Origin of the sequence: Flavobacterium anhuiense (assembly GCF_050990855.1) — a bacterium.
Classification (GTDB): domain Bacteria; phylum Bacteroidota; class Bacteroidia; order Flavobacteriales; family Flavobacteriaceae; genus Flavobacterium; species Flavobacterium anhuiense_C.
On the sequence record NZ_CP158861.1, the window covers coordinates 230,687 to 288,357 of the forward strand.

Here is a 57,671-nt window from a genome sequence, read left to right on the forward strand (position 1 = left end):
TCATTATTGGAATGAGGTGTACGCGTTTATGCTCAAACGAACTGAAAACGAAACTACCGCAGAAGATATTACCATAGAAACCTTCTCTAAAGCTTTTGACAAAATAGCTTCTTATAATCCAGAATTTCAGTTTAATACCTGGCTTATCGCAATTGCAAAAAATGTCTACATTGATTTGCTTCGAAAAAAGAAAACCAATCTTTTTATAGAAATCACAGACAACGAAGACCAACAAGCATACAACATTGCCGACCCTACTCCATCTGCAGAAGATGCGCTAATTAAAGAACAGAATCTTTCTCGTCTGCTCTTATGCATCAAAGAACTTAAACCACACTACCAAGAAGTAATTCAGCTTCGTTATTTTCAAGAAATGTCTTATCAGGAAATTGCTACTAAGATTGATGAGCCGTTAAGCAGCGTTAAAGTAAAACTTTTGCGTGCTAAAAAATTATTAGCCGAAATTATCGAACGTAACAGATAATTCACTATCTTTAAACAAAGGATAAACAATTTCTATTTTTATTCTTAAAACAAAAACATTTTCTCAAAACTAAAACTACAACTTTTACGTTGTTAGCTCAAACCTAAACCTTATCGCGTATGATTTAAAGTTACTTAACCTTAAAACCCAAAAATTATGTCTAAATTAAGCATTTATGAAAACAAGTGGACCGATCTTGTTTTCGAGAACAAAAACAAAGAATACGGCGCGTACCAATTACGCCAAGAGAACTCTAAAAACTCTGTTACCGCTCTCTTTATGGGTTTATTGTTAATAACGGCTTTAGGAAGTGCACCTGTACTTATTAGCAAATTTAGGACTTCTCCTGTTGAAGTTGAGCCAGAAGAACCTCAACTTTACGACCCAACGATTGTAAACGTTGACCCAACTGTTGTACCGCCACCGCCAGCCCCACCTGCACCAGTAGTAGAGCAAAGTGCAGCAAAATCAACAGACGCAACTCAACTAATCAATCCAGTTTTAGCAAAACCAGAAGAAGCAGTTGAAAAAATTGCTCCAAACACAGAAAATGCACCAGTGGTAGACAATGCAAATGGAAATGGAACTGCAACCAATACTATGCCTGTAACGGGAGGCGGAGGAGGAAATGGAGACATTGCATCGGTTACGCCACCAACTAACGAGCCTGTTTCTACTGCGATTTTGGATAAACTTCCAGAATTCCCAGGCGGAATTGGACAGTTTTACAAATATGTTGGAAACAATTTCCGCAGACCAGAACTTGACGTAGAAAAAACATTACGAGTTTATGTTTCCTTTGTAGTTGAAAAAGATGGATCACTTACAGATATTATGGTAAAAAATGATCCTGGTTACGGAATGGGAAAAGAAGCTATTAGGGTTTTAAAATCATTAAAAACAAAATGGACTCCAGGAATTCTTAACGGACAAGCAGTAAGAACTGCATACAATCTTCCGATTACAATAAAAACAGAGATTGAATAATATAAATATTTTGAAGAGTAAAAAAGCAGAACTTAAAGTTCTGCTTTTTTGTTTATATTTAATTCGTAAATTAAAAATGCAACCTTAATGCCTTTTACCTTTTCGCATCCTGCAATAATTCTTCCACTAAGGTATTTACCCAAAAAATGGTTTTCTCTAACAGCCTTAATAATCGGAAGTCTAACTCCAGATTTTGAATATTTTCTTCGTATGAAAGTTAAAAGCACCTACAGTCATACTTTAGATGGAATTTTCTGGTTTGATTTACCTTTTGCACTTCTATTAACTTTTATATTTCACAATCTAATTCGAAATCTCCTATTTCAAAATCTCCCCGTGGTAATAAAAAATAGAATTCTCCTTTTCATTGATTTTAATTGGAATAACTATTTTAAAAAGAATTGGCCTATAGTGATAATCTCTTTACTTATCGGAATATTTTCTCATATTTTTTGGGATGCCTTTACTCACAAACACGGTTATTTCGTCAATCAATTTGCTATTTTTCAAAACACCATATTACTATTTGGAGTAGAAACTCCATTTTGGAAAATAGCGCAGCATACTAGTACTGTAATTGGAATTATCCTCATATTATTCGCTTTCTTTAAACTACCAAAAACATTTTATTTAAAAACCTCTACTGACAAATTGTATTGGAGCAATGTTATTTTACTCACGACAACAATTTTATCAATCAGGTTTATACTAAGCCCATCAGCTTTAAACATTGGAAATTTAGTTGTCACTTCTATAGCATCTTTTTTACTTGCGACAACCATAGCCCCTGTTATAATTAAATTTAAATCCAACTCAAAAAAATAACAAAATCTACTACATTTACGTTTCAAAAACGAAATTCATTCAACTAAATTAAAAACAAAATAATGGGGATATTTTCAGCCATTCTTGGTAATGCAGGCTCTGTAAGTCAGGAAGATTTAATTAAGAAATACGGACAGCTTTTGACGGCAAATGAAGAAATTGAAATGGGTTTTAAACTTATTCGAGATACTTTCATTTTTACCAACAAAAGATTAATCTTAGTCGATGTGCAAGGCATTACAGGAAGTAAAACAGAATACAAATCTATTGGTTATAAAAGCATTACACGCTTTAGTGTTGAAACTGCGGGTACTTTTGATTTGGACGCCGAACTAAAAATCTGGGTTTCGAGTGAATTAAATCCAAGTATTGTAAAGCAATTTACTAAATCTGTTAATGTATATGAGGTTCAGAAAGTTTTGGCATATCATGTTTTAGGGTAGCATTTCGTTTAACCCGACAGCTCACGTTGAAATGTCGGGTTTTAGAAATAACATTTTAATTATCCTAACTGTATCATATCGATACTATAATTTTGTGGTGTAGACGCATTAGTATTTTGAATTGTCAGTGTTTTACCAGTCAATGTTATTGTATAATTAACCTGAGAAGAATCTGCTGTACATGATGATGCACCAATATTTGCTTTCATATCTAATGAGTTCCCATTAGGATCAAGAACCGTCGAAACATAGCTGCCAACTCTATTATTCATATAAAACATAACACTTTGTTTAATCATGAAGGTGGCACAAAAGTTTTTTCCGCAACTGTCTGTTGTCGTTACTGTAAACATAAAAAAGTTTATCTTACTATTTAACTCTATAGATTGGCTACTATTAGATCCTACTTGCGACATATTATAATAACAAGTTTGCAAAATAGCATTCACATTTGTATCGGACAATTTCACAAGTCCATTGTTATCGGCTGTCACTACATTGTCTGCAGTTCCAGACGACGTTATTTTTTTCATTTTAAGTTGCTTATCAATTATTGCACTTCCAGCAACATGCAACATCGCAGCAGGATTAGATGTTCCAACACCTAAATATCCTGCGGTGGTCAATCGTAGTTTTTCTGCCACTACATCTTTATTGGCTCCACCGTAATTTGACCAAGAAAAAATCCCTAGCGCTGTATTTTTCTCACCAGACTGGAAAACAGTAGTATAATTACTTCCCAATCCGATACCCGACGCATCTGGCCCACCCAAAAATTCAAGTTTAGCACCAACATTCTCATTGAAATATATCTTGTTAGCCTGCATATTCAAATCTTGTGTTGCAGTATGATTCCCTAGATTATCCCCAATAATTTCCGATTTCACTATTAATTTTTTCCAATTCGTACCATCGTAAAAATAATAACCAGCACCTTTAGCACCATTACCACTTATTGCTGCGTTAGTATTATAAACCATTAAACTTACTGCTGGATCAACAATTGTAGCAACATCACTAGTACTTTGCAAATTTATCTGCGGAATCAAAACCCCTTTATTAGGCGCATTTATATCCAACGCAACAGATTTATTAGGATCATTACTCATCATTCCTGTTTGGGCTATTAAATCATTTGCAATAAAACATGCTATTAAGAGTAATGCTATATGATAATATTTTGTTCTTTCAATTTTCATTTTACAATCATTTAGTAATTTAGTAATCAAATACAGATATTAGGTACAAATCAGTATTAGCTGAAGTATCGTTATCAGCATTTGATTGAATCGTAACAACATTATTAGCAAAACTTATCGTATAATTAAATGCATGCGAACCACTCCCATCTTCACATCTCAAAATATCTGCAAATAATTTAAAAGAAGTGCCTGAAGTTCCCACAGGAGTTACAGTTTAGATTTTATTTCTTGCCTGTCCCCCTAAATAAGAAACTGTATTGCCACAAACCGTAAAAGCTGCTATTCCATTACGCCCACAAGCATTCCCTATTGTGATCGTTACCATATAAACAGGCAAATCTACGACGGCAATAGAAGCACTAGCATCATTTGCCAGCGCCACAGTTCTATAATCATATCGTTTTGGCAAGCCTGTTAAGTCAAAACCAGCCTTTTTAAAGAAACCTTCATCGTCCATTACAATAATTTTGTCCGTTAAACCAGACGGCATTGTCTTTATAGTCAGCTGATCATTTACATATACATTACCCACAACCTGCAGTTTTTCTGACGGAGTATTGGTCCCTATTCCCAAATTTCCCTTTTGATTTAAACGCATTCTTTCCGTTAGCGTATTATTATTCAAACCGCTATAGTTAGAAAACGCTATTTGCCCAGATCCTATACCTTTATATCCCAGTTGAGTATTATTAATCCATCCACTATTATTTCTAAATAATGGCCCATCGTTATGATCTACAAGAGCTAATTTTAATCCATCAGCCCTGTTAAAATAAATTTTATTGTCTCCCATATTGAGATCTTTGATTGCTATGTGATTTCCTAGATTGTCGTCAGTATCATCTAGCGTGATTAATTTTTTCCAAATCACTCCATCGTAATAATAATATCCAACACCTAAAGCTCCTGCTCCAGCAATATCTGCTTTGGTATTGTATATCAACATACTTGCAACAGGATTAGGCACCGTAACAATATCTGTAGTATTATTTAGGCTAATACGAGGAATCAAAAGTCCTTTATTTAGATTTGATGTAAGATCCAAAGCTGCGGTTTGGTCGGAATTATTTTTTACTACCCCTACCTGGGCAGAAATTTTTGCCATAGAAAGAAACAATCCCACTATGACTAATATTTTTTTTATAAATAGTTTCATATGTTCAACTTTTATAGTACAGCTATTTTTAGATTATAGCTTTGTGATACAGAAGTATTATTATTAATTATGGTAATAACATTACTTGTAATAGCGATCGTAAAATCAAATTGATGAAAATCAGAACCATCCGCACTACAAACAACCATAGAATTAGCCGTTAATTGCAAGGAATTTCCAGTATTCCCAATTGTTGTCACCGCATATTCTCCTCCATATGCTTGTCCACCCAACATAGTGATTGTTGAATTATCCTTCACTATAAAAGTAGCTACAGCCTTATCTCCGCAACTGTTACTTGTATATACCACTAATTTATAGGCTGATTCTGGAACAATTGTAACGCTTCCACTTCTTCCTTGTGATACCGAAGAAATAGCATAATTATAGCGTCTTGGTATATTACCAATTTGAATACTCGATTTAGTAACACCTCCAGTTGTATTGGCGGCAAGCAAATAATCAGAATCAATACTTGCCGGAAGATTTTTAATGGTAAGAGTGGAATCAATTTGAGCACTACCTGCAACCTCTAAGTGTGCGGCTGGTGCACTAGTGCCAATTCCTAAATACCCCTGACTGTCTAATCTCATTTTTTCTATCGTGGAGCTATTTCCACTTCCTCCATAGGTAGACCAAATGTATTCTCCACTAGCAAATCCCTTACGACCAGTATTAAAATTTGTAGTCCAATCTGATTTAATTAAACGTATTAATGGCCCATCTTCACTGGTAGTTAACATTACTTTAATTCCATCAGCATTTTTGAAATATACTTTATTTGCTTTAATATTTAAATCTTTTAAAGCGGTATGATTTCCTAAATTATCACCTGTATTATCAATCGGAATTAATTTATTCCAGCCGTTGTTATAGTAATAAAAACCTGCGCCTTCACCAATATTCTCATTTATATTGTATACCAGTAAACTTGTTGCGGGATTAGCAATTGTTGTAACATCTGAAAGACTTTTCAAATTAACCCTTGGAATCAACAATGCCTTATTGGTTGCCTTTATATCCATTATAGCAGATTTATCGGGACTATTGCTCGTAAGCCCTATCTGAGCATTTGCTGTTATTTGACCTACTGCAAATAGAATTAACAGTAGTTTCATTTTTATTTTTGCTGCCATTTTTTTAATTCTTTATTAGAATCTTGACAATGTTTGCCATTTACCCGCACCCTCTTTTATTATTTGATAACTTACTTTGTTACCAACTGTAATAAAAGAATCCCCTTCATCTACAGTTTCGCTAGTAAATCTCACGGTAACGGTACTTGTAGAGCTATCTACGCGTTTAATTAAAAATAGACGCCCAGGAATTATACCTGCAGGAATTGTTACATTAATATTACCACTTGTTGCATCAACTAAGATCACATTATCTACGTTGGCATCAATTGTATAGTCGGTATTTTTCCTAATTACGTTCATAAACCCCACACTTTGTGATGTGGTTATCACCTTTAGAACTCCAGCAGCATCTGTAACTAGAAGCCGATCTGCCGTACTCCCTTGTCCTAGACCTATTAAAGATAGTGTGTTAGAGTCTGTAGTTGTCAATACAGTTGGTTCTGTTAAAGCACCTCCTAACATCATAGTTCCAGAAATATCATTTGTTTTCAAACCATTGGCTACATTAGGATAAATTTTAATTTTCTCTCCGAATTTAGTTACTACAGTTTTGGTTTGCCCAGTAATAAAGCCACTGCTTACTAATAAGAACATGCAAATTATTCTTTTCATTATTATATCATTTTAAATTGTACTTTTTTAGTTCTAATACTAGAAATTTATTTTCGTGCAAAATTAAATCAATACAAAAAGGTGCATTTCCTATATAAGTTATTAGTATATCATAATAAGACAATTAGAACAAAAAAGTTTTTTTTCTTTTAAAAATTGCATCAAAAAAAAAACCAATAAATTCATATGAATTTATTGGTTTTACTTTTTCAACGAAAAAAGATTTTATCTTCTAACCGCTATTTCTTTTTGGTTGTCGTTGTCTTTTTCGTGGTTGTCGTTGTCTTTTTAGTTGTGGCTGCAGGAGCTGTATTTACAATTTTTTGCTGCACATAAGGCTTATACACTCCATCCTTCTCAGCTCTTTTTTTAGCATCATCAGCTCTTTTCTTCGAATCAGGATGCGAACTCATCATTTGATCGATAAATGAAGCTTGAGTTCCTTCGCTCATTTTGGCTAAAATTCTGAAAGCAGATTCTTCAGCATTTACATCATAACCGTTTTTCTTCATAAAATTGTAAGCAAATAAATCTGCTTCCGACTCTTGTTTACGGCTGTATTTACTATCAATAATCGCGCTTCCAATTTTCCCAAGCTGACTATCTGTAACCGTTGCCACAGTTACCGATTGAGAAGCAGCCCCATCCATCAAAGCTTCTTTTTGATATGCCGCACGAATAGCATCTCTGGAATCATTGTTAGCAACGTGTCCGATCTCGTGTCCGATTACAGCAATTAATTCGTTATCATCCATAATATCCATTAATCCTGAATACACACGAACGCTTCCATCTGCCGTAGCAAAAGCATTTACTTCTTTCAATTTATAAACTTTATAGTTTAAAGTAAATCCGTCACCAGCAGCATGTTTTCCAAAAACACGATTTAATCTTAAAGTATAGCCGTCTGTTGGTCCAGCAATTTCATGCTCTGCATCTAATTTATCAACTGCTTCTTTAGACAATTTTGCTGCATCGGCATTACTAAAAGTAAAACCCGTCACTCCTTTCTGAACCGCCCCAATTGCTTTATCTCCCAGATTAATTTGTGCATTTGCTTTAGTAAAGCTAAAAGCAGCTAATAAAACTCCCAATACAATAAATTTCTTTTTCATTTTTTACTTTATTAATTTAATAACAAATATACTACAAAAAATTCCCTGTGTTTCTATCAAAAAATCGCTTTTTTTAACATTTAAAGGTATAAATTTTAAAGCACTAAAACACAGTTAATTGCTATAATAATAGTCGATTTTAAATTTTTCAAAAAAAAAGACAGTAGCAAAACCCAAAAAAGTATTTTAATACAATGATTTAACTTTTTTATTACACATAACTGAAGCGTAGTTCTACTGCTTTTTGGTGACAAATTGCTAAATTAAAGCACAAACAAATCTTCAAATAAACTACATTCCGTATCTTTGTACTTTGAACATTGATATATGGAAACAGTCACTGAAAATATACAAACCACAAAACCAAAGTGGTTAAAAGTAAAATTACCTATCGGACAAAAATATACTGAACTTAGAGGTTTAGTTGATAAATATAGTTTAAATACCATTTGCACTTCTGGAAGCTGCCCAAACATGGGTGAATGCTGGGGTGAAGGAACAGCAACTTTCATGATTTTAGGAAATGTTTGTACTCGTTCTTGCGGTTTCTGCGGTGTAAAAACCGGAAGACCTGAAACGGTAGATTGGGACGAACCAGAAAAAGTAGCTCGTTCTATTAAGATCATGAATATTAAACATGCTGTAATTACCAGCGTTGACAGAGACGATATTAAAGATGGCGGTTCTATCATTTGGATGGAAACGGTAAGGGCCATTAGAAGAATGAATCCTCAAACTACTCTAGAAACTTTGATCCCAGATTTTCAAGGAATCGAAAGAAACCTTGATCGTATTGTAGAAGCAAATCCTGAAGTTGTTTCTCATAACATGGAAACAGTGCGACGTTTAACCCGCGAGGTTCGTATTCAAGCTAAATATGACAGGAGTTTAGAAGTACTTCGCTATCTAAAAGAAAAAGGAATCAACAGAACAAAATCTGGAATTATGCTTGGTCTTGGAGAAACTGAAGAAGAAGTTTTCCAGACGATGACCGATTTAAGAAATGCAAATGTTGATGTGGTAACCATTGGACAATATTTACAGCCAAGCAAAAAACACCTTCCTGTAAAAGAGTTCATAACGCCTGAACAATTTGCCAGATATGAACAATTTGGTCTTAAATTAGGTTTTAGACATGTTGAAAGCGGGCCTCTCGTTCGTTCTTCTTATAAAGCACAAAAACATATTTTATAAAAAAAGTTTAATCATTTTAATCGTTTAATTGTAAAACCGATTAAACGATTAAACAGTTAAACAAATAAACTAAAAGTTGAAAACAAGAATTGCCATTAATGGATTTGGAAGAATTGGAAGAAATTTATTCCGATTGCTTTTAAACCACCCTGAAATCGAAGTCGTTGCTATAAATGACATCGCAGACAATAAAACAATGTCACATTTAATAAAATATGACAGTATTCATGGTGTTTTGCCTGTAGAAGTAAGTCATGACGAAAATAGCATTATTGTTGACGGAAGGCATTTTTTCTTTTTCCACGAAAAAAGCATTTCAAATATTGATTGGAAATCGCATTCGATTGATATTGTTATCGAATCGACAGGCAAATACAAAACGCATGAAGAATTAAATGCGCATCTTGAAGCTGGGGCAAAAAAAGTAATTCTTTCGGCTCCTTCAGAAGTTGATACGATTAAAACGGTAGTTCTTGGTGTAAACGAACATATTTTAGACGGAAACGAGGATATTGTTTCTAATGCAAGCTGTACGACAAACAACGCTGCTCCGATGATTAAAATTATCGAAGAATTGTGCGGAATCGAGCAAGCTTACATTACAACCATACATTCTTTCACGACAGACCAAAGCCTTCATGACCAGCCACATAAGGATTTACGCCGTGCGAGAGGTGCCAGCCAGTCAATTGTTCCAACAACTACAGGCGCAGCTAAGGCATTAACAAAAATTTTTCCTAAATTGCATAATAAAATGGGTGGCTGTGGTATTAGAGTACCAGTTCCAGACGGTTCATTAACAGACATAACCTTCAATGTAAAACGTGCCGTGAGCATTGAAGAAATAAATAAAGCATTCCAACAAGCCTCAAAAACAAATTTAAAAGGGATATTAGATTATACCGAAGATCCGATTGTTTCGGTTGATGTAATTGGCAACACACATTCTTGTTTATTTGATGCACAGCTAACTTCAGTTATCGATAAAATGGTAAAAGTTGTGGGCTGGTACGATAACGAAATTGGCTATTCATCAAGATTGATCGATTTAATTTTACTTATAAGAAAAAAATAAGATTCATTGTAAAAGCATTGCCATACATGAAATACTATCTTTTTATTGTTGTTTGTTTTTTTAACTCGTTTTTGTATTCTCAAGCCAAAAAGAATACGGATAGCGTGACCTATTATAACAAGCTAGCCAACACAAATCTTAACAATAAAAAGTACACACTGGCAGTATATTACACTGAAAAGTCGATTAATTTTTGCGAAGAAAATGGCAAAAAAGAGAATTTAGCCAATCAAACTTTTAAACTTGGTAAGATTTATTACAACCAAAGAAAATTTGAAGACGCTTTAAAAAACTTCCATAAAACAGTTTCTTTATTTGACACTTTAAAACCAAGCTGTACAAAAGTTTTGGCATTGCATTACATTGGTGTAACCAATACTGCAAAAGGTGATTATAAAACTGCAGTTGTGTATTACACAAAAGCTAAAGATTTACTGAAAGAACTCAACATTGACGACAATGCAGAAGCACTTGATTATCAAAAGGCTTTAGCATTCAAGACCAATAACGATCTTAAATCGGCTGCAAAAACTTTAAAAACAATAACTAAAAAACCTGATAATAATGCCATTTTAAAAACTAAAGTAGATGCTTATTATCAGCTTGGCTTAATTGAAGGGCAACTTAAAAGAAATGATTCCGCCATCATTTATTTCAATAAAGCCTTAGATTACAATGATAAAATCAATGATTTCCCAAAAAAATCAAAAATCGTTTTGGCGATAAGTCAATACTACAAACAAAATAAAAATTACGATCTAGCCTATTCGTATTTAGACGAACATTATCAGTTAGAAAATTATCTTTTGAAATTAAAAAATGCCAAAATTGATTTGGACGAATTCCAAAAATTCAAAAAAAATCAATCTTTGACTAATACTATAAAAAAGGAAAATGAAGAAAAATTTCAACTGAAAACGTATCGTTATTCTAAGTTAGTGAGTATTTTAGCAATTGCTTTAATTTCGATTTTATCTCTTTTGAGTTTGGCTTTGTATAAAAACAACATCATACGAAATCAGAATAATTTATTGCTTCGAGAAAAGAACAAAGAATTGATTTTAGCCAAAAATAAAGCCGAAAAAGCATCAAAAGCACGATCTGAATTTTTGTCTACAGTAAGTCACGAACTCCGGACACCATTAAATGCCATAAACGGAATCACTCATATTCTTCTTGAAGACAAACCGAAGAAAAGACAATTAAAATATCTTGAATCTTTAAAGTTTTCAGGAAATTATTTAACCACTTTCATCAATGAAATTTTAGAAATTAATAAAATTGATTCGACTAAGGCTGAAATTGAAAACATTAGCTTTAATTTGAAAGAGTTGCTTATTAACATTCAAAGTTCATTAAAGGAACTTGCCACAGCCAACAAAAACTATTTTAACTTAGAAATAGACAAAGCTATTCCTGACAACTTAATTGGAGATCCTACAAAATTATCTCAGATCATCCTTAACTTAATCAATAATGCTTTAAAATTTACTCAGAACGGGCATGTAAATGTTATTGCCAAATTGTATTCGCAAGAAGAAGAGAACGCGATCGTCTATTTTGAAATTGTGGATACTGGAATCGGAATTCCGGAAGACAAACTCCAATCTGTTTTTGAAAGCTTTTCTCAAGGTTCCATAGAAGTCAATAGAAAATACGGCGGAACAGGTCTTGGTCTTACTATCGTAAAAAAATTAATCGAACTTTTGGGAGGCGAAATAAAACTGAAAAGTGAAGTAGGTAAAGGTTCTACGTTTACCTTTAAACTAAATTTCAAAGTCAACAACGAACCATTGGAGGTAATCGAAGAAGTAAAACCTTATAACGACAAACAATTGAAAAACAAATCTATTTTATTGATTGAGGACAACAAAATCAATCAAATGATTACTCGCAAAATGCTGGAAAACAAAAACATTACTTGCGAGATTGTTGACAATGGCGAAGATGCTGTCGAACTTTTAAAAGTGAAACGCTTCGATATGATTTTAATGGATGTTCATCTTCCTGGAATTAATGGAACTACTGCAACGAAATTAATTCGTGAGTTTGATAAAGAAACGCCAATTATTGCTTTAACCGCTATTTCGCTTGACGAAAACAGAGACATGCTTCTTTCTTTTGGAATGGATGATGTAATTACAAAACCTTTTGTTCCAGACGATTTTTATAGCACTATTGCTAAGTTTTTTGATTAACTTTTTAAAAGATACTAAGGTTCTGAGACGCTAAGGTTCTAAGTTTTTTTTACGTATTCTAAAATCTTGGCATCAAAATTTTGTTGGTGATTGATGAAAGAGCTTTTTATTGGCAAATAATACAATTGATTTACCAATTCTGAATCTTTCAGACGCACATAATCTTTCTCGGTAGTAATTATTTTTCTTCCGTTTGCTTTATTCTGAATGGCGTCTACATCTGCATCAGAAAAATGATGATGATCTGGAAAAGTCAAACATTCGTCATTTTCATTTTTTAAATAATCAAAAAACGGTTTTGGTTTTGCAATTCCCGCCAAAAGCAATTTAGATTCTGATTTTATTTCGCCAACTGCTATTTTTTCGTTTTTACCAAAAATGAATATATCGTAATCTATAAAAGTAAAAAAGACTTGCTGACTGCTTTTCAACTTTAACCTAATCTCAGATTGTTCGTCATCGGTTAAGATTTTAGGACATTTCGTAACAACGATAATACTTGCTCGTTCTGCTCCGCTCCTGCTTTCACGCAAATTTCCTGTTGGAAGCATAAAATCATCTGAATACAAATCTCCATAAGAAGTTAGTAAAATATAAAAACCTGCTTTTACTTTTCGATGCTGATACGCATCATCCAATAAAATAATTTCTGGCTTCTCATTTTGAGAAAGCAATTGTTGAATTCCGTTTGTACGATTGGCATCAACGGCTACCATCACATTTGGAAATTTTTGATAAAACTGAAAAGGTTCGTCTCCCAAAATTTCAGCATTTGAATTTTCATCAGCCAAAACAAAACCTTCAGATTTTCTTTTATAACCACGGCTTAAAGTGGCTACTTTATATTTATCAGATAATAATCGAATTAAATATTCAATTTGAGGTGTCTTCCCTGTTCCGCCTACACTAAGATTTCCAACAGCAATTACTGGAAGATCAAACGAAGTCGATTTTAAAACTCCTTTATCAAAAAGAAAGTTACGGATTGAAGTAATGAATCCGTATAGAATTGCGAAAGGGAAAAGTAATTTTCGAAGTATTTTCATTTTACGAAAGTATAATTTTTATATTATTATTGCTTGCAAAAAGCAAAAAGAAATGTCACGATACTTAAAACGAACAAAAGTGTTTTGGCAAATAAAGAAGGGGAATTCTCTATTCTTATAGATAAAGCAAATTTTAATGATAAAATTATTGTATCGGCTTTTGGATATATTTCAGATACGATTTCAATTAAAAATCTTGTTGATGCCAATAAACATTACGTAAAAGTAAAATTAAGACCATTTCATTTTCAAACTATTAATTTAAATGAAGTTGTTGTTAGTTCAACCTCAAAGCCTTTGTCTGCTGAAGAAATAGTAGCAAAAGCTCTAATAAATGCTGAACTTAATTATGATCAAAATCCATATAATCAGACCTTTTTCTTCCGTAATCAAGTGATTAAAAACAATGAAATCATTTCGCATGACGAATCGATTATAGCTACTTATAATTCAATAGGAATGAAAGGCACTAATAATCCTGATGAAAAAATATTTGGAGAAATACAGCAAACACATGTAATTGTTAAAAACGATTCAAAAAACAACTTAGGCAACATAAACACTTTTGCTTTTCTGTTTAATCGTGATCTTATTTTAAGCAAAGCCAATGTACTTTACAAGCCAACTTCTTATACCTTAAAAAAAGAAGGAATTGTACCTTACAACGAGCAGAAAGTCTACAAAATAAGCTTTCAGAACATTGAACCTGGCGCATATTCTACTGGTTATGGCTATCCGGCACCAAAAAAATCATCGGGAGTTTTATACATCGACATGCAAACATTTGCCATCTTAAAATATGAACATTGTGTTACCAGAGAACCATTTGAAGTAAAAAGCCAGCCTGGTAAAACGGCGCAAATGAATCATAAAATCACAATAACTTATAAACTATCAGAAGGAAAATATTTTATCAATTATCTCAATGTGATAGACAAATCGATTATCACTTCAACGGCTGATAATTCGTATTTATACGACACTTACAATGTTAGCAATTTATTGTCGACGGAAATAAAATCGATAAATACTCAAAAACTTAATCGACCACTTTTAAAAATTGGTTTAAATAATGCTGTCCAAGAAAATTTAGATTTTTGGAAAAACAATAGCTTTATTCTCCCTGATGAAAAAATCATTTTTGATTTATGCTATTAAAAATTGCGACATTATTTCTTCGATTGTAATAGTTTAGAATTTGGATTACTTTTGTTATTCACTTTAAACTTTTGAAATTCGAATGAAAATTAAAGAAATAATAGCGGTTCTTGAAGAAATGGCTCCTTTGGCTTACGCCGAAGATTTTGACAATGTCGGGCTTTTAGTCGGTGATTCTGAAACCGAATCTACCGGAGTTCTGGTTTGCCACGATGCCTTAGAAAGTGTAATTGATGAAGCGGTTTCTAAAAACTGTAATCTCGTTGTTTGCTTTCATCCGATATTGTTTTCTGGAATTAAAAAAATCACAGGTAAAAATTATGTGGAACGCGCGATCTTAAAAGCAATCAAAAATGATATTGCCATTTACGCCGTTCATACCGCGCTTGACAATCATTCGCAAGGCGTCAACAAAATTTTCTGTGACGCTTTAGGATTAACAAATACTAAGGTTTTGATTCCGAAGCAAAATTTCATTCAAAAATTAGTGACTTTTACTGTTCCAGATAATGCTGATAAAGTTCGAAATGCAATGTTCGAAGCGGGCGCTGGAACAATTGGAAACTATGATAATTGCAGTTTCAATACGCAGGGATTTTTTACTTTTCAAGGAAATGAAGACAGCAATCCTGTAATTGGAGAAAAAGGAAAACTGCATACGGGAGAAGAAATCAAAATCGAAGTGGTTTTTGAAAAACACTTACAATCCCGCATTTTAAAAGCACTTTTTTCGAATCATATTTATGAAGAAGTGGCTTATGAGATTTATGATTTAAAAAACTCGCATCAAAATATTGGTTTAGGAATGATTGGCGAACTGGAAACCGAAATGGATGAAAAAGATTTTCTTCTTTCGGTAAAAGACAAAATGATTGCTGACGGAATTCGCCATTCTGCATTTTTAGGCAAAAAAATCAAAAAAGTTGCCGTCTTGGGAGGCTCAGGAAGTTTCGCTATAAAAAATGCCATTCAGGCTGGAGCCAATGCTTTTTTGACTGCCGATTTGAAGTATCATCAATTTTATGAAGCCGAAAACAAGTTACTTTTGGCAGATATTGGTCATTTTGAGAGCGAACGCTATACAAAAAATTATATTGTTGATTATCTTCGAAAAAAAATTCTTAATTTTGCAATCATTTTATCGGAAGAAAATACAAATCCAGTTAAGTACTTATAAAATATGACGAATACGAAAGAATTAAGTGTTGAGGACAAGTTAAGAGCAATATACGATTTACAGCTTATTGACTCTAGAATTGACGAAATCAGAAACGTTAGAGGAGAACTTCCTTTAGAGGTTGAAGATTTAGAAGATGAAGTTGCAGGTTTGAGCACTCGTTCAGAGAAACTGAAAGGTGAACTTGAAGTGATTGAGGAGCAAATCAAAGCAAAGAAAATTGCTATTGAGGAGCATAAGGAGGTTATTAAAAAGTACACTAAACAACAAGAATCAGTACGTAACAACAGAGAATTTAATTCTTTGACAAAAGAAGTTGAATTTCAAGAATTAGAAATTCAATTGGCTGAAAAGCAAATCAAAGAAATGAAAGCTTCTATCGAGCACAAAAAAGAAGTTATTTCTAATTTAAAAGAAAAACTTGATGCTAAAAGCTCTCATTTAAAACATAAAAAATCTGAATTAGACGCTATCATGGCTGAAACTCAGAAAGAAGAAGCTTTCTTAACTGAGAAATCTGCTGAATATGCTGCACAAATCGAAGACAGATTATTGGCAGCTTACAACAGAATCAGAAGCAGCGTTCGTAACGGATTAGCTGTAGTTTCTATCGAAAGAGGAGCTTCTGCTGGATCTTTCTTCACAATTCCACCACAAACTCAGGTTGAAATTGCTTCAAGAAAGAAAATCATCACTGATGAGCACTCTGGAAGAATCTTAGTTGACACACAGTTAGCTGAAGAAGAAAAAGAAAAAATGGAACAATTGTTCGCAAAATTCTAAATATCAAGTCCCGATTTAATCGGGACTTTTTTTTGCTATATATTTTTGCCACAGATTAAAAGGATTAACACTGATTAAATTATTTGCATCCTGAATAAAATCTTTTTAATCCTTTTATCCCGATAGCTATCGGGAGTGACAAAACATTTTTTACCTTTAGACAAAAAATAAATTTTGGGAATTAAAAAAGGCATTCGTTTTATTACATTAAAATCTGTTGGCTCTTACATTAACATTCTAAGTTACGTGCGTCCGCAAAAGGCTGTTGAACTTTCTTATGCGCTTTTTAGTCAGCCTCGAATTGGCCGATTGCAAAAAGAAAAACTTCCTAAAGTTTTAAAGAATACAGAAACAGAAATTTTCCATCATAATGAACATCATTTTCAAACTTATATTTGGAAAGGAAACGAAACCAAAATTTTATTAGTTCACGGTTGGGAAAGCAATGCTTCACGCTGGAAAAAAACCTTGCCTCATCTCCAGAAATCAGGAAGTACTATTATTGCACTTGACGCTCCTGCACACGGGCAAAGCAGCGGAAAAGAATTCAATGTGCCGCTTTACGCTGAATTCATCAATAAAGCAGTAGAAAAGTATCAGCCCGAAATTATTATCGGACATTCTATTGGAGGCGCGGCTTGCGTTTATCATCAATATTTATTTCCGAATACGAGCATCAATAAAATGGTCGTTTTAGGCGCTCCTTCTGAGTTAAAAACTTTGATTGATAATTATGTTTCGATGCTGAGTTTGAATACTAGAATGTTTTCACTTTTGGAAAGTAAATTCCTTGACCGATTCAATTTTAAATTAGAAGATTTCTCGGGACAAAAATTTGCTTCAGAATTTACTATTCCTGGATTTATTGCTCACGATACTTCAGATAAAATTGTGGCTTTCGCCGAAGGGCAAAAAATAGCCAGCAATTGGAAAAACAGTCAATTTATTGAAACCTCTGGTTTAGGGCATGGAATGCACGATGATGAATTGTATGATAAAGTGATTGAGTTTCTTTTTAACGAGCAAAGCTCGTAGCTACAAAGGGGCAAAGGTGCAAAGGCGCAAAGACCTTTTCACATTTTACATTTTACATTTCACTCATAATTCATAACTCATAATTCATAACTCAAAAACATGATAGCTGTAATTTTTGAAGTAATACCAAACGAAGGAAAAAAAGAAGAATATCTGGATATTGCCGCAAGTCTAAAACCACAATTAAGCCATATTGATGGATTTATTTCTATTGAACGTTTTCAGAGTTTGAGCGATTCTGGAAAAATTTTGTCATTATCTTTTTGGAGAGACGAACAAAGTATTCAGCAATGGAGAAATCTCGAAATGCACCGACACGCTCAGGAAAAAGGCAGAAATGGCATTTTTAAAGATTATCATTTACGAATTGCAACCGTGGTTCGCGATTACGGAATGTTTGAAAGAAACGAAACACCAGAAGATAGCAAGGAGTTTCATCATTCTTAAAAAAGGTTCAAAGTTGCAAAGGGACAGAGGGACACAGTTTTTCAAAAAATCTAAAATCTAAAATCTGAAGTCTAAAATTTAAATTTTGCCTACTTTTGCAGTATGGAAGAAAATTTAAAACGCCTGAATAAATTTATTGGAGAAACTGGTTATTGTTCTCGTCGTGAAGCGGATAAACTGATTGACGAAAAACGTGTAACAGTAAATGGTGCTGTGGCTGAAATGGGAACTAAAGTTTCGGCTGATGATGAAATACGCATAGACGGAAAATTAATCGTTGAAAAAAACGAAAAAATGGTTTATCTGGCTTTCAACAAACCAGTCGGAATTGAATGTACGACCAATTTAGAAGTTAAAAACAACATTGTTGACTATATCAATTATCCGAAACGTATTTTCCCAATTGGACGGTTGGATAAAGCCAGTGAAGGTTTAATTTTTATGACTAATGACGGTGATATTGTAAACAAGATTCTTCGTGCAAGAAACAATCACGAAAAAGAATATACGGTGACGGTAAACAAACCCATTACAGAACGTTTTATCCAAAGAATGGGAAATGGTGTTCCGATTTTGGATACGGTTACTAAGAAATGTAAAGTAGAACAAATTAGTAAATTTACTTTCAAGATCATTTTAACGCAGGGATTGAATCGTCAGATTAGAAGAATGTCTGAATATTTGGGTTATGAAGTTACGGCATTGAAACGTATCCGAATTATCAATATTTCATTGGATGTTCCTGTTGGAAGATATCGAGATTTAACCGATGACGAAATAAAAGAACTAAATCAGTTAATTGAGCCTTCCAGTAAAACGGAAGAGGCAAGTTTCCCTAAAGTCGAAAGTTCGACTTCGAGTGCTGCCACTCCAACTAGAAGAAAAAATTTCATTTCAAAACATGATCCTCGATTTAAAAAAAGAGGAGATAATAAATAAAAAATTGCCATTCAAATGAATGGCATTTATTATTATTTCTTTTTATCCAAAAACTCATAGTATAAAGCTTTAGATAAAAAGCTAGCATCTTGATAATTTGAAATCATTTCTTCTCTCACACTTTCAGCATACTTTCCGTTTAAATTATTCTTTTCGAAATATGTTCTTCGAGCGCCATCATTAAAATTTAATCCGCTTAAGAAAACAGGCTCTACTCCTTTGTTTACAGAGATATTGTAGTTGGTAATTAAATTGCCCCAGTTTACATAACTGCATAGAAGAATCGTTCCGTAGAAATACCAAAGCATTTGATTGAATAGAAAAGCGTTTGTTTTTTGTTTGTTTATTTTCTGAAATGAAACTATTAATCCGATTATCGCTAAAATTAGAAAAGCGTAAACTCCTAGCCTTTTATAAGTTAAACCAAAATAAGAAACGTACTCTGAGTTTTTAATAATGGCGCTAACAATTAAAACAACATTTAGTCCAAGCCAAACTTTAGCTAGTGTTTTTAAAGATGAAGCTTGTTTATCAAAATTAAAACCTCCTTTAAAGTAAAACATAATAACTCCAACAGCCATTAAGATTGAAAAAATTACAGCATTTACTCGTTCGTGTGTATCTGCGCTTAGATTTGTTTTTTCTACTACTTCAAAAAACTGTTCGTAATTGTAAGTTGCGATAAAAACCAAAAGCATTATGTTTAAAAGAAATAAGGTAATTACACCGCTTTTTCTTTCGAAATCCAAATCTAAGAATGAAAAAGTACTTTCATTCTCCACTTCAGAAATATTGCTGAAATCATTATTTAATTTCGGATTGTATTCATAACAAGCATCTGGAACCCAATAATTCCAAAAACTGAAAGAAATATAAAATCCTAAAATACTGATTCCGATTAATTGCGGTACATCGATATCTAACTCGTAATCTGTAAATAATGAAGAGAAATGATCGCTTCCGAAAGAATACACGATAAAAAACAATCCGAGAAAGATAATTGGAATCAAAACAAAGGCCACTAGCTTTTTAGCAAAATCGTTGTGGATTTTTCGTTCTGGCAACCATTGATGAAACATAAATATTCTCCCTACAGAAGTAAATCCGTTTAAGGCTATGAGCGGAAAAACCTGAATCATTTTGAGTTCTCCATCTTGGGTTTTAAATTGCAGAAACAGAATTGATAAAGCTAAAGCAAAAAACGAAGCTGCATCTCCGTACCAAGCAAAGGCAAAACAAGATAAAATAGAGGTCATTACAAGAACCAAATGTGATCTGTCGACAAACTTTTCCTGAAAGAAATAACTAATCAAGAGCGTTAACACTACGCCGAAAATAGAAATGTTGATTCCGACAGATTCATTGTAAAAAAGCAGTAAAAAAACTGCTGCACAAGCTAAGATAATTTGATGTTTTTTCATGATTTTAAATTTAAAAGTACTTTGCAATTCAAAGTTTTTGGATAAAAAAATAGTGTTATTAAAATTTCATTAATTTTTCAAGGTAAGATAAGTGTGCTTTAAAAGCTGCACGCCCCAAATCGGTTACTTGATAAGAGGTTCTTGGCTTTTTACCCACAAATTCTTTTTTTACTTCGATATAACCTGCTTTTTCAAGCGCAGAAGAATGACTCGCTAAATTACCATCGGTGATATCCAAAAGCGCTTTCATCTCAGTAAAATCTACCCAGTCGTTAACCATCAGAACGGACATAATACCCAGTCTGACACGGCTTTCAAAATCTTTATTTAGTTTATCAATAATTCCCATTGGGTTATTTGTATTTTTTGAACATCACTAATCCATATACGATGTGCAGGATTCCGAACCCTATAATCCAGAAAATCAAACCATATCCTATATTAAAAAGTGCAATACATCCTAAAATCAGTTCCGAAAAACCAAGATATTTAATGTCTGAAAATGTATATTTTTCTGCGTTTACAACTGCAAGTCCGTAAAAAATTAATGTTGAAGGAGCCACAAAACCAAAGTGTCCATAATATATTAAAGCCAGACAAAATATTCCGCCAGTAACAAGTGGCACTGCCAAATGAAACAGCATCTTTTTTGTTGCCGAAGTCCAAATTGGCAAATTGTATTTTCTGCTTTTTCTAACGGTAAAAAAGGCCGCAAATACTAATGCAACAACCATAATTATGATTCCGATCCAGAACAATTCCGAAACTAGATTGGTAGAATACAACCTATGCCCATCGTTTAAATAATCGATACCGTTTACTTTGAAAAGCTGGTAAACATAGATTCCGCCAATTAAAGCCGAAAGACCCGCGAAAACTCCTGAAAGTCCGCTTAATGATATAAATCTTGAAGAGCGCTCCATCATGGAACGAATATGTGCTAAATCTTCTTGGTGCTTTTGATTCATAATTAAAGTACTTTGCGTTACAAAGTTATTGTTTATTTTGAATTGGCAAATAAAAAAATGATTTTATTTTATTCACGGCATGATAATAATTCATTTTGCATCCAGATAAATTATATAATCCCTACGGGATATTTTCTATCGGGAACTTTTTCTACCGATATTTAATTCCTAGCGGAATATATTGCCGGAATGAATATTCTTCTACCGATATTTAATTCCTAACGGAATATATTGCCGGAATGAATATTCTTCTACCGATATTTAATTCCTAACGGAATATATTGCTGGAATGAATATTCTTCTACCAATATTTAATTCCTAGCGGAATATATCATCGATGTACTCTTCAATATCTCGTAGAGATTAAATATCGGTAGCTATAGATTTACGATAGTTTTTTGTCCCATAGGGACTTCACCTTTAATACCATTGCAAAAACAAGTGTTGAAGTAATTACAAACGCGTGAGGGATAGAAGCTAGCTACCGAAGTAGCGCGGATAGCCCGACCCTATTTTGCGAATGGCGCGAATGAGCGCAAAGATTGGTGCGCCATTTGCAAAATAGGGTCACGCCCAAATTATAAAACGAAAAAGCCTATTCTTAACGAACGGGCTTTTGTTATTTTAGAACCATCTTCTGCGTTTGAATAAAAATACCCCGAAAGAGGAAAGTATTATAGAAATCAAAAGTAGAATCCAGATTCCGTATTTGCTTTCTTCTAGTCCGTTTGGCACGTTCATTCCGTACAAACTTGCAATTAATGTTGGGATCATTAAAATGATAGAAATCGAAGTCATCTGCTTCATAATATTGTTCATATTATTGGAGATTACAGATGCGTAGGCATCCATCATTCCGGTCAAGATGTTGTTATAAATATTGGCTGTGTCTTGCGCCTGATTCAATTCGATTTCGACATCTTCTAACAATTCTGGATCGTAACTGGCTTTGTGTGCTTTTAAGTTTTTGATTCTTTGAAATAAAACATCATTTGCTTTTAGCGAAGTGATGAAGAATACAAAGCATTTTTCGATTTGTAACAATGCTTGCAATTCTTCATTTTTGATCGATTTCTCTAAGTTGTCTTCGGCCAATTTTATTTTGTGATTGATTTGTTTTAGATACTTCAAATACCAAACACTTGATGACAAAAGCAATCTAAGCACCAAATTGAAATTGTCTTCGATTTCGATGTTTTTGCGTTGCGAATACGAGACAAAATCGGCAATGATTTCTGTTTTATAGAAACTGATGGTTACGCAGATATCCTCTTTAAAAATGATTCCGAGCGGAACTGTGTGAAAAGGAATTTTGACATCGCCGCTTTTTATCGGAATGCGCATAATAATTAAAGTCCAACCGTCTTCGATTTCGATACGAGGTCTTTCGTCAATATCCTCAATATCATTGTAGAATGCTTCGGGAATTTGAAGTTCTTCTAGTAAATATTTTTTGTCTGATTCTGTTGGAGATTCGATATGAATCCAGCAATTTGAAGTCCATTTTTGGATTTCTACCAATCCGTTGTTGTTTGTGTAAAAGGCTTTCATTTCAAAATACAGGGTTTTATCGCAGCATTTTGAAATTCAAAAGCTGCTTTAATTAAATACTAACGAATAATAATCGTCCATTTGGAGAAGTGTTTTTTTAAGTGGTGCAAAAGTATCCTTTATTTTTAAGAACCAAAACTTTAAACTATTAATTATATATTAAAACAGTACTTTTGATCAGGTTTTTTTAGAAATACATCAATAAAAAAGCCTGTTCTAACGAACAGGCTTTTCAGTATTTTAATGCTATAATTATTTGTTTCTTGCACTTCTCATTTTGCGTGCTAAAAGTGTATTTTTAAGCAACATTGCAATTGTCATTGGCCCTACTCCACCTGGAACTGGTGTAATGAATGATGCTTTTTTGCTTACTCCGTCAAAATCAACATCACCTTTAATAACGTATCCTTTTGCGTTTGATGCATCTTCTACACGAGTAATTCCAACGTCGATCACGGTTACTCCTTCTTTCACCATATCGGCTTTTAAAAATTCTGGAACTCCTAAAGCAGTAATAATGATATCAGCATTTTTAGTGAATTCTGCCAAATCTTTAGTTCTACTGTGAGTTAAGGTAACTGTTGAGTCTCCAGGATTTCCTTTACGGCTCATTAAAATACTCATCGGACGTCCTACGATATGGCTTCTTCCGATAACTACTGTATGTTTTCCTGCTGTTTCAACTTTGTAACGCTCTAACAATTCCATAATTCCGAATGGCGTTGCTGGAATAAAACTTTCCATTTCAAGAGCCATTCTACCGAAGTTAGTTGGATGGAATCCGTCTACGTCTTTGTCAGGATCGATTGCTAGCAAGATTTTTTGCTCGTCGATATGTTTTGGCAACGGCAACTGAACGATATATCCGTCAAGGTTATCATCTTCGTTCAATTCTTTGATTTTTGCTAAAAGCTCGTCTTCTGTAATCGTTTCTGGCAAAGCAACTAAAGTTGAATCGAAACCAATTTCTTGGCATGATTTTACTTTGCTTCCTACGTAAGTTAAACTTGCTCCGTTATTTCCCACTAAAACCGCTGCTAAATGAGGTACTTTCCCTCCAGCTGCTTTTATAGATTGAACTTCAAGAGCAATTTCATTTTTAATGTCGTTAGATGTTTTTTTACCGTCTAGTAGTTGCATTGTGTGTTGTTTTGTTTCAGGTTTTAATTTTTGTTCCAAGTTTCAGGTTTCAAGTTTAAAGTTGAACACGAAACTCACATATATTGAATTAAAAAAGTTTCAAGTTTTGGTCTCATAACTTGAAACCTGAAACTTGAAACTCTTTTTATTATTTTGGCATTCCCGGCATTCCACCTGGCATTCCTTTCATACCTCCCATCATTTTCATCAGATTTTTTCCTCCTGGGCCTTGCATCATCTTCATCATCTTACTCATTTGATCAAACTGCTTCATCAGCTGATTTACTTGCTCGACTTTGGTTCCCGAACCTTTTGCGATTCTGGCCTTTCTTTTTACGTCGATAATGGCTGGTTTGCTTCTTTCTCCTGGCGTCATCGAATAAATGATCGCTTCGATATGTTTGAAAGCGTCGTCTTCGATTTCAACATCTTTCATAGCTTTTGAAGCACCTGGTATCATTCCAACCAAGTCTTTCATGTTACCCATTTTCTTTACTTGCTGAATTTGCGTTAAGAAATCGTCAAAACCGAATTCGTTTTTAGCGATTTTCTTTTGAAGTTTTCTTGCTTCTTCTTCGTCAAATTGCTCTTGAGCTCTTTCAACAAGAGACACAACGTCTCCCATCCCTAAGATACGCTCCGCCATACGTTCTGGGTAGAAAACATCAATTGCTTCCATTTTCTCTCCAGTACCAACAAATTTGATTGGTTTGTTTACAATCGATTTGATTGAAAGCGCAGCTCCACCACGAGTATCACCATCTAATTTCGTTAAGATAACTCCATCAAAGTTTAAGATATCGTTGAAAGCTTTTGCCGTGTTTACAGCATCTTGTCCTGTCATAGAGTCTACAACGAACAATGTTTCTTGCGGCTGAATTGCTTTGTGCACACGGGCAATTTCGTCCATCATTTCCTGATCTACTGCCAAACGTCCTGCTGTATCGACGATAACAACATTGAATCCGTTTGCTTTAGCATGTTTGATTGCGTTTTGAGCAATTTCTACAGGATTTTTATTTTCTGGTTCTGAGTAAACCTCAACACCTATTTGGTCTCCCACAACATGCAACTGATTAATCGCCGCTGGACGGTAGATATCACAAGCTACAAGTAATGGTTTCTTGTTTTTCTTTGTTTTTAAGAAGTTAGCTAATTTTCCAGAGAAAGTCGTTTTACCAGAACCTTGTAAACCTGACATCAAAATCACTGTTGGATTACCTGAAAGGTTTACGCCAGCAACGTCTCCACCCATTAATTCGGTAAGTTCGTCTTTTACTAACTTAACCAATAATTGTCCTGGCTGTAATGTTGTCAATACATCCTGACCAATTGCTTTGTCTTTTACTCTTGCTGTAAAATCTTTAGCAATTTTAAAGTTAACATCGGCATCAAGTAACGCACGACGCACTTCTTTTAAAGTATCGGCAACGTTTACTTCTGTAATTTTACCGTGTCCTTTTAATATATGGAACGCTTTATCTAACTTATCGCTTAAATTATCAAACATATCATTTTCTTTATTTGAAGTGCAAAGATAATCTAATTAGATATTTCAGGCAATTTTTATTTAGGTGCATTTAACCGCAAAGTTCGCAAAGGTTTACGCAGAGAGCGCAATGCATTTTTGCTCGCAAAGTCGCTAAGGCGCAAAGTTTATTTCACGCTCCCGATAGTTATCGGGATAAAAAGATTTAAGGAGATTACTATTTACATCCTAAAAAATTAAATCTGCCAAATCTGCGGAATCTGCGAGGGGAAAAAACGTAGCGTCTTAATACCTTTTTGGCAAAAACAAAAAAAGGCGCAACGAAAAAACCTCTGCGCCTTTGTATCTATGTCCCTTTGAACCTTTTTTAGAATTGAAAGTAAATGAAAGGCTGTGAACCTGCCACTGCTGTTGCGTAAACTATCCAATAAACAAATCCTAAGATTATGGCTTTGATTAATAAAGGTGTTTTGTCGAAAACAGATTTCATTCCGTTTGTGAATGAGTCTGGCAAGAAATGCCAAACGTAACCAAACAACATTAATCCGAATACATTTTTATACCCTAGAACAATTGTTTTCCAAAGTTCTGGTTCGAATGTTAACTGGCCAATATTATTAATTACTTGTAAAGCTGTTTCGAAATCTCTTGCGCGGAAGAAAATCCAACAGAAAACCACAAAATGGAATGTGATTAGGATAGAGAAAAATCGCCACAAGAAATTTGGACTTTTGTCTTTCTTTGAAGGAAAGAATTCCATGAATATTTTATGAACTGCTAAAGCTAATCCGTGTAGTGCTCCCCAAACAATAAACTGCGCTCCCGCTCCGTGCCACAAACCTCCTAAAAGCATTGTAGTAAACAAATTGAAATTGGTTACTAAGGTTTGTTTTATTTTGCTTGAAAGTAAAAATGACAAGGCAAAAATCAAAATACTTACTCCAGCAATGATAAGCGGAATTATACTTTCATTATAACAAGACATTCCCCAAAGCAACAGTCCGAAAAAGAATAAACTTGGAAATAAATATCCTGCAAAAGAACCAGATCTGTTTCCTCCAATCGAAATATATAAAAAGTCTTTCAACCAAGTCGAAAGCGAAATGTGCCATCTTCTCCAGAAATCGGTAATCGAAGTAGACTTATACGGAGTTCTAAAGTTGACTGGCAATTTAAATCCAAGCAATAAAGCAATACCAATTGCCATGTCTGAATATCCAGAGAAATCACAGTAAATTTGAATGGCATATCCGTAAGAAGCCATTAAATTTTCAAACGAAGTATAACTCATTGGCGTATCAAAAACACGGTCAACAAAGTTTACCGATATGTAATTTGAGATTACCGTTTTTTTAATTAATCCACCGATAATCAAAAACAAACCGTTGTTTACATCTTGTCTGGTAAGATTTAATTTTTGATAAATCTGAGGCAAGAAATCTTTTGCGCGTACAATTGGCCCGGCAACTAATTGCGGGAAAAAGGAAACGAAGAATAAATACTCAATATAATTCTTTGTTGGCTTGATTTCTTCTCTATAAATCTCAATAATATAACTCATCGATTGAAAAGTATAGAACGAAATTCCAACAGGAAGAAAAACATTATGAAGTGCAAAATTACCGTGAAACATATCATTGTAAGTCACAATAAGAAAGTTCATGTATTTGAAATAGCCCAAAAGCGCTAAGTTCAAAATCACACTTATCACCAAGTATAATTTTTTAACACCATCTCTGCTTTCTCTATAAATAATCTGACTCAAACCATAATCTACAACAGACGACAGCAATAGCAGAAGGAAATAAATTCCACTTGATTTATAGTAAAAGAAAAGTGAGAAGAGAATAACATACGTTAATCTCAAATAAAATGTTTTGCGTAAAAAACCGTACACAAAATAGAAAACCAGAAATAAACCTAAGAATAAACCGGTATTGAATAAAAGTTTTTCGTCGGGATCGTAAACAAACCAACTCTTAACTTGTTCTATCGTAATTGCACCAAAGTTTTGAATAAACCAATTATTAATGCTCTCTATTGTTGTCAACTTACTTCTTTAATTTAAAATTATCGTATGATTTTAAAAATGCCTGAGTAAACAAATTTCCTTGTTTCTCATATCCCTTTTTTGAATAATGAACCCAATCTGGCCCAATTAATCCTTGTATTTTTAATTGTCTAATGCCGCTCATTCCGCCAAACTCATCGTATAAATCCCAAACGGCAAGACCATCTTTTTGAGCTATATCGATAATTTGTTTTGTATAATCATCGATATAGGTATTGGGTTTTCTTCTTAGTAAAGATGGCGGCGGTGTCATAACAATAATTGGCGCGTCTATTTTCTGTGCTCTTATATTACTGATAAACTCACGCAATTCAATAATATACTTTTCTGCACTTAAGTGATCGTAACTCTCATTTGTTCCTAACGAAAAAACCAATAAATCGGGATGCAACGATTTCAGTTGATCAAAGAATAAAGGGTATTTATTATAATCTGAAAATTTAGCTCCATTTACCCCAATACTACTGTAAATTAATCCAGGAGCATCTTTTTCTAAAACAATTCCGTTTAGCTCATAATCTTTTGCTTCTTTGTTTGGAATCAAGAAAATTCGACTTAAAGCATTTTCTGAATTATAATAATGCGAATAAGAATCCGATTCCATTGCTAAAGGAACAAATTCAGACATTGAAATGGTCTTTTGTCTTGTTTCCTTTATCGCAATTTTTAAGGTTCTTCCCGCACGAATATTATTCGATTTTAAATGATTGTCTCTTTTAATTTCAGCAACCGAAACATTGTATTTGTCTGCAATGGTTCCAAGCACTTCACCTTTTTTAATTTTATGTGTAATGACTTTTGGCTCTGTCGTTTGGATCGAATTGATTTTAGACGAAACTGCCAGATCAAACATATTCTGATTCTGAGGCGTAATTATTTTTATTGTATTGAATTTGTAAGCTAGATCTTTTACATTCATCTCCATTACAAATCCGCCAGAATCTCTCCAAAGTCCAATTCCGCTTAATCCAACCGGATTGCCTTTAACTGGGTAAATATTTCTATAGCTTTCCCAAGTTCTGTTCGATTTAAACCGCTCGTTGTAAGAACCATTAGTTCTGGCCAATTGATACGGAAATACTAAACCGCGTCCTCCATTACCAAATTTCTGCTGCAGTTTTTTTCTGATTTCATTGGTCATCAAATCACCTTGAATGTGCGAATCTCCAATATGCACGATATTGATTTTTTGATTCTTTTTATCTTCATTTTTTTCCAATTTCTGAAAAAAATCGCTTAGCACTTTTGCATTATAAAATTGACCATCAGAAGGCGCATCAATTGTTGCTGAATCTGTTTTATGAATCATACTTTTTGGTGTTGGATCTACGTCTGTTTTTGGAGTTTTTTCATTTGTTGCACAAAAAAGACAACAAAAGAAAAAAATAAGTTTGTTTATCATACACTATCTTTTGTTACTGAAACGGAATCGGGTCTGGCTTTTCTTACCGGTTTTGGCTTAGTCCCCTCAGCATCTCTTTTTTGTCTGAGTACTTTATATTCTTCGTATCCTTTATTCAATTGTCCGTATAGCAAATTACCAATTGCTTTTGCACCACGCTGGTTAAAGTGCGTGTAATCTTTGTTTGCTTTCGCTGGAGCTTCATCTACCCATTTAATCATAGAACCATCCCCTCCCATCAAAGTATACAAGTTAACAAATCCAGCTTGCGATTCAAGTGCATAATGTTTTTGTGCTTTCATTAATGGAACTACGGCAGAATCGGTTTTCATTTCCAAATCATATTTGGTCGATTTATCAGCGGTAGAAACAATTAAAATAGAAACTCCTGGGAAAGATTCTTTTATTTTGTTTACAGTTTTCGTCATTCCTTTTTCATACCAAGAATAATTTTTGGTTCCGTAATTTAAAACGTTAGTTCCATAGTGCAGAATAATCAAATCGTATTTTAAGCTATTATTAAAAGCTCTCATTACATCTGCATTGAACATCGAAATTGGAAGTCCAGAATTTCCTCTCTGAGAGAAATTATCTACGTGAACTCCTGCTCCATTGTCAAAATTAAATCCGTAAATCGGAATAGAATCTGCTTGAACAAAGTTGGCTTTGAAAGCTTTTAAACTCCCTGATGAAACTTTTAATGTGTTCACTAAATTATTTGGCGAAAGACTTTTCTTGATCGTATCTTTTCCGATAATGAAATTCACTTTTCCTGTTTTAGACGAACGTCCATAAAATAAGGTTGCGTTATCCAAAGAAGTCGAATATTTGTTCAGTCCAGCTTCATATTGAACCCAAGTTGAATTGGATTTATCATTGGCAAAAAACACGTGTCCGTTAACTCCAAAAGGGCTTGTTGGTCTTTTTACATTTAAGTAAGACTGCGTTTTCCAGTTTTTAGAATAAGTTGATTTTACAGAACCTCTTGAAGCAGCAGATTCCGAAGTAATAGAAACAAATCCAACACCGTTTCCACCAAAACGTTCCTGATAATTGGTACGAACATCCTGAACGATTAAATCTCCATCGGTCATAGAATCTCCGTAATAAGCGATTCTCACTTTATTTTGCGGATTTTTCTCTAACTGATATAATTTCTCATAAAAAGAAATCAGGTATTGATATCCTTTATAGTTTTCGAATGTTTCAGCAGGAAACTCGATTCCTTCTGTTTGATCAAAAACAATTTTCTGTCCGTTCAACGCCTCCTCGCTTTTAGCGATACTGTCTTTATCTAGAGAAAGTGAATCTTCGGCAACAGATTCTAAAAGCAAACTGTCGATTAATATATTTTTAGAATCTAACTTACTCTCAGAAAATATTTTATCTGGAAGGATTTGTTTAAACCCAATAAAAGCAACCAGCGCTAACGCAACGATCGCAAAAGATTGAAAAAAATAAGATTTTGTATTCACCTAATAATTATAAATATGAAGAACTGCATTCAAAAATTAAACCAATTAAATAATGGTTAACTTATTGCAGAAAAAATTTGTGCAAAGATAGAATAACATTTTATTTCTATTTCATTTTAACAAGAAAGTAGAACAAAAAAAAGAGGTTAGAAAAATCTAACCTCTTTGATCAAAAAAAAATAAAAAAAACAAAGCTAATGATTAACTAGATTTTTGATGTTTTTATTTAAAAGTACCCTCTGTAAAATAAACTATTCGAGCTTATAATTGTATTAGAATGTAGTAGTGCTATTTGGTTGGTATGCGAAATTAAAAGTATAATTTCCTGACACAGCTGTTGTTACGTCCGGAGTTGCTGGCGCATCTTTATAATAGCTTAAAATTTCAAATTTAGCGTATTTACCGTCGTGCGTTTTTACCACAAATACTTTCCCAGCAATTGGTGAAACAATATGCGTTGTCATATTATAAGAATACCATCCATTTCCGCTTCCTGTAGGAATGGCGTAAGCTGCAGTACCATCCTGAGCAAAAGTTGACGCAACCGGAAATAATGTTACACCTGCAAATGTACCAGAAACAATACTGATTGCACCAGATCCTGTTCTTGTTGGTTCTGCTTCTGTTTTTTTAGTTCCTCCATTAACAAGAATTGTTGTTGTGCTGAAAGCAATATCCCAGTTATCATTGGTAACTACTTTGTTCTCAGAAAAACTAAACTTTGTATATGTTCCCGCTGTTGCTGCGTCAAGGTTAGAAACTTTTGTAGTTACAACCGGAGGTATTGTATTATCATCGTTATCATCGCTGCTACAAGATGCTGTAGAAATGAATAAAGCTAATAGTGAAAGTTTTAAGAAATTTGTTTTCATTTTGTAAAGGTGTTAAATAAATGTTGATTAAAAATTATATTGAATTCGTGCAAATAGCTGCCTGCCTGCCAGGTTGCCAATTTGAGTTGGGTCTGTAAAATCAAATAAATTATTGGCTCCTGCTTGAAGCATAAATTTATCGCCGATATATTTTGAAACTGATAGATTTGTTAAGAAGTAACCGTCAACAAATGTGTCGTATTTGTCAAGGATTTGGTTTCCATTAGTATCAAACATTCCGTATTTGCTTCTGTAAAAAACACGTAAGTTGATGTCGGTTTTTACTTTCGGAATAGTGTACGCAAACTTTACATTGGCTGTATGTTTTGATCTATTATACAATCCAAAATAATCAGATTTTTTAATTTGAATGGTTTGCAAATCTGAATTACGGATGTATTGATAATCTTGAAAATTATCTAGAACAGATTTGTCTTTTGCTGTTAAAAACTGATATCCAAATGATACCGATAATTCTTTTGTAAAATCATAAGTTGAGTTAAATTCTAAACCATAAGTAAAGATTTTACTGATGTTAAAATAACTGAAGACATTCTGTCCATTAGTTTTTTGAGCTACGACACGAGTATCGATCAGATTTTCTATCGAATTATAGAAAGCATTTACGTCTAATTTTAATTTATTTTTCTTGTAAAAAGTTCCCAAATTCACGTTTATCGAACTTTCTGGCTGCAACGGATCGCTAAAATTTACTCCATCTACTCTAGACAAAAGCTGTCCTTGTTGTTCTAATTGATTTAAGCGATCTTCAGCAACATTGTATCCCAAAACAGTATATCCAACCGATGGATTTGTAAAGTCAAAATACAACTGACGGAAATCTGGCGCTTTATATCCGTAACCTACAGACGTTTTTAGAGAAAAATTTTCATTTACCTTATAGTTAACAGCTAGTTTTGGACTAAACTGCGAAGCATATTCACTATGATTATCATATCTAAATCCAGCAAGAACATTCCATTTATCCGTTGGGTTATAATCATATTGCAGATAAATATATTGCGAATTAAAATTGACTTGTTTCTCAAAATAAGTTCTATCCAAAGTCTCGTAACTTATCCCAACTCCACCAGTTAGTTTATCATTTTTTAATGAAAGTGTCGTTCTAACCTCTGGTCGAATTAACCATTGATTATAGTAAGCACTCTCAAAAAGAACATTATTCTGATCTTTCAGAAAGGAATCATTTTGGTAATTTGTCGCATAAAATTCATATTCAGAATACACTTTTGAACTCCATTTATGCTCAAATTTCAATTGCGAATTCCATTCTTTCTCTTTTGCATCTCCGCTATAATTTTCAGCATCTATTATTGCTCTATTATCCATTTTCATATCATAAAAACGGTTATTCACAATCATTTTTAAATTCTCCGAAAAATCATAATATATTTTAGGTTGAATAGTAAAATTATAAAATGGCTCTACATTTTTTAACGGTGTACTTTTGTCTAAATCATAACCATCTGTAGAATAAAAATTAGCAAAAAGGTTAGCCGCAAACTTTTTCTTTTTCCATAGCAAATTAGTATTAGCATCACTCGTATTAAAACTTGCGTATCGATAAGAGAGACTTCCCGAAAACATATCTTTTTTAGGCCTTTTTGTAATGACGTTTATCACTCCTCCCATTGCTTCAGAACCATACAAAGCAGAAGAGGCTCCTTTAACAATTTCTATTCTTTCTATATTCCCCACTGAAACCCTTGACAAATCCAAAACACCGGAACTTCTTCCAACTAATGGCACTCCATCAATTAAAATCATGGTATAAGCAGCATCCAAACCCTGCATTTGAATTCCTTCAAAACCACTTTCGTCAGGAATCAAAATAATACCGGTTTGTTCGCTTAAAATTTCATTTAACCTTGTAACACCAGACTTCATAATTGCTTCAGATGTAATAATTGTCATTGGCAAAGGCAATGACGAAAGCACTCTTTCTGTTCTTGTTGCAGTAGTAACTTTAACTTCCGATAATTCATTTGTCTTAACACTATCTTTTTTAATCTCCTGTGAAACAGAAATTTGACAAAAAATCGCAACAGCAAAAACAGTAATTTTAAATTTCATTATTTTTATTCAGTCTTAATAATCGATGCAAATATATAACTATTTTTAATTGTTCTAAATAAAATTTATATATTTGCGAAAAATTTAAAAACAAAACAATAAGTTATGATTTCAAAACACCTTTTTTTATCGGCCGCTATGGCTTTAACATGTGGTCTTGGTTTTAGTCAGGACAAGAAACAACAAGACATAAAATCAATAAAATCGATGTGCGGTTGTTATGAAGTGAAGTTTAATTTCACAGAAACTTTCTCTTACCCAAAAGATTCTCTTACTTATAAACCTTCTGAAACCAAACATGAATCGGCTTTAGAATGGGTAGAATTACTAGAAGACACTCCAAACAAAATTGTAATGCAGCATTTATTGATTGTTAGCGACGATATGATTATCAAACACTGGAGACAAGATTGGTTATACGAAAACACAGACTTATATACATTTGACAAAGGCAATACTTGGAAATATAAAAAGCTAGACAAAAAAGCGGTAAAAGGACAATGGACTCAAAAAGTATATCAGGTAGATGATAGTCCAAGATACGAAGGCTCTTCAACATGGGTTCATGTTGACGGGCAAGATTATTGGGCAAACGTTGCCGATGCACCGCTACCAAGAAGAGAACAAACAAAACGTAACGATTATAACGTTTTAAAAAGAAGAAACATCCACGAAATTACTGCTACAGGATGGAATCATGAGCAAGACAATGACAAATTAGTTCGTGACGATGCTGGAAAAGATGTTCTTTTAGCTCAAGAAAAAGGATTTGATGTTTACACTAAAGTTCCAGACGTAAAATGTATCGCGGCTCAAAAATGGTGGGTAGCAAACAATGCTCTTTGGAAAAATGTTCGTGATAAATGGCAAACTCTTTTTGACAGACATAAAGATCTTAACTTAGAAGCTAAAGTAGACAGAAAAGCACTTTACTCTTTATTATTTGATTTAAAACCAGATACTGCAAAAGCAGAAACAGATAAAATCATTGACAAATTTGTTAAGTAATTAGAATTAGTTGTTATAAAAAAGGCCTGAAGTTTTGAGACTTCAGGCCTTTTTTCATTTGATATTTCAATTACTGAGCACACTCAGAATATGTAATAGCATGTTTTGTTAAATCAGTCCATTTTGGATCTGCTGCAGATGCTGAGATTAATTTGTCGCATCCACCCCATAATTGAGTAAATTCTTTTTTGTATTCTTTTTTCTTTAATAAAAATGCTGGTGCATCTTTTTTAGCAACATAGTAAGATTTAGCATCTCCACCTACAAATTTTACACCACCAACCCCTAAAGAAGTAGTTTCTTTTGCGTAAGGATCACAGTAGATCTTAAATTCTTTACTAAATGCAGGGTTCAAAAGTTGCATTAATAGTTTTGAAGTTTTCTTTTTGATTTTTACTTCAGCAGTTTCAAAATAGGCATAACCTTCTTTAAGATATTCTTGGTTCAATTTGTCATCGTTCCATTTTTGATAATCTGAAATAAAATCTAATTTTTTTCCTAAATTATCCAATCCGCTTGGTGGCAAATACATGAATTTAATATCTTCTGGTTTTAGTTTGTGTTTCTTCCCAGCTTCGTCTTGTAACTTAATAAATTCAATTAACCCTTTATCTCTATCAATATCTTTGATAATTCCACTTATTTCAGTTCCGTCAGCTAAAGTGATGTAAGCTGTTTTTTTGTGTGAAAATCCATAAGAAGGATTAACTAAATCTTGTGCATTTACTGCTGAACATGCCAAAAGAAGCATCATAAAAAGTAAAGTTTTTTTAATCATTTGTTTTTGGGTTTAAAATTTTGCCTACTCTTACGATTTTCGGCTTCCTCGATTTATTTTATACTGACACCGATAGTCTTTTTACTTGATTTACTGGCACTTCCATAAAAAAAATAACCAATTATTTCCTACCGTAAACATACTTATAAAATTGATACATACAAATCTTGTTAATACATTTTTACACGAAAATACATCTTACTTTAATTGGCAAAATTTTAAATATAAAAAAAGCTGGCATTCAGTATTACCAGCTTTTTATTTATGCACATTCATCTTCTTTGAGCCTCTTTTTTGATGGAATTAAACACACCATACCATTACAATGAAAAATTGAGATCTTTAGAAATTTAAACTATCCTGAAGGCATTTTCGATCCTATTCTGAGAAAGAAAAAACGAGTAAGAATTACAGCTAAAGAACAAAAATCATCTAAAAAAGTAGGCTGTGCACGACCTAAAAAGCAATAAAAAAAGCCAATAGTTTTAAACTATTGGCTTATACTTTTGGCAGTATTTACAATGTTACATTCTCTCTGGAACTTCAATTCCTAATAATTGGAATGCAGATTTAATTACTTCGGCAACTTTTTGAGATAGTTGTACTCTGAATATTTTTTTTGTTAAATCAACTTCTCCTAAGATATGTACTGACTGGTAAAATGAGTTATACTCTTTTACCAAATCATACGTATAATTTGCGATCAAAGCTGGACTATGATTTTGAGCGGCATTTTGAATTACTTCAGGGAAAAGTTCGATTTGTTTTACCAACTCCTTCTCTTTTTCGTGCAATTCCTCTATTTCGATTTTGTTAGAAAAATCAAAATCTGCTTTACGGATAATTGACTGAATTCTCGCGTAAGTATATTGAATAAACGGACCTGTATTTCCAGCAAAATCTACAGATTCTTCTGGATTAAATAAGATACGTTTTTTAGGATCTATTTTTAAAATGTAATATTTCAAAGCTCCTAAACCAATTGTCTTATACAACTTCGCTTTTTCTTCATCAGAATAGCTGTCTAGTTTTCCTAAATCTTCTGAAATTTGTTTTGCAGTGTCTGTCATATCCTGCATTAAATCGTCTGCATCTACAACAGTTCCTTCACGGCTTTTCATTTTTCCAGAAGGCAAATCAACCATTCCGTATGATAAGTGGTATAGATTTGAAGCCCAGTCAAAACCTAATTTTTTCAAGATTAAGAATAACACTTTGAAGTGATGATCTTGCTCATTTCCAACTGTATAAATCATTCCACCAACATCTGGCATGTCTTTTACACGCTGAATTGCTGTTCCGATATCTTGTGTCATATATACTGCTGTTCCGTCAGAACGCAATACAATTTTACGATCCAAACCTTCATCAGTCAAATCAATCCAAACAGAACCGTCCGGATCTTTTTCAAAAACACCTTTATCTAAACCTACCTGAACAACATCTTTTCCTAATAAGTAAGTGTTGCTTTCGTAGTAATATTTATCAAAATTAACTCCAAGATTAGAATAAGTTGTTGCGAAACCTTCATAAACCCATTCGTTCATTTTTTTCCAAAGAGAAATCACTTTTTCATCACCAGATTCCCATTTCTGAAGCATTTCTTGTGCCTCGATAATAATTGGCGCTTGTTTTTTTGCTTCTTCTTCAGTTTTACCCGTTTCGATTAAACCGTTAATTTCACTTTTGTACGCTTTATCAAACTCTACATAATATTTACCAACTAATTTATCACCTTTTAAACCAGAAGTTTCAGGAGTTTCTCCGTTTCCGAATTTCTCCCAAGCCAGCATCGATTTACAGATATGAATTCCTCTGTCGTTAATAATTTGAGTTTTGTATACTTTTTTACCAGAAGCTTTTAAAATCTCCGCAACAGAATATCCTAACAAGTTGTTACGAACGTGTCCTAAATGCAAAGGTTTATTAGTGTTTGGAGAAGAATATTCTACCATAACCGCTTTTTCAGCTGGGTTTGAAGCAACAAATCCAAATTGTTTTTGGTCTTTTATTCCGTTAAAGAAATTTACATAATAACTGTCTGAAATAACAATATTCAAGAAACCAGAAACTACATTAAAGCGCGCCACTTCAGAAACATTTTCAACTAAATAATTTCCAATTTTATTTCCTAATTCAACTGGATTGCTTTTAGTCAATTTCAATAGCGGAAAAATCACCATTGTAATATCTCCTTCAAACTCTTTTCTAGTTGTTTGAAACTCGATTTTATCAACAGTAACATCAAATAATGCTTGTATTGCTTTTTGTATAGAAGGTGTAAGAATTTGTGATAATGACATGTAAACTTATTTTAAAGTGAGCAAAGATAATGCTTATTCATCAATTAGAGAAAATCAAAAACATATTAAATTCAAGAAAAGAGTTTCAATTTGATAAAAAAGCAGGTTTTTTAATTGTTAAAATTATCAAAAAATCAAAAGCTTAATCTCTTACAAAACAACCCATGAGAGAAATTTTAATTTTTTTTCTACATTTTTTTGTAACATATCAAAAACAAAAGAGTCTTACTTAGTGATTTCCATTTTTTGAATCTGGAAAAAAGAAAAAAAAGAAAAATTAACAAAAGCCAAATCATCATCAATCAAATCAAAAAATAATCAGCAAAAAAATCATGAAATTAAAATTCTTTCTGTTTGCGTTATTAGGGATAATCGCAACAGCACAGGCCCAGAATACTGGAAGTGTTTCTGGAAAAATTACAGAAAAGTCAAACAACGCACCAATTTCTTATGCAACTGTTTCGCTTAAAGAAAATGGAAAAGTGGTTTCTGGAGTAAATACAGATGACAATGGAGACTTTTCATTTAAAAACATTGCTTTAAAAAGCTACACAATCGAAATTCAATATATTGGATTTAAAAAATATATTGGTTCTGTGCTTTTAAGTGAAAACAGAAAAACAGCAACTGTAAATGTTAAGCTTGAAGAAGAAGCAACGCAGCTTAAAGGCGTGAATATAGTTGCTGAACGTTCAACAATCGAGCAAAAAATTGATAGAAAAGTGGTTAATGTAGGTAAAGATTTAACTACTGCGGGAGCTTCTGCATCTGACATTATGAACAATATTCCTTCTGTGAATGTAGATCAGGACGGAAAACTTTCGCTTCGCGGAAATGACAATGTTCGTGTCTTAATTGACGGTCGCCCGACGAATATAGATCCTGCTCAATTATTGAAACAAATTCCTTCAACTTCGATCAAAAAAATTGAGTTGATTACAAACCCAAGTGCAAAATACAATCCAGAAGGAATGTCTGGAATTATCAATATCATTTTGCATAAAAATGCAAATACTGGTTTTAATGGAAGTTACAGCGGTGGTATTACTTTTGGTAAAACGGCAAAATACAACCAGTCTTTAGATTTAAATTACAAAACGGGTAAAGTAAATTTCTTTGGAAATGTGGGACAAAACTTTGGAACATACCAAAACAAAGGTTTTATCCAAAGATTTGATCAAGATATTACTCAAGACATTAATGTATTGAATGATAATGATTCTTATCTATACAAAATCGGAATGGATTACTTAATTGACGACTATAACACTTTATCGATCTACACCAACCAAAACAAATCTACTGGCAAAGGTTACGTTGATACTGATATTGATTACAATGATGTGACAGGTTCTGATATTTCTAACATTTTCCAAAAATCACAATATTGGGGGCCGGACCGAGTTGGAACTTACAATTTAGCATACAAACATATCTTTAAAAAAGAAGGTCATACTTTAGATTTTGAAGCAAACTACAGTGACAATAAAGAATCTCAAAATGCTTCTTTTGACACTAAAACTACCAAAATTGACAATACGGCTTCGGGTGTTGTTTACAATGATTTTTTACAAGGTGGAAGACAGTTAAGCACAATAAACGTAGATTATGTTAATCCGTTAAACGACAAAACAACTCTTGAAGCTGGTGCAGAAGCAAGAATCACACGTACTGATAACGATTATATTACTGGAAATCCTTTGCTTCCTGTTGCAGATCAAACATCTCATTATACATACGACACCGATATTTATTCTGCTTATGTAACTTTTGGACAAAAATTCAAAAAACTAAGCTACCAAGTGGGTGCGCGTTTTGAGAGCTATAAAGTTCAGGCTAACTTAAATTACGGTCAAACTAAATTTGATGATGATTATATTACCTTATATCCATCTGCATATTTAACGTATAATTTGACTGAAAAAAATACTTTGCAATTAAGCTACAGCCGTCGTGTAGACCGTCCGAGTTTAGAGCAGACAAAACCTATTCGTGAATTTGCTACACCGTTAGTTACTTCATTAGGAAATCCTGAATTAAGACCTCAGTTTACAAATTCTGTTGAAGTTAATTATACTAAAACTCTTGAAAAAGGAAGTTTTACAGCAGGTGTTTTTGTAAGAAGCATTAATGACCAAATCAGTAGAATTTTATACCCAGATCCAGCAGATCCTAGTATGGAAAAACAAATTATGAGTTTTACCAACTACGATCATAACACAGCTTACGGATTTGAAATGTCGTTCAACTATAAAATTACAAAATGGTGGGATATTCAGCCATCTATTGATTTCTCAAGCATTAATCAGCAAGGTATTGTATTTCAATATGATCCAGCAACAAATACAAGTAATCCAATAGATAGAAAAATTACAGTTGCTGCTTTCAACGGACGTATGAACTCAAACTTTAAAGTAAACAAACGTTTAAGTTTCCTAGCTTTCGGATTTTACAGAGGTGCTACAGACGGGCTTCAAAACAACAGTCACGAAATGTACAAAATGGACATTGGTACACGCTACACATTGTTAGACAACAAAATGAACTTAAGCGTACGTTTCAATGACGTTTTCAATACGATGAAATATGCTTTTGATACCATGTATCCTTATCCTCAAGCTGGACAGTTTAAATGGGAAAGCCAAACAGTTTACTTTGGTTTAACTTACAACTTTGGAGGTGGAAAAATCAAAAACTTACAGCGTAAACAAAGAGATGATAACACTAATAAAGGTGGTGGCGGAATGTTTTAATCCCACTTCAATTAGTAGATTTTAATAGTTCTTGTAGAAAAGAAAAGCCTGGAGTATGCCAACTCCAGGCTTTTTTATTTTATTGAATTAACAATTATAAAAAATTACGCAATTCTTTTATTTCTTCTGGATTTGCTGTTTCCGAATTATCTGTAATTGCCGACGAATGGTAAAAAGTCAAATCTAATTTTTCTTGAAGCAATTTAATATTTGAAGATCGCAAACCTCCGCCTGGCATAATTTCTATTCTATCTCCTGCCAATTCTTGAAGCCTTTCTAAAGCCATAATTCCTTCTTCAACATTTATTCCTTGCCCAGAAGTCAAGATTGTTTTGAAACCGCAATCAATTACAGATTCAAGAGATTTTTCAGGATTCTTGACCACATCAAAAGCGCGATGGAATGTACATGAAAGCGGATGAGCCAAATGCACCAATTCTTTATTTTGCTTTTTATTTATTTTTCCATTTTCCTTTAAAATTCCAAAAACAAAACCGTCTACACCCAATTTTTTATATTGTTTGATGTCTTGTTTCATTTCTGTAAGTTCCTCGTCAGAATAGACAAAGTCACCTCCACGAGGTCTAATGATAACGTGCATTTTTATATTTAAACTCTCGCGAACTTTTACCACTAAAATTGAATTTGGCGTAGTTCCTCCCAATTTCATGTTTTCGCATAACTCAATTCTGTCCGCGCCATTTGCTTGAGCAATTAACGCCGATTCATAATTAAAACAAGCTATTTCTAGTTGATTTTTTTTCATTTAATAGAATAATTTCTTCTGATTTGTCGTTTCAAAAGAACAACAAAAATTGTGCAATTTATTTTTCAACACTAAAGTATAAAAAAACCTGCTCCTAAAAAGAAACAGGTTTTAAAAAATTATTATGTAAGATGATTATTTTACCATTTAATAATAGCACTTGCCCAAGTAAATCCACTTCCGAAAGCTGCTAAAACTACAGTATCTCCAGATTTTATTTTTCCTTGTTCCCAAGCTTCAGTTAAAGCAATCGGAATAGACGCTGCTGTCGTATTTCCGTATTTCTGAATATTGTTATGAACTTGATCGTCTGTTAATTTGAATTTATTTTGAATGAATTGCGAAATTCTCAAATTTGCCTGATGCGGAATCAACATATCGATATCTGAAACCTGAAGACCATTTGCTTCCAATCCTTCATTGATTACTTCTGCAAAACGAACAACAGCATTCTTAAATACAAATTGTCCATTCATATAAGGATAATAACTTTCGTCATTCGGATCATTATCTGCAATAATATCTGTTACCCAACGTGCTCCCATTCCTGGCGCTTGCAAAGCCAATTCTTCTGCATGCTCGCCTTCTGAATGTAAATGCGTAGATAAAATTCCTTTTGTTAAATCTTCTTCACGACTTAAAACTGCTGCTCCTGCTCCGTCTCCAAAAATTACAGAAACTCCACGTCCGCGAGTTGTCATGTCTAACCCTGTAGAATGAACCTCAGAACCAATAACCAAAATATTTTTATACATTCCGGTTTTAATATATTGATCTGCAACAGAAATTGCATAAACAAATCCTGAACATTGATTTCTAACATCTAATGCTCCAACTGTTCTTAAACCTAAATCTCTTTGAACCAAAACTCCAGGTCCTGGAAAATAATAATCTGGACTTAATGTAGCAAAAACTACAAAATCAATATCTTCTTTGGCTACACCAGAACGCTCGATTGCAATTTTAGCTGCTTTTACTCCCATTGAAGTCGTAGTGTCTTCTCCACGGATAATGTGCCTTCTTTCCTGAATTCCAGTTCTTTCCTGAATCCATTCGTCATTGGTATCCATTATCTTAGACAAATCATCGTTAGTCACCACATTAGAAGGAACATAATATCCTAAACCAGCTATTTTTGAATGATACATAATCTATTATTATTTATTAAAAAATTGGATTGCAAATTTACGCATACTTTAAAATATTCGTACACAAAATACTATTTTTTTCGTTATTAGCAATTTAATATAGTTTAATTCTAAAGCAACTTATACTCATTTACTTCTTGAAAAGGCAGTTTTCTGACACAAATATTGAAAAAAATGAAAAATCGTTCGTAAGATGTAACAAGACAAAAGTATCTTAGACAAACATTTTTGAACACCTATTTACAAACCCATAAAATTCAAACTATGAAATTAAAGGTTACGCTGTTTTTATTTTTAAACATAAGCTTTTTTTCTTTCGCACAAGAAAATCTAACGTATCAAAAACCTTCAAAATCTATTTTAGATTTGGCAGATTACCAAAGAGCTCCTTCTGTATCTATGGATACGAAAAAAGAAAATATGCTCTTAATGTATCGCAATACTTATAAAACACTCGACGATCTAAATCAAGACGAAGTTCGTTTGGCAGGTTTACGAATTAATCCTGTTACTAATATTTCAAGTACAGCAACTTACCTTATCAATCTTAAATTAAGAAAAATAAACGGAAAGGAAGAACTTCAAGTAAAAGGCTTGCCCGATAATCCAAAAATAACAAACATACTTTGGTCTCCAAACGACAAGAAAATCTTATTTTCTCACACTACAAATTCGGGTGTTGAACTTTGGGTTTTGGATGTAGCAACAGCACAAGCCACAAAACTTACAGAAGCTCGAGTAAACGCCAATCTTGGAAGTCCGTTTACTTGGTTTTTAGACAGTGAGACTATTTTGGTAAAAATGCTTCCTAAAAACAGACAGCCTCTTTTAGATTCTAAAAAAGATTTGCCAACTGGTCCAATTATTTCAAACACTTCGGGAGAAAAATCTCAAAACCGAACGTATCCTGATATGCTGAAAAACAAAAACGACGAAGCTAATTTTGAAAACTGCGTAACTTCTGAATTGTACAAAGTAAAACTAAATGGCGATGCGGTACTATACAAAGACGCGGCTATGTTTGCTGGCGAAAGAATCTCGCCAGATGGTAATTACATCATGCTGACAACAATTCAGAAACCATTTTCTTATGTAGTTCCTTTAAATCGATTTCCTTCTAAAACTATTGTTTATGATTTAAGCGGAAGAGAAATTAAAACCGTAAACGAGGTTCCTTTAAACGAAATTATGCCAAAAGGTTTTATGGCTGTTCGAAAAGGAAAGAGAGAAATGGCTTGGAGAAACGACAAACCTGCAACTTTATCTTATGTTGTAGCTTTAGACGAAGGAGATCCTGCTAAAAAAGTTGATTTTAGAGATGAAGTTTTCCTTTGGGAAGCCCCTTTTGACAAAGAAGCTACATCATTGGCTAAAACCCCACAGCGTTTCAGTGAAATCACTTGGGGAAATGACAATCTAGCAGTTCTTTCTGAAGAATGGTACGACACAAGAAACACCAAAACATTTTTGATTAATCCGTCAAATCCAAGTCAGCAACCAAAACTAATTACAGACAGAAATTCGCAAGACGTTTATTCTGATCCCGGAGTTTTTGAAACCAGAAAAAACGCTTACAACAAATATGTTTTGGCAATCGAAAAAAATAACCTTTATAGAATTGGCGAAGGTTATACTAAAAACGGACAATTTCCTTTTGTAGACGAATTTAATCTGGAAACTTTAAAATCGAAACGTATTTATACTTCTCCTTATAAAGATAAAAAAGAAGATATTTTAGAAATTGAAGACTTTAAAAACGGAAAAGTTTTAGTTCAAATTCAGTCAAAAACAGAATATCCGAATTACTATTTCAGAAATATCAAAAAACAAAACAGCTTAACACAAGTAACCGATTTCAAAAATCCGTTTGAAAGCATTAAAAATGTTAGCAAAGAAGTTATTAAATACAAACGTAAAGACGGATTGGAACTTTCAGGAACTTTATATCTTCCTGCAGGTTACGATAAAACTAAAAAAGAAAAATTGCCACTATTGATCTGGGCGTATCCAGCAGAATATAAGGATAGAAATAGTGCGTCTCAATCTACTCAAAATTCAAATGAATTCACTTTTCCGTATTATGGATCGTTTGTATATTGGGTTACTAAAGGATATGTGGTTCTAGACGACGCGGCTTTCCCAATTATCGGAGAAGGAACGACAGAGCCAAACGACAACTTTATTTCGCAATTAGTTGATAATGCTGCAGCGGCAATTGATGCAGTTGATGCTTTAGGATATATTAACCGTAAAAAAGTCGCTGTTGGAGGACATTCGTACGGAGCATTTATGACCGCAAACTTATTAACTCATTCTGATCTTTTTGCTTGTGGAATTGCGAGAAGCGGTGCTTATAACAGAACTTTAACTCCATTCGGATTCCAATCTGAGCAAAGAAACTACTGGGAAGTACCTGAAGTTTACAATACAATGTCACCATTTATGAATGCAGAAAAAATGAAAACGCCAATTTTATTGGTTCATGGAGAAGCAGATAATAATCCTGGAACTTTTACTTTACAGACAGAAAGATATTTTCAAGCATTAAAAGGTTTAGGAGCACCAGCAAGAATGGTTATTCTGCCAAAAGAATCTCATAGTTATGTGGCTAAAGAAAACATCCTTCATTTGCTTTGGGAACAAGATCAGTTTTTAGAGAAATATTTAAAGAATTAAACACCTCTTGATTTTAAATATAAAACCCGACAAATTTCAAAAACTTGTCGGGTTTATTTTATCATTTTAGTTAAAGAAAAAATTATCTAATTATCTAATTGACACATTAACGAATTTATAGGTAATTCAATGCCAAAAAAACTTCTTGTTCTAGCGGTAAATCTATTTCGCTTTCAAAGAAAATCAATTGCCTTTTGTAAACAGTTTCAATTAAATAATGGCTTCCTCTAAAATAAGTTCTTCTAATTTTCACCATCAATTTTGATTCTGAAACCATTTTAAACTGATGCGGATACACTAAAGTTTTGTGAGTTTCATCTGCATAAGACAATAATAAATGAGTTGGAATTTCATTTACTTCCCCAAACAAAGAAGCTACATATTTAATTTTTGGATCTTCATAAATTTTCGAAGGATTATCTTTTACCAAGACTTCTCCATTTCTCATCACTATCGCTTGATCTGCAAAAGACAAAGCATCTGTACTGTCATGTGTTGCTATGATACACGTAATTCCTTTTTGTTTTAAGTAGCGAAACAAATTACGACGCAACGCATTTTTTCTAAAAGCATCGATCTGGCTAAATGGCTCGTCCAACAAAATTACTTCTGGTTCAAGAGCCAAAACTCTAACCAAGGCTACTCTCTGCTGCTGTCCGCCACTCAAAAATTTAGTTTTAACATGAGCAAACTGATCCATTTCTACCATCTCTAGCAATTCTTGAACACGCAGTTTTTTCATATTAGCAAAACCGTTCGACAAAAACTTCCCAACATTTTCTGCAACAGTTTCATACGGAGACAAATCAAAATCTTGCGCCAAATATTTCATATAAGGCATTCCGGGAATCAAATTAAACTTTGGTCCTAAGATTGGTTTATCGCCGTAAAAAATTTTTCCTTCATCCAGATCATACAGTCCGTAAATAAGCTTAAGGAGCGTACTTTTTCCGCAGCCACTCTCCCCTATAATGGCAATATTCTGGCCTTTTTCAATAGAAAAAGAAATGTTTTTTATAACGGGGTTTTCGGTGTACGAAAAAGATATATTTTGAATGTCAAGCATGAGTTGTAATATGAGACGTCAAATTTACAATGTTTAATTTCTAAAGTCAAAAAAAAGCTGCTTCAATTATTTGAAACAGCTTTTTTGATGATTTATTTTACTAGAAACTATTTTCCAGCTTCTGCTTTAGCATCATTTACCATTTTGTCGTTTGCTGTAATTGAGAATTCAACACGACGGTTTTGAGCTCTTCCTTCTGGAGTATCATTTGTCGCAATTGGATCCGCAATTCCTAAACCTGAAGTTTTAAAACGGCTAGATTTTAATCCTTTAGAAACCAAATAAGATTGCACAGAAGCAGCTCTTTGTCCAGAAAGCGTCAAGTTATATTCTGGTTTTCCAGTATTATCTGTGTAACCAAAAATTTGAATATCTGTATCTCCATACTCATTAAATACAGGAACTAATTTATCCAAGTTAGCTTTTGCTTGAGCTGTCAAAGTTGATTTATTAGTATCAAAACGCACTGCATTTTCATTTAATGTCAAGTGAATTCCCTCTCCAACTCTTTCAACAGAAGCACCTGGTAAAGCCTGATCAATTTCACGAGCTTGTTTATCCATTTTGTTACCGATCAAAGCTCCTGTTCCACCACCTACGGCAGCTCCAATTGCAGCTCCTAAAGCAGCGTTTCCGCCTTTCCCTAAATTATTTCCTAAAATCCCACCAATAACACCTCCTGCTACAGCACCAATTCCAGCTCCTTTTTGTGTATTATTTGCATTTTTTACTGAATCGCAGCTTGCGAAAAAGCTCACCAATACCAGTAAACTACTTAAACCTAAAACCGTTATCTTTTTCATTTTTTATACCTTTAAAAATTAATTTGCTCTTTGAAATTGGTAAACCACATCTTTTACCTGACCACCAACATTGATGTTATCTATTAACTGAAAAGAACTTTCAGATACACCTGAAACTTTAAGCAAATAACCATCTCTTACTTTTTTCGCTTTTTCACCTGCATTAAGAATTTTTAATACAAACAAACCTTGATTATTGATACTCCATACAATCGGCGAAGAAAATCCAGTACAGCTTGGAGAAGTCAAAGCCATATTTCCTTTATTATTGTTTGAAATAAAGCTCCAAGTACTACCAATAAAACATTTTGAATCTGCAAGATCAAATGAATTTACTTTGATATAATCAGAACCTGGATAAGAAACGTTAGTTAGCACCCAATTTCCTTTTAACGCTACTTGTGTTGATTTGTCAAGTTTTGTAGAAAGCGTTGTGTCTGTTGAAGCTGTCGACGAAGCTGATTTACACGCAAAAAATAGTACGGCAATCAAGCACATAAAAATACCTTTCTTCATTTTACAATTTTTTTATAGATTAATATTTTGCTTTTTTAACAATTATTGTACCACAAATATACGATTCGTCGCGATAATTTTTGTTTTAGAATCTATTTATTTTCTTTCAAAATTAACATTTCAGACATTTTGTCACCCTTAACGTAATTGGTATTTTATTTGAATAAATGAAAATCATCAAATTAAATCAAAAAATTAAAAATATGGCAACAGGTAAAATTAATGTTTCAGTAGAAAACATTTTTCCCTTAATTAAAAAGTTTCTTTACAGCGACCACGAAATTTTCTTGCGTGAGCTTGTTTCTAATGGTACTGATGCTACTTTAAAACTAAAACATCTTATTAGCATCGGTGAGGCTAAAGTAGAATACGGAAACCCAATTATCGAAGTTAAAGTGGACAAAGAAGGAAAAAAAATCCACATTATCGATCAAGGTTTAGGTATGACTGCTGATGAAGTTGAAAAATACATCAATCAAGTAGCGTTTTCTGGTGCTGAAGAATTTTTGGACAAATACAAAGATTCTGCTAAAGATTCTGGAATCATCGGACATTTTGGTCTAGGCTTCTACTCTGCTTTTATGGTAGCTGAAAAAGTTGAAATCATTACCAAATCATACAAAGATGAGCCAGCAGCCCATTGGACATGTGATGGAAGCCCTGAATTTACTTTAGAGCCTGCTGACAAAACTTCACGCGGAACTGAAATCATTCTTCACATTGCTGAAGATTCTTTGGAGTTCTTAGACGATTCTAAAATCTCGGGTTTATTAAACAAGTACAACAAGTTCATGCCTATTCCAATTAAATTTGGAACAAGAACGGAAACACTTCCAAAACCAGAAGATGCTCCAGAAGATTATGTTAATGAAACAGTTGAAACTGACAACATCATTAACAATCCTAATCCAGCTTGGACAAAACAGCCTTCTGAATTATCTGATGAAGATTACAAAAACTTCTACAGAGAATTGTATCCAATGCAATTTGAGGAGCCATTATTCCACATTCATTTAAATGTAGATTATCCATTTAACTTAACTGGTATTTTGTATTTCCCAAAATTGGGTTCAGATATGCAAATCCAGAAAGACAAAATTCAGCTGTACCAAAACCAAGTTTACGTTACTGATAACGTTGAAGGAATTGTTCCTGAATTCTTGACCATGTTAAAAGGTGTAATCGATTCTCCAGATATTCCATTAAACGTTTCTCGTTCTGGCTTACAGGCTGACGGAGCGGTGAAAAAAATCTCAAACTATATCACTCGTAAAGTAGCCGATAAATTAAAAGCTTTGTTTAATGAAAACCGTGCTGATTTTGAAGCAAAATGGAACGATATTAAAATCGTTTTGGAGTACGGAATGCTTTCTGAAGATAAATTCTATGAAAAAGCAGGTGCATTTGTGTTATACCCAACAGTAGACGACACTTACTTTACACTAGAGGAGTTAAAAGAAAAACTAAAAGAAAACCAAACGGATAAAGATGGTAAATTAGTAATTCTTTATGCAGGAAATAAAGATGCTCAACACTCTTATATTGAAGCAGCAAAAGATAAAGGATACGAAGTATTGCTTTTAGATTCTCCGATTATTTCGCATTTAATCCAAAAAATTGAAAACGATAACAGCGGATTAACTTTTGTACGTGTTGACTCTGACCACATTGACAACTTAATCAAAAAAGAAGAAAATGCGATTTCTAAATTATCAGATGACGAAAAAGCAGCTTTAAAAACTTCTTTGGAAGCTTATATTCCAAAAGCGTACAGCGTTCAGTTGGAAGCTATGGATTCGCAAGCGGCTCCATTCATTATCACGCAGCCAGAATTTATGCGTAGAATGAAAGAAATGAGCCAAACAGGCGGAGGAGGAATGTTCGGAATGGGCAATATGCCAGAAATGTACAACTTGGTTGTAAACACCAATTCTGATCTTGCTTCAAGCATCTTAAATACAGAAGATAAAACGCACCAAGAACATTTAGTTAAACAAGCTTTAGATTTAGCTAAACTATCTCAAAACCTATTAAAAGGTGAAGCGCTTACTGCTTTCGTAAAAAGAAGTTTTGAAATGATAAAATAAGTACATCGTGCTTTCATCCTAAAAGCTGTCCAAATTGGACAGCTTTTTTTTATTTCAATCTTTAGCAAAAAAAACAAATCCCAAGACTTATTTGAATCATTTTAAAAATGCCTGTTCATAATTTTTTGTTCAAAAATCCGTTATACAATGCTGTAGATCAAACATTACGCAATTTTTTAATTACAATTCGTTTTTTTATTACATTTGACTGCCTTATTAATCTATTTAAACAAATACCACTATGAAAAAGACCGCACTTTTACTATCTACAATTTGCGCAACAGCATTTTTATACATTTCTTGTTCTAGCGACAATCACGACGAACCTATAGCTTCAACAAACCTAACCAACATTGGAGCATCAATTGCTGTTGACACTTCAAACGAGATGGACCTGAACACTGCCCTTTCAGTTGCAACAACTACATCAAGCACTTCAAAAACTGCCGAAACAGCTCCTGGAGTTTGCGCAACAATTACTGTTACGACAACTGGAGGAAATTATCCTAAAGTATTTTTGGCCGATTTTGGAACAGCGGGATGTAAAGACGCAAATAACCTCACAAGAAAAGGACAACTAAAAATAACGCTTTCTGGCCCTATTACCGAAACTGGAAGCAAAATGACAATTGAAAGAATTGACTATTCAATAAACTATATCAAATTAGAAGGTACGATTGAATACACTAATACTACAACTGTTGCCACTACACCGCAATGGAGCAGAAAAGTAACAAATGGCAAACTTACAGATATACAAGGCGGAGTTTACACTAATTCTGGATTTTATACGACTAAGCAAACTGCAGGAGTAGATACTCCTTTTGTCTTATCTGACAATGTATACGAAATTACAGAAGGCACACATAAAGTAACAGCTGCAAATGGCGAAGCACTTACTTTGACCGTAAAAGAACCTCTAATTAAAAAATACTCTTGTCTATTTGTTTCTAAAGGACAATTAAAAATACAAGGAGAAATTTTGAATGGCGTAATAGATTACGGAAATAACGACTGTGATGCAGTTTATACGTACACACAAGAAAACGGATCTTCATTCAATTTATCTATGTAAGACCTTTTCCTGCACTGCTTTAATATCCCAATTTAGAAATAGATTGGGATTTATTTTTTTTTAGAAAAATAAAACGCCAGCCTCTTTACATTTAAACTATTTTCTTTATTTTGCACCAAAATCTCAAAAACTAATGAAAAAAACACTAATTGCTTTTGTTACTCTAGCAGTCTTAGCATCTTGCAGCAAAAAAGAATCTGCTGCCGACAACTTACATCTTACAGGAAACATTAAAGGTTTAAAAACTGGAACTTTATATATTCAAAGAGTAGTTGACACTTCTCTTGTTGCTATCGACAGCATTAAAATTGACGGAAACTCAACTTTCGAAAGAGACATCAAATTAGAATCTCCTGAAATGCTATACTTATTTCTAGATCGTGGCGTAACAAACTCATTAGACAATAACATTTTGTTTTTTGCTGAACCAGGAAACATCAATATCGAAACCAACTTAGACAATTTCATTGCTAACGCAAAAATTACAGGTTCAAAAAATCAGGAACTGTACGAAGAGTACAAAAAAGTAAACTCTCGTTTTATCGAAGAAAACCTAACAATGGTTGAAGCCAGATTCAAAGCCATAAAAAGACAGGATCAGAAAGCAATTGACAGCATAGAAGTAAAACAGCAGACAAACATTAAAAGAAAATATTTATACGCTACAAACTTTGCCATAAACAATAAAGATCACGAAGTAGCACCTTATATCGCTTTAGCAGAGATTTACGATATCAACATCAAATTTTTAGATACTATTCAAAAATCGATGACTCCAAAAGTAGCGCAATCATTTTACGGAAAGAAACTGACAAAGTATGTAGCCGATATAAAAAAAGTAGAAAAAAACGCTCCAGCAGAAACCACAACTGAAGCTAGTACACCTGAAGCACAAAAATAATCTTGTCATCATAACAATAAAAAGGTCCTGAAAATTTCAGGGCTTTTTTTATGCCCTAAATTACAATCCCAACCGCGAACGATCTACAATCCCAAACCATTTAAAAACTCTCCTAAAAAACGATAGAATAGCCTCAATATTCCATTATTTTCAATACGACCAAAACTCACCCCTCACTTTGTCAAAATTTTAAAACCGACAATGGCACCATTCAGAATTTAAATATTGGAGTCTCCTTAAAAAATTTAGAATTTTATTTTTTAAGCATAAAAAAAACCACCACATTTCTGTGATGGTTTTTGAGCCGATAGAGGGACTCGAACCCACGACCTGCTGATTACAAATCAGCTGCTCTAGCCAGCTGAGCTACATCGGCCTATTTTGCGAGTGCAAAGATAGAAATGTTTTTTAATATTCCAAAAAAAATTCACACTGCCCTCTATAATTAAAAAAACCACCACATTTCTGTGATGGTCTCCGTTTTTATTGAGCCGATAGAGGGACTCGAACCCACGACCTGCTGATTACAAATCAGCTGCTCTAGCCAGCTGAGCTACATCGGCGTCATTACGGGTGCAAATATAAAGCGGTTTTTCGTTTTCCCAAAATAAATTTGCACTTTTTTACACTTTTTTTTTCTTATAATGCGTTGATTTTTTCAATCAATTGATTAGCAGCTTGTTCTAATTCAACATTAATTTGCTTGAAGTGCGCTTTTTTATTTTCAACGTTCTTTGCGTTAACTTTTGTGATCAAAGTATCGAATGCAGCGATAGCTTCATCGACCAAAGCATTCGTTTCTGGAGTAGGATTTCCTGTTGTTGACATCTCAAACAAGTAAACTGCTTCAATAATATCTCCTAATACGAAGTTGATGTCTTTCTTTAAATTCTTAACGTTTGCCATTTTCTTTATTATTTTAATTTGCGTTTGCAAAAGTACATATTATCTTTAAATTTAATGCTAAGAAATGTAAATTTCTAAAATTGAAGCTTTTCCGTTTAAACTAAATGCATTTATCGCAGCTGGAACCAAAACGGTATCTCCTTTTTTGTAAGCTTGTTTAAATCCGTGGTATTCAATTTCAAAATCACCTTCGATACACATATATACCGTAAATGTTTCTCCAGTTTTAGCAACTTCCAACTTATTTTCTAACGGAAGGAAATTAGTTGTAAAATAAGGACAATCTACAACCGTGTTTGAAGTATTAGTTTTTGTCTCGTATTTTTTCTGCGTATCTACTTTATTGTAGTTAATTGCATCCAAAGCAAGATCTACGTGCAATTCTCTTTTGTTTCCTTGTGCATCTACACGATCAAAATCATATAATCTGTACGTAATATCAGAAGTCTGCTGAATCTCTGCCACAACTAAACCGGCACCAATTGCGTGAACTGTTCCTGTTTCTAAAAAGAAAACATCGCCAGGTTTCGCTTTAACATCATCTAAAATTGAAACTAAAGTATTGTCATGCAAATGTTTTAAATATTCTTCTTTATTAGAATCTTCTTTAAAACCAACAATAATTCTAGCATCAGCATCGGCTTGAGTAACGTACCACATTTCAGTCTTTCCGAATGAGTTGTGACGTTCTTTTGCTAATTTATCATTTGGGTGCACCTGAATAGAAAGATCTTCTCTCGCATCTAGGTATTTAAAAAGTAACGGAAATTGTTTTCCGAAACGCTCATACACTTTAGTTCCTAAAATCGCATCTGGTGTTTCGTCAATCAAATCCATTAAAGATTTTCCTTTTAAATCTCCATTTGCAACCACACTTACATCGCCTGGCACAGTAGACAATTCCCAGCTTTCGCCAGTAATTTTAGAAACGATTGGTTTATTTAGAATAGTTTTCAGTTTTTCTCCTCCCCAGATTCTTTCTTTCAAAATCGGTTCAAATTGCAGTGGGTATAAGTTTTGGCTCATGTTTTTAGGCTAATATATTTGTTTAATTAAATTCTTATTTGATACTATTTGGTATTCTACAATACTAATTCTTTAACGATTTCAAGTGCTTTCGGAATATGTTTGGCAGCATTTGCACTATCAAACACCGAAATCAGCAAACCATTTTTATCTATTATATAGGTAACGCGTCCTGGCAGAAGTCCGAGCAAACTATTACGGACACCAAAAAGTTTTCTTAATCTTTTATCCTGATCAGAAAGCAAAATAAAAGGTAATTTATGTTTAGCAGCAAATTTATGATGTGACTTTACACTATCGCTGCTAATACCAATTACCTCAGCTCCCAAATCTTTAAAATCTTCGTATTGGTCCCGAAAACTGCACGCTTCAGTAGTACAGCCTGGCGTATTATCTTTTGGATAAAAATAAATCACCACTGGCTTTCTCCCTAAAACGCTTTGGCTTTCAAAAAGTTCTCCATTGTTGTCTTTCGCAGTAAAATTCGGAACTATATCTCCTATTTTTAATGACATGTTTTATTCTCCTTTATAAGTTACAAAATTTCGTTCCGTTTCATTCAGCACCACTTCCAGATCGAAATCGGCATGAATACGTTGTCTAATTTTATTCCATATCACAACCGCGATATTTTCTGCGGTCGGATTTAAATCTGCAAATTCTGGAACGTCCAGATTGAGATTTTTGTGATCAAACGGAACTTCTACTTCTTCTTGTATAATATCCGCTAATACTTTCACATCTAAAACAAAACCAGTTTCCGGGTCAATCTTTCCTGTAACACTTACTGTTAAACCATAATTATGACCATGAAAGTTCGGATTATTGCATTTTCCAAAAACAGCATCGTTTTTTTCAAATGACCAATCTTTTCGATGCAGTCGATGCGCAGCATTAAAATGTGCTTTTCTTGATATGGTTACTCTCATTTATGTTTCTGGTTAGTTGGCTATAATTTATGGTCTTCGAGATAATGATCAAATTCATCAAAAATTATCTTAAACCATACGGTATAAATTTCGGGCTGTTTTTCAATATCTGCTTTCACATCTTCAATGCTCATCCATTTCCAGTCTTCTACTTCATCTGGATTTATATTTGGCTCGTCGTTATAATAACCAATCATAACATGATCCAATTCATGTTCTGTCAAACCGTTATCAAAAGGCGCTTTATAGATAAAATGAAACAATTCCTTCAATTCGGCTTTAAAACCCATTTCTTCAAACAACCTCCTGCTTCCTGCTTCAATATTGCTTTCGCCTTCTCTTTGATGACTGCAGCAAGTGTTAGTCCAAAGCAAAGGAGAATGGTATTTATGATGAGCACGCTGCTGCAACATAATTTCGTTTTTACTATTTAAAATAAAAACCGAAAAGGCACGGTGCAAAAGCGCTTTTTCATGTGCTTCTAATTTTGGCATTAAGCCAATCTGTTCATCGTTTTGATTAACCAGTATTACGTTTTCTTCTATCATAAGGCTTCTTAAGCAAACAAAAATACGAAAAAAGAAATGGCTTAAAAATGCTAATTAAGAATGTCCAAAGCCTAGCTTTAGTCCGAATTTCTATTTCCTTGATTTACAACTTAATAATTCTACTAAAAATTAAAAGCTGTTAAAATTAAGACATAAAAACTACATTGTCTCATTTTACGTAACTAATAAAAAGTTAAAACACACTTAAAAAAATCTCAATAATAACTCTCACTGTAATTTGAAGCTAAATCTCGACGTATCTTTGAAATACAGATTAAAGCACCCAAGAACTTATGAAATCTAAAAATCTAATTTTCAGTCTTTGTTTTTTACTTCCGCTTTTTATTTTACAAGCCTGCGGACAAAACACTAAAAAGCAACCTACAAAAACTGCTATCATGGAAAACAAAATCAGCAAGCCCGGAAACCCTTATTACTCTAATACCGATACAACGAAGTTAAACGTAAGCAATGCCGAATGGAAAAAGGTTTTACCTGCTGACGTTTATGCCGTAATGAGAGAAGCCGACACCGAAAGACCTTTTACCGGAAAATACTGGAATACTGATGAAAAAGGGACATATTACTGCGCTTCTTGCGGTAACTTGCTTTTTAGATCAACGGCAAAATTCTCCAGTAGCTGCGGATGGCCAAGCTTCTTTGAACAGGAAAACAAAAAAAGCATTGTTTTTAAAGAAGATAATTCGCTTGGAATGGAAAGAACGGAAACACTTTGCGGGCGTTGTGGCGGACATTTAGGACACATTTTTGATGATGGTCCTGAACCAACCGGAAAACGCTATTGCATGAATTCAATTGCTCTTGATTTTATTCCTGATCATAAATAAGCTACACATGAAAAATATACTTTTAATATGCCTTTTTGCGCTTTCGCTAAATGGCACTGCTCAAAATAAAAAATCGAATCTAGAAACTATTACACTTGGCGGAGGCTGCTACTGGTGCGTTGAAGCCGTTTATGAAAATCTTGATGGAGTAAAATCGGTTGTTTCGGGATTTTCTGATGGAAAAGTTGCAAACCCAACTTACGAAGAAGTTAGCACAGGAGCAACTGGACACGCCGAAGTAGTTCAAATCACATACGACAAAACAGTTACTGATATTAACGAAATCTTCAAAGTGTTTTTCACCGTTCATGATCCAACAACTTTAAACCGTCAAGGTGCAGATGTTGGAACACAATACCGCTCCGTTATTTTCTATAGAAATGAAGAACAGAAGAAAGCCGCTCAAAGTATTATTGCCGAATTAAACAAAGCTAAAGTCTACAACAGTCCGATTGTGACAAAAGTGGAGCCTTTTAAAATTTTTTACAAAGCTGAAGATTATCATCAAAACTATTATGCTAACAATAAAAATCAGCCGTATTGCAAAATGGTCATTCAACCTAAACTAGAAAAATTTGAAAAGGTTTTTAAAAATAAACTGAAAAAGAAATAAACTTACAAGTACAAAAAAGGGGAAATGATTTTTCATTTCCCCTTTTTATATTACTTAACTTCTGCTAGAGTTTTTTTTGATGAAGTGACTAAATTTATTGTTTAGCTACTTTTTTAAATCGCATCGTTGCTACATCGCCTTCATTCAAAATCAGTTTTCCATCTTTATCGATGCTATAACTTGTAATTTTCTTCATCTGCTGTAAAAACTGCTGCTCTCCTCCTCCTTCGCAAAACATTAAAGTTGCAGGACCTGGCTCACCAAAAGTCAATTTTTTTCCGCTTAAAGCATATGGCGCGCTGTAACCGTTGCATCCATTATTTCCATACACTTTTGTTTCTTTTTGATCAAAAGTAATTTGTGGTTTTTTATTCGGATATAATCCTTCAAAAGCAATTCTTGGTCCAGAAATATATTCTAATTCCCAAGTTGTACCAAATAGATCGCCTGCGCTTTTATCTGTTTTTGACGCCGAACATGACGCAAATAATAAAGTCAAAACGGAAAGGACTGCAAATGTGTATTTTTTCATAAAAATGCATTTTAAAGATTTATAATTTGTTTTTTGAAGATTAAAATAATTCTATAAAAATTCTTTACTCAATATTCATGCCCAGTTAGAAGCTTTTTGAAATTTAAATTTTAGTAAAAACCGTAATTTTCTATACCTAAGTTACTGTATTTTATTTAAAGTTTTATAAATCAAATATTTAATTTCAATCTTACGATTTCATTTTTTTTGTATTTTGCAGCAATCAAAAAACCAAAAAATCATCAATAAAAAACCAGAAAAATGAAAAAGTTTCTATTTTTTGTTCTTGCATTAACAGTATCGTTTGTTCATTCGCAAGAAAACCTTCCCACAGATTATCTCACAAAAGAATTCCACAAAGGGCGTCGTGAAGCTTTTAGAGCTTTAATGCCAGCCAATTCTGTAGCGGTTGTTTTCTCTTATCCAGAAAAAGTTTTCTCAAAAGACATCAACTACAATTATCACGCAAATCCTGATATGTATTATCTAACAGGACACAAAGAACCAGATGCGATTTTAGTGCTTTTTAAAGAACCGCAAGGAGCAGAAAAATACAACGAAGTTCTTTTTGTGAGAGAAAGAAATGCTTCTCGTGAAACTTGGACAGGAAGACGTTTGGGAATTGAAGGTGCAAAATCTAAATTAGGTTTTACAACTGTTTACAACGGAAAAGATTTTAATGCGTTTGCCATTGATTTCGCAAAATTTGATAAAGTTATTTATGACGAAATCCCAACAGATGTTACAGAAAGCAATAATCCAGACAATTTATATTCACTTTTGAAATCATTTAAATCTAAAGTTGGAATTACAAAATCAAATGAAGCCTCAGTTGCGCTATTTGATAAAATAACTAATTCTCTTCGCGAAATTAAAACTCCAGAAGAACTT

Annotated in this window: 53 protein-coding genes and 2 tRNA genes (2 of these 55 running past the window's edge); 22 read left to right on the plus strand and 33 right to left on the minus strand. The window is 33.4% G+C overall.

Going from position 1 to position 57,671, the window contains the following annotated elements; genetic code table 11:
* The 4 genes from ABTV69_RS01110 to ABTV69_RS01125 form a co-directional block, all read left to right on the plus strand.
* Nucleotides 1-484 carry the 3' portion of an RNA polymerase sigma factor gene (locus ABTV69_RS01110; RefSeq protein WP_433833503.1) on the plus strand. The gene continues 68 nt to the left of window position 1, outside the view, so 484 of the gene's 552 nt are visible here — the last part of the coding sequence; the start codon falls outside the window, past its left edge; the stop codon is at nucleotides 482-484.
* 156 nt (nucleotides 485-640) lie between these two features.
* Nucleotides 641-1,471 (plus strand): energy transducer TonB, encoded by an 831-nt coding sequence (locus ABTV69_RS01115; RefSeq protein ID WP_433833505.1) that lies wholly within the window; start codon nucleotides 641-643, stop codon nucleotides 1,469-1,471.
* A gap of 87 nt (nucleotides 1,472-1,558) precedes the next feature.
* Nucleotides 1,559-2,296, plus strand: coding sequence for a DUF4184 family protein (locus ABTV69_RS01120; RefSeq protein ID WP_433833507.1), 738 nt, complete (start codon nucleotides 1,559-1,561; stop codon nucleotides 2,294-2,296).
* A 62-nt stretch (nucleotides 2,297-2,358) separates the two neighbouring features.
* Nucleotides 2,359-2,739: a PH domain-containing protein gene (locus ABTV69_RS01125; protein ID WP_433833509.1), complete on the plus strand. Its 381-nt coding sequence runs from the start codon at nucleotides 2,359-2,361 to the stop codon at nucleotides 2,737-2,739.
* A gap of 59 nt (nucleotides 2,740-2,798) precedes the next feature.
* Here ABTV69_RS01125 and ABTV69_RS01130 read toward each other — a convergent pair whose 3' ends face one another.
* The 6 genes from ABTV69_RS01130 to ABTV69_RS01155 form a co-directional block, all read right to left on the minus strand.
* Nucleotides 2,799-3,938, minus strand: coding sequence for a hypothetical protein (locus ABTV69_RS01130; protein ID WP_433833511.1), 1,140 nt, complete (start codon nucleotides 3,936-3,938; stop codon nucleotides 2,799-2,801).
* Nucleotides 3,939-3,957: 19 nt separating this feature from the next.
* Nucleotides 3,958-4,143, minus strand: a complete 186-nt coding sequence (locus ABTV69_RS01135) for a hypothetical protein (RefSeq protein ID WP_433833513.1) — start codon at nucleotides 4,141-4,143, stop codon at nucleotides 3,958-3,960.
* 12 nt (nucleotides 4,144-4,155) lie between these two features.
* Nucleotides 4,156-5,097: a hypothetical protein gene (locus ABTV69_RS01140; protein WP_433833515.1), complete on the minus strand. Its 942-nt coding sequence runs from the start codon at nucleotides 5,095-5,097 to the stop codon at nucleotides 4,156-4,158.
* Nucleotides 5,098-5,108: 11 nt separating this feature from the next.
* A complete protein-coding gene (locus tag ABTV69_RS01145) occupies nucleotides 5,109-6,233 on the minus strand; it encodes a hypothetical protein (RefSeq protein ID WP_433833517.1) in 1,125 nt (374 codons plus the stop codon).
* A 15-nt stretch (nucleotides 6,234-6,248) separates the two neighbouring features.
* Nucleotides 6,249-6,848, minus strand: coding sequence for a hypothetical protein (locus tag ABTV69_RS01150; protein ID WP_433833519.1), 600 nt, complete (start codon nucleotides 6,846-6,848; stop codon nucleotides 6,249-6,251).
* Nucleotides 6,849-7,087: 239 nt separating this feature from the next.
* A complete protein-coding gene (locus ABTV69_RS01155; protein WP_433833521.1) occupies nucleotides 7,088-7,963 on the minus strand; it encodes a M48 family metalloprotease in 876 nt (291 codons plus the stop codon).
* A 327-nt stretch (nucleotides 7,964-8,290) separates the two neighbouring features.
* Here ABTV69_RS01155 and lipA point away from each other — a divergent pair, with 327 nt between their 5' ends.
* The 3 genes from lipA to ABTV69_RS01170 all read left to right on the plus strand — a co-directional run bounded on the left by lipA (nucleotide 8,291) and on the right by ABTV69_RS01170 (nucleotide 12,430).
* On the plus strand, nucleotides 8,291-9,157 hold the full coding sequence (gene lipA / locus ABTV69_RS01160) for a lipoyl synthase (protein WP_433833523.1): 867 nt from the start codon (nucleotides 8,291-8,293) through the stop codon (nucleotides 9,155-9,157).
* A gap of 76 nt (nucleotides 9,158-9,233) precedes the next feature.
* Nucleotides 9,234-10,232, plus strand: coding sequence for a type I glyceraldehyde-3-phosphate dehydrogenase (gap, locus tag ABTV69_RS01165; protein ID WP_433833525.1), 999 nt, complete (start codon nucleotides 9,234-9,236; stop codon nucleotides 10,230-10,232).
* A gap of 26 nt (nucleotides 10,233-10,258) precedes the next feature.
* The gene (locus ABTV69_RS01170) at nucleotides 10,259-12,430 is read left to right on the plus strand and encodes an ATP-binding protein (RefSeq protein ID WP_433833527.1); all 2,172 of its coding nucleotides are present in this window, start codon (nucleotides 10,259-10,261) and stop codon (nucleotides 12,428-12,430) included.
* 38 nt (nucleotides 12,431-12,468) lie between these two features.
* Here ABTV69_RS01170 and lpxK read toward each other — a convergent pair whose 3' ends face one another.
* The gene (gene lpxK / locus ABTV69_RS01175; RefSeq protein WP_433833529.1) at nucleotides 12,469-13,476 is read right to left on the minus strand and encodes a tetraacyldisaccharide 4'-kinase; all 1,008 of its coding nucleotides are present in this window, start codon (nucleotides 13,474-13,476) and stop codon (nucleotides 12,469-12,471) included.
* An 84-nt stretch (nucleotides 13,477-13,560) separates the two neighbouring features.
* Between lpxK and ABTV69_RS01180 the strand changes: the two genes are divergently transcribed.
* From ABTV69_RS01180 to rluF, 6 genes are all read left to right on the plus strand, one after another.
* On the plus strand, nucleotides 13,561-14,634 hold the full coding sequence (locus tag ABTV69_RS01180) for a hypothetical protein (RefSeq protein ID WP_433833531.1): 1,074 nt from the start codon (nucleotides 13,561-13,563) through the stop codon (nucleotides 14,632-14,634).
* Nucleotides 14,635-14,716: 82 nt separating this feature from the next.
* Nucleotides 14,717-15,811 carry a Nif3-like dinuclear metal center hexameric protein gene (locus tag ABTV69_RS01185; protein ID WP_433833533.1) on the plus strand — a complete coding sequence of 365 codons (1,095 nt, stop codon included), beginning with the start codon at nucleotides 14,717-14,719 and terminating at the stop codon, nucleotides 15,809-15,811.
* Between the two features lie 3 nt (nucleotides 15,812-15,814).
* A complete protein-coding gene (locus ABTV69_RS01190; protein ID WP_223708607.1) occupies nucleotides 15,815-16,594 on the plus strand; it encodes a zinc ribbon domain-containing protein in 780 nt (259 codons plus the stop codon).
* A 174-nt stretch (nucleotides 16,595-16,768) separates the two neighbouring features.
* Nucleotides 16,769-17,629 carry an alpha/beta fold hydrolase gene (locus ABTV69_RS01195; protein ID WP_433833535.1) on the plus strand — a complete coding sequence of 287 codons (861 nt, stop codon included), beginning with the start codon at nucleotides 16,769-16,771 and terminating at the stop codon, nucleotides 17,627-17,629.
* A 99-nt stretch (nucleotides 17,630-17,728) separates the two neighbouring features.
* A complete protein-coding gene (locus ABTV69_RS01200) occupies nucleotides 17,729-18,076 on the plus strand; it encodes an antibiotic biosynthesis monooxygenase family protein (protein WP_433833537.1) in 348 nt (115 codons plus the stop codon).
* A gap of 102 nt (nucleotides 18,077-18,178) precedes the next feature.
* Nucleotides 18,179-19,015: a 23S rRNA pseudouridine(2604) synthase RluF gene (gene rluF, locus ABTV69_RS01205; RefSeq protein ID WP_433833539.1), complete on the plus strand. Its 837-nt coding sequence runs from the start codon at nucleotides 18,179-18,181 to the stop codon at nucleotides 19,013-19,015.
* A 32-nt stretch (nucleotides 19,016-19,047) separates the two neighbouring features.
* Here rluF and ABTV69_RS01210 read toward each other — a convergent pair whose 3' ends face one another.
* The 11 genes from ABTV69_RS01210 to ABTV69_RS01260 form a co-directional block, all read right to left on the minus strand.
* Entirely contained in the window at nucleotides 19,048-20,436 is a 1,389-nt protein-coding gene (locus ABTV69_RS01210) for a DUF4153 domain-containing protein (protein WP_433833541.1), read from the minus strand.
* A gap of 58 nt (nucleotides 20,437-20,494) precedes the next feature.
* Entirely contained in the window at nucleotides 20,495-20,785 is a 291-nt protein-coding gene (locus ABTV69_RS01215; protein ID WP_433833543.1) for a winged helix-turn-helix domain-containing protein, read from the minus strand.
* 4 nt (nucleotides 20,786-20,789) lie between these two features.
* Nucleotides 20,790-21,404 carry a hypothetical protein gene (locus ABTV69_RS01220; protein ID WP_433833545.1) on the minus strand — a complete coding sequence of 205 codons (615 nt, stop codon included), beginning with the start codon at nucleotides 21,402-21,404 and terminating at the stop codon, nucleotides 20,790-20,792.
* A 624-nt stretch (nucleotides 21,405-22,028) separates the two neighbouring features.
* Nucleotides 22,029-22,955: a magnesium transporter CorA family protein gene (locus ABTV69_RS01225; RefSeq protein WP_433833547.1), complete on the minus strand. Its 927-nt coding sequence runs from the start codon at nucleotides 22,953-22,955 to the stop codon at nucleotides 22,029-22,031.
* A gap of 252 nt (nucleotides 22,956-23,207) precedes the next feature.
* On the minus strand, nucleotides 23,208-24,095 hold the full coding sequence (locus ABTV69_RS01230; RefSeq protein WP_433833549.1) for a bifunctional 5,10-methylenetetrahydrofolate dehydrogenase/5,10-methenyltetrahydrofolate cyclohydrolase: 888 nt from the start codon (nucleotides 24,093-24,095) through the stop codon (nucleotides 23,208-23,210).
* 148 nt (nucleotides 24,096-24,243) lie between these two features.
* Nucleotides 24,244-25,605, minus strand: coding sequence for a signal recognition particle protein (ffh, locus tag ABTV69_RS01235; RefSeq protein WP_379693076.1), 1,362 nt, complete (start codon nucleotides 25,603-25,605; stop codon nucleotides 24,244-24,246).
* Between the two features lie 346 nt (nucleotides 25,606-25,951).
* Nucleotides 25,952-27,634, minus strand: a complete 1,683-nt coding sequence (locus tag ABTV69_RS01240; protein WP_433833551.1) for an MBOAT family O-acyltransferase — start codon at nucleotides 27,632-27,634, stop codon at nucleotides 25,952-25,954.
* A gap of 1 nt (nucleotide 27,635) precedes the next feature.
* Nucleotides 27,636-29,057 carry a GDSL-type esterase/lipase family protein gene (locus tag ABTV69_RS01245; protein WP_433833553.1) on the minus strand — a complete coding sequence of 474 codons (1,422 nt, stop codon included), beginning with the start codon at nucleotides 29,055-29,057 and terminating at the stop codon, nucleotides 27,636-27,638.
* Complete coding sequence (locus ABTV69_RS01250; protein ID WP_433833555.1) at nucleotides 29,054-30,532, minus strand: SGNH/GDSL hydrolase family protein; 1,479 nt, start codon at nucleotides 30,530-30,532, stop codon at nucleotides 29,054-29,056. The genes ABTV69_RS01245 and ABTV69_RS01250 overlap by 4 nt, the downstream gene beginning before the upstream one ends.
* Nucleotides 30,533-30,804: 272 nt before the next feature.
* Entirely contained in the window at nucleotides 30,805-31,404 is a 600-nt protein-coding gene (locus ABTV69_RS01255) for an HmuY family protein (RefSeq protein ID WP_433833557.1), read from the minus strand.
* A 27-nt stretch (nucleotides 31,405-31,431) separates the two neighbouring features.
* Complete coding sequence (locus tag ABTV69_RS01260) at nucleotides 31,432-33,498, minus strand: TonB-dependent receptor plug domain-containing protein (RefSeq protein ID WP_433833559.1); 2,067 nt, start codon at nucleotides 33,496-33,498, stop codon at nucleotides 31,432-31,434.
* A gap of 105 nt (nucleotides 33,499-33,603) precedes the next feature.
* Between ABTV69_RS01260 and ABTV69_RS01265 the strand changes: the two genes are divergently transcribed.
* Nucleotides 33,604-34,506, plus strand: coding sequence for a DUF6607 family protein (locus ABTV69_RS01265; RefSeq protein WP_433833561.1), 903 nt, complete (start codon nucleotides 33,604-33,606; stop codon nucleotides 34,504-34,506).
* A 70-nt stretch (nucleotides 34,507-34,576) separates the two neighbouring features.
* Here ABTV69_RS01265 and ABTV69_RS01270 read toward each other — a convergent pair whose 3' ends face one another.
* Nucleotides 34,577-35,284 (minus strand): hypothetical protein, encoded by a 708-nt coding sequence (locus ABTV69_RS01270; RefSeq protein ID WP_433833563.1) that lies wholly within the window; start codon nucleotides 35,282-35,284, stop codon nucleotides 34,577-34,579.
* A 524-nt stretch (nucleotides 35,285-35,808) separates the two neighbouring features.
* Nucleotides 35,809-37,587, minus strand: coding sequence for an arginine--tRNA ligase (gene argS, locus ABTV69_RS01275; protein ID WP_433833565.1), 1,779 nt, complete (start codon nucleotides 37,585-37,587; stop codon nucleotides 35,809-35,811).
* 332 nt (nucleotides 37,588-37,919) lie between these two features.
* On the opposite strand from argS, the gene ABTV69_RS01280 reads away from it, so the two are divergent.
* On the plus strand, nucleotides 37,920-40,340 hold the full coding sequence (locus ABTV69_RS01280) for a TonB-dependent receptor domain-containing protein (protein WP_433833567.1): 2,421 nt from the start codon (nucleotides 37,920-37,922) through the stop codon (nucleotides 40,338-40,340).
* A gap of 94 nt (nucleotides 40,341-40,434) precedes the next feature.
* Here the strand turns inward: ABTV69_RS01280 and ABTV69_RS01285 are convergent, their stop codons facing one another.
* Nucleotides 40,435-41,106, minus strand: coding sequence for a copper homeostasis protein CutC (locus ABTV69_RS01285; RefSeq protein WP_433833569.1), 672 nt, complete (start codon nucleotides 41,104-41,106; stop codon nucleotides 40,435-40,437).
* Between the two features lie 140 nt (nucleotides 41,107-41,246).
* Nucleotides 41,247-42,254 (minus strand): 3-oxoacyl-ACP synthase III family protein, encoded by a 1,008-nt coding sequence (locus tag ABTV69_RS01290; protein ID WP_095929390.1) that lies wholly within the window; start codon nucleotides 42,252-42,254, stop codon nucleotides 41,247-41,249.
* Nucleotides 42,255-42,518: 264 nt separating this feature from the next.
* Between ABTV69_RS01290 and ABTV69_RS01295 the strand changes: the two genes are divergently transcribed.
* Nucleotides 42,519-44,930, plus strand: coding sequence for a prolyl oligopeptidase family serine peptidase (locus ABTV69_RS01295; protein WP_433833571.1), 2,412 nt, complete (start codon nucleotides 42,519-42,521; stop codon nucleotides 44,928-44,930).
* Nucleotides 44,931-45,045: 115 nt separating this feature from the next.
* Here the strand turns inward: ABTV69_RS01295 and ABTV69_RS01300 are convergent, their stop codons facing one another.
* The 3 genes from ABTV69_RS01300 to ABTV69_RS01310 form a co-directional block, all read right to left on the minus strand.
* The gene (locus ABTV69_RS01300; protein ID WP_433833573.1) at nucleotides 45,046-45,996 is read right to left on the minus strand and encodes an ABC transporter ATP-binding protein; all 951 of its coding nucleotides are present in this window, start codon (nucleotides 45,994-45,996) and stop codon (nucleotides 45,046-45,048) included.
* A 107-nt stretch (nucleotides 45,997-46,103) separates the two neighbouring features.
* Nucleotides 46,104-46,799, minus strand: coding sequence for an OmpA family protein (locus ABTV69_RS01305; RefSeq protein ID WP_433833575.1), 696 nt, complete (start codon nucleotides 46,797-46,799; stop codon nucleotides 46,104-46,106).
* Between the two features lie 18 nt (nucleotides 46,800-46,817).
* The gene (locus ABTV69_RS01310) at nucleotides 46,818-47,315 is read right to left on the minus strand and encodes a lipocalin family protein (RefSeq protein WP_433833577.1); all 498 of its coding nucleotides are present in this window, start codon (nucleotides 47,313-47,315) and stop codon (nucleotides 46,818-46,820) included.
* Nucleotides 47,316-47,518: 203 nt separating this feature from the next.
* On the opposite strand from ABTV69_RS01310, the gene htpG reads away from it, so the two are divergent.
* The 3 genes from htpG (at nucleotide 47,519) to ABTV69_RS01325 (ending at nucleotide 51,378) form a co-directional block, all read left to right on the plus strand.
* Entirely contained in the window at nucleotides 47,519-49,402 is a 1,884-nt protein-coding gene (gene htpG, locus ABTV69_RS01315) for a molecular chaperone HtpG (RefSeq protein ID WP_433833579.1), read from the plus strand.
* A gap of 241 nt (nucleotides 49,403-49,643) precedes the next feature.
* A complete protein-coding gene (locus ABTV69_RS01320; protein WP_433833581.1) occupies nucleotides 49,644-50,477 on the plus strand; it encodes a hypothetical protein in 834 nt (277 codons plus the stop codon).
* Between the two features lie 133 nt (nucleotides 50,478-50,610).
* A complete protein-coding gene (locus tag ABTV69_RS01325) occupies nucleotides 50,611-51,378 on the plus strand; it encodes a DUF4369 domain-containing protein (protein ID WP_433833583.1) in 768 nt (255 codons plus the stop codon).
* A gap of 302 nt (nucleotides 51,379-51,680) precedes the next feature.
* Here the strand turns inward: ABTV69_RS01325 and ABTV69_RS01330 are convergent.
* From ABTV69_RS01330 to idi, 7 genes are all read right to left on the minus strand, one after another.
* Nucleotides 51,681-51,754, minus strand: a tRNA-Thr gene (locus ABTV69_RS01330).
* A 113-nt stretch (nucleotides 51,755-51,867) separates the two neighbouring features.
* Nucleotides 51,868-51,941, minus strand: a tRNA-Thr gene (locus tag ABTV69_RS01335).
* Nucleotides 51,942-52,017: 76 nt separating this feature from the next.
* Nucleotides 52,018-52,284: a hypothetical protein gene (locus ABTV69_RS01340; RefSeq protein WP_111364281.1), complete on the minus strand. Its 267-nt coding sequence runs from the start codon at nucleotides 52,282-52,284 to the stop codon at nucleotides 52,018-52,020.
* 57 nt (nucleotides 52,285-52,341) lie between these two features.
* The gene (locus ABTV69_RS01345; RefSeq protein ID WP_433833585.1) at nucleotides 52,342-53,310 is read right to left on the minus strand and encodes a type I phosphomannose isomerase catalytic subunit; all 969 of its coding nucleotides are present in this window, start codon (nucleotides 53,308-53,310) and stop codon (nucleotides 52,342-52,344) included.
* A 56-nt stretch (nucleotides 53,311-53,366) separates the two neighbouring features.
* Nucleotides 53,367-53,825 (minus strand): peroxiredoxin, encoded by a 459-nt coding sequence (locus ABTV69_RS01350; protein ID WP_433833587.1) that lies wholly within the window; start codon nucleotides 53,823-53,825, stop codon nucleotides 53,367-53,369.
* 3 nt (nucleotides 53,826-53,828) lie between these two features.
* Nucleotides 53,829-54,239 carry a 6-carboxytetrahydropterin synthase gene (locus ABTV69_RS01355; RefSeq protein WP_433833589.1) on the minus strand — a complete coding sequence of 137 codons (411 nt, stop codon included), beginning with the start codon at nucleotides 54,237-54,239 and terminating at the stop codon, nucleotides 53,829-53,831.
* Nucleotides 54,240-54,259: 20 nt separating this feature from the next.
* Nucleotides 54,260-54,787 (minus strand): isopentenyl-diphosphate Delta-isomerase, encoded by a 528-nt coding sequence (gene idi, locus ABTV69_RS01360; protein WP_433833591.1) that lies wholly within the window; start codon nucleotides 54,785-54,787, stop codon nucleotides 54,260-54,262.
* A 293-nt stretch (nucleotides 54,788-55,080) separates the two neighbouring features.
* Between idi and msrB the strand changes: the two genes are divergently transcribed.
* Nucleotides 55,081-55,635, plus strand: coding sequence for a peptide-methionine (R)-S-oxide reductase MsrB (gene msrB, locus ABTV69_RS01365; protein WP_433833593.1), 555 nt, complete (start codon nucleotides 55,081-55,083; stop codon nucleotides 55,633-55,635).
* Between the two features lie 7 nt (nucleotides 55,636-55,642).
* On the plus strand, nucleotides 55,643-56,248 hold the full coding sequence (gene msrA, locus ABTV69_RS01370) for a peptide-methionine (S)-S-oxide reductase MsrA (protein ID WP_433833595.1): 606 nt from the start codon (nucleotides 55,643-55,645) through the stop codon (nucleotides 56,246-56,248).
* 94 nt (nucleotides 56,249-56,342) lie between these two features.
* On the opposite strand, the gene ABTV69_RS01375 is transcribed toward msrA, so the two are convergent.
* A complete protein-coding gene (locus ABTV69_RS01375) occupies nucleotides 56,343-56,780 on the minus strand; it encodes an META domain-containing protein (protein ID WP_433833597.1) in 438 nt (145 codons plus the stop codon).
* Nucleotides 56,781-57,041: 261 nt separating this feature from the next.
* On the opposite strand from ABTV69_RS01375, the gene ABTV69_RS01380 reads away from it, so the two are divergent.
* Nucleotides 57,042-57,671, plus strand: the beginning of a protein-coding gene (locus ABTV69_RS01380) for an aminopeptidase P N-terminal domain-containing protein (RefSeq protein ID WP_433833599.1). It continues 771 nt past the right edge of the window; the window shows 630 of its 1,401 coding nt (coding positions 1-630); the start codon lies at nucleotides 57,042-57,044; its stop codon lies off the right edge, out of view.

Coding starts and splice junctions, on each gene's coding strand:
- msrA (WP_433833595.1), top strand. CDS start 55,643: ATGAAAAATATACTTTTAATATGCCTTTTTGCGCTTTCGCTAAATGGC.
- ABTV69_RS01150 (WP_433833519.1), bottom strand. CDS start 6,848: ATGAAAAGAATAATTTGCATGTTCTTATTAGTAAGCAGTGGCTTTATT.
- argS (WP_433833565.1), bottom strand. CDS start 37,587: ATGTCATTATCACAAATTCTTACACCTTCTATACAAAAAGCAATACAA.
- ABTV69_RS01260 (WP_433833559.1), bottom strand. CDS start 33,498: ATGAAATTTAAAATTACTGTTTTTGCTGTTGCGATTTTTTGTCAAATT.
- ABTV69_RS01290 (WP_095929390.1), bottom strand. CDS start 42,254: ATGTATCATTCAAAAATAGCTGGTTTAGGATATTATGTTCCTTCTAAT.
- ABTV69_RS01280 (WP_433833567.1), top strand. CDS start 37,920: ATGAAATTAAAATTCTTTCTGTTTGCGTTATTAGGGATAATCGCAACA.
- ABTV69_RS01270 (WP_433833563.1), bottom strand. CDS start 35,284: ATGATTAAAAAAACTTTACTTTTTATGATGCTTCTTTTGGCATGTTCA.
- ABTV69_RS01140 (WP_433833515.1), bottom strand. CDS start 5,097: ATGAAACTATTTATAAAAAAAATATTAGTCATAGTGGGATTGTTTCTT.
- ABTV69_RS01145 (WP_433833517.1), bottom strand. CDS start 6,233: ATGGCAGCAAAAATAAAAATGAAACTACTGTTAATTCTATTTGCAGTA.
- ABTV69_RS01355 (WP_433833589.1), bottom strand. CDS start 54,239: ATGAGAGTAACCATATCAAGAAAAGCACATTTTAATGCTGCGCATCGA.
- ABTV69_RS01210 (WP_433833541.1), bottom strand. CDS start 20,436: ATGAAAAAACATCAAATTATCTTAGCTTGTGCAGCAGTTTTTTTACTG.
- ABTV69_RS01375 (WP_433833597.1), bottom strand. CDS start 56,780: ATGAAAAAATACACATTTGCAGTCCTTTCCGTTTTGACTTTATTATTT.
- ABTV69_RS01300 (WP_433833573.1), bottom strand. CDS start 45,996: ATGCTTGACATTCAAAATATATCTTTTTCGTACACCGAAAACCCCGTT.
- ABTV69_RS01345 (WP_433833585.1), bottom strand. CDS start 53,310: ATGAGCCAAAACTTATACCCACTGCAATTTGAACCGATTTTGAAAGAA.
- ABTV69_RS01285 (WP_433833569.1), bottom strand. CDS start 41,106: ATGAAAAAAAATCAACTAGAAATAGCTTGTTTTAATTATGAATCGGCG.
- ABTV69_RS01320 (WP_433833581.1), top strand. CDS start 49,644: ATGAAAAAGACCGCACTTTTACTATCTACAATTTGCGCAACAGCATTT.
- ABTV69_RS01120 (WP_433833507.1), top strand. CDS start 1,559: ATGCCTTTTACCTTTTCGCATCCTGCAATAATTCTTCCACTAAGGTAT.
- msrB (WP_433833593.1), top strand. CDS start 55,081: ATGAAATCTAAAAATCTAATTTTCAGTCTTTGTTTTTTACTTCCGCTT.
- ABTV69_RS01230 (WP_433833549.1), bottom strand. CDS start 24,095: ATGCAACTACTAGACGGTAAAAAAACATCTAACGACATTAAAAATGAA.
- ABTV69_RS01265 (WP_433833561.1), top strand. CDS start 33,604: ATGATTTCAAAACACCTTTTTTTATCGGCCGCTATGGCTTTAACATGT.
- ABTV69_RS01170 (WP_433833527.1), top strand. CDS start 10,259: ATGAAATACTATCTTTTTATTGTTGTTTGTTTTTTTAACTCGTTTTTG.
- ABTV69_RS01295 (WP_433833571.1), top strand. CDS start 42,519: ATGAAATTAAAGGTTACGCTGTTTTTATTTTTAAACATAAGCTTTTTT.
- ABTV69_RS01325 (WP_433833583.1), top strand. CDS start 50,611: ATGAAAAAAACACTAATTGCTTTTGTTACTCTAGCAGTCTTAGCATCT.
- ABTV69_RS01190 (WP_223708607.1), top strand. CDS start 15,815: ATGACGAATACGAAAGAATTAAGTGTTGAGGACAAGTTAAGAGCAATA.
- ABTV69_RS01310 (WP_433833577.1), bottom strand. CDS start 47,315: ATGAAGAAAGGTATTTTTATGTGCTTGATTGCCGTACTATTTTTTGCG.
- ABTV69_RS01220 (WP_433833545.1), bottom strand. CDS start 21,404: ATGAATCAAAAGCACCAAGAAGATTTAGCACATATTCGTTCCATGATG.
- htpG (WP_433833579.1), top strand. CDS start 47,519: ATGGCAACAGGTAAAATTAATGTTTCAGTAGAAAACATTTTTCCCTTA.
- ABTV69_RS01215 (WP_433833543.1), bottom strand. CDS start 20,785: ATGGGAATTATTGATAAACTAAATAAAGATTTTGAAAGCCGTGTCAGA.
- ABTV69_RS01245 (WP_433833553.1), bottom strand. CDS start 29,057: ATGATAAACAAACTTATTTTTTTCTTTTGTTGTCTTTTTTGTGCAACA.
- lpxK (WP_433833529.1), bottom strand. CDS start 13,476: ATGAAAATACTTCGAAAATTACTTTTCCCTTTCGCAATTCTATACGGA.
- ABTV69_RS01130 (WP_433833511.1), bottom strand. CDS start 3,938: ATGAAAATTGAAAGAACAAAATATTATCATATAGCATTACTCTTAATA.
- ABTV69_RS01225 (WP_433833547.1), bottom strand. CDS start 22,955: ATGAAAGCCTTTTACACAAACAACAACGGATTGGTAGAAATCCAAAAA.
- ABTV69_RS01350 (WP_433833587.1), bottom strand. CDS start 53,825: ATGTCATTAAAAATAGGAGATATAGTTCCGAATTTTACTGCGAAAGAC.
- ABTV69_RS01340 (WP_111364281.1), bottom strand. CDS start 52,284: ATGGCAAACGTTAAGAATTTAAAGAAAGACATCAACTTCGTATTAGGA.
- ABTV69_RS01305 (WP_433833575.1), bottom strand. CDS start 46,799: ATGAAAAAGATAACGGTTTTAGGTTTAAGTAGTTTACTGGTATTGGTG.
- ABTV69_RS01200 (WP_433833537.1), top strand. CDS start 17,729: ATGATAGCTGTAATTTTTGAAGTAATACCAAACGAAGGAAAAAAAGAA.
- rluF (WP_433833539.1), top strand. CDS start 18,179: ATGGAAGAAAATTTAAAACGCCTGAATAAATTTATTGGAGAAACTGGT.
- ABTV69_RS01185 (WP_433833533.1), top strand. CDS start 14,717: ATGAAAATTAAAGAAATAATAGCGGTTCTTGAAGAAATGGCTCCTTTG.
- ffh (WP_379693076.1), bottom strand. CDS start 25,605: ATGTTTGATAATTTAAGCGATAAGTTAGATAAAGCGTTCCATATATTA.
- idi (WP_433833591.1), bottom strand. CDS start 54,787: ATGATAGAAGAAAACGTAATACTGGTTAATCAAAACGATGAACAGATT.
- ABTV69_RS01155 (WP_433833521.1), bottom strand. CDS start 7,963: ATGAAAAAGAAATTTATTGTATTGGGAGTTTTATTAGCTGCTTTTAGC.
- ABTV69_RS01125 (WP_433833509.1), top strand. CDS start 2,359: ATGGGGATATTTTCAGCCATTCTTGGTAATGCAGGCTCTGTAAGTCAG.
- lipA (WP_433833523.1), top strand. CDS start 8,291: ATGGAAACAGTCACTGAAAATATACAAACCACAAAACCAAAGTGGTTA.
- ABTV69_RS01255 (WP_433833557.1), bottom strand. CDS start 31,404: ATGAAAACAAATTTCTTAAAACTTTCACTATTAGCTTTATTCATTTCT.
- ABTV69_RS01115 (WP_433833505.1), top strand. CDS start 641: ATGTCTAAATTAAGCATTTATGAAAACAAGTGGACCGATCTTGTTTTC.